We start from the raw sequence: 57,671 nt of genomic DNA on the forward strand, positions 1-57,671 counted from the left end.
GTCTTCCGCGAGATCGCGCATTACCTCGAAACCGGAGAACATCTGCCGCCTCCCTCGTTGCAGGAAATACGCGACATCCTGCTCGGCCATCTGGAAGCGCTGCACGTTTTCTACGGCGAGATCGCCGGCGTGCGCATCGCGCGCAAGCACCTGGGCTGGTACGCGAAGGACCGGCCCGAGAACGCCGCCTTCCGCGCCGTGGTCAATCGCGCCGAGACGGCGGCGGATCAGATTGCGCTGACACGTGACTACTTCGACGCACTGGCGACGAACGCGGCTTCGCCGTTCCGCGCGGCGGCCTGATTTCAGTTCTTCGCGACCGCCTTTTCGCCTTCCCCGATCGCTTTCGGTTCCTGCCAGATTCGCTGCCACATCTCCGGCAAGCGTTTGCCCGCCTGCCAGGGCCATTTCAGCTGCTCGGGCGGGATCTCGCGCCAGGTCGGGCTGTTGTGCTTGGCCACGGCGAAACGGAACGTGTAATCGGGCTCGCTGCCCATTCGCAGATCGCTCAGCACGAGCTTGTCTTCGTATGTTTCAGCTTTCTGGAAGCCGTGGTTGAACCAGGTCAGCCGCTGCACCACCTTGAAGTCGCGGACCGCGGCGAGCGCCTGCGTATCCGATGGATAGGCACGGAAGCGGATATCTCCTCGATCGGCGACCAGCGAGCGTTCGCCTTCCACGAATCCTTGCGGCGTCATCGCCACCACCCGCCACAGCAGCGTGTTGAACGGCATCGGCACCGAGAAACGCGGCGCGGCACCAAGGCCAATGCGCGCGAGCGCGCGATCGGCTTCGCGTTCGATCATCCACTTGGCAGTCAGCGACCAGCCGACGTAGGCCACACCCAACGCGATGCCAACCACGAGCGCGCGCTGCGCCAGCACCCGCTCGCGCGCGAACCAGGCAACGACGCATGCCACCAGCCACGGCAGCGTGAACAGCGGATCGATGATGAACAAACTCGACCACATCAGCGGCTGCATCGGCAGCGGCCAGAACAGCTGCGTGCCGTAGACGGTGAACGAATCGATCAGCGGATGCGCCATCAGGCAGAGCAGGATCGCCCAGAACCAGCGCGCCGGTTCCTGCGCCACGCGCCCGCCGCGACGCTTGAAGAACGCCCAGATCGCCCAGGCGACGAAGGGCAGCACGAGCCAGGAATGGGTCAGCCCGCGATGGCAGGTCATTTCCGCGACCGGATCGGCGAACAACCGCAGCGGAATCACATCCAGGTCGGGCAAGGTGTTGAGCGCGGCGCCGGCAAGCAGAGCCGCGCGCCGATGCCCGCGCGGCGCGATGGCGGCGGCGATGGCGCCGCCGTAGAACAGATGGGTGATCGAATCCATGCGCCGATGCTAAAGGGTTTCGACGCGAAACTTCAGGGATGTGGTGGGCTTTCCTCAGGCCGCTCGCGCCAGCCCGTTTTCCTGCACCAGCCGCAGGCGCGGCGGAATCTCCGCCAGAACATCGCCGCGATGCGAGAGCAAACGCAGCGTACCGTCGGCCTCCTCGACCAGCGCGGTCAGGCTTTCGACCCAGTCGCCGTCGTTGGCGTAGATCAGCCGGTCGCGCTGCACGAGGCCGGCACGATGGATATGGCCGCAGACGATGCCGTCGAGCCCGCGCCGTTGTGCATCGTCGAGCCCGGCCTGCACGAAGCGCTCGATGTAGCGTTCCGCCGCGCCGCTCTGGCGCTTGAGGAATTCCGACAACGACCAGTAACGCAGACCGAAGCTGCGGCGAATCCGGTTGAGCACCTGATTGCCGGTGAGGATGCGATAGTACAGCCAGTCGCCGAATTTCTCCTGCAACCCGCCGAAATGGGTGACCGCGTCGTAATCATCGCCATGCACCACCAGCAGACGGCGCCCGTCGGCGGTGACGTGGATGGTGCGGCGGCGCACCTGCATCGCCGGCAACGCGAGACCGCAGAAGCGGCGCACCGGGCGATCATGGTTGCCAGGGATGTAGATCAGCTCGGTGCCCTTGCGGCGCAGCGCGTGCAGTGCCTCAACCACGTGGTTGTGCGCCTGCCCCCAGCGCGCGCGGCGCTGCGCCAGCCACCACAGGTCGACGATGTCGCCGACCAGATACAGCCGTGCGCAATCCAGCGTCGACAGGAACGCCGCCAGCTCCTCCGCATGGCAATGCTTGGAGCCGAGATGGACATCGGATACGAAGACCGCGCGCCGACGCCCCTTGCTCGCGGTCGCGGGGCTCATGCGTCGGCCCCGGCTTGCTTGAGATAGCGTTTTCGCTTGTTCGGGCGCAGCTTGTGCATGTCCACTTCGATCAGGCCATCGATCGAATCGCTGAAATCCGGATCGACGCCGAAGGCGAGGAAGCGCGCGCCGCCCGGCTCGCACAGATCGGTGTACTGCTTGTAGAGCATCGGCACCGACGCGCCCAGCGCGGACAGATTGCCCTTCAGCACGCCGAAGGCAGTGTCGGCGTCCATCTCGCCGAACGACGGCGGCGCGGCGAAGTACTGGAACGGCTTCAGCGAGGCCACGAGCGGTTCCTGGCAGCCGTAGTAGCGCTGGTAGTAGGCAACGAGCTGCTCGCGCGCCGGCAGCGGCAGCGCCGCGCTGATCGAGACCGGCCCGAACAGGTAGCGCACGCCCGGATAACGCATCAGATACGCGCCGAGGCCGTACCACAGGTAGTCGAGGCTACGGCTGCCCCAGTATTCCGGGGTCACGTAGCTGCGGCCCAGTTCCATGCCCTCGGCGATGTGCGGGATCAGATCGTCGGAATAGCGGAACAGCGAAGCGGTGTAGAGGCCGGACAAACCGCGATCGGCCAGCGCACGCGAACCGCGCATCACGCGGTAGCCGCCGGCGATGCGTTCGGCGTCCGCGTCCCACAGCACGATCTGTTCGTAGTGGGCGTCGTAGGCGTCGATGTCGCGACTGCGGCCGGTGCCCTCGCCCACCTTGCGGAAGGTGAACTCGCGCGCGCGGCCGATCTCGCGCAGCAGCGGCGAATCGGTGCGCAGGCGCGCCAGGCGGATCTGCTTGCCGTCCTGGGTTTCGCCGAGCAGTTCGGTGGCGGCGATTTCCGCGCGCAGCAGTTCAACGGGTTCCGGCGGTGCCAGCGGCTCCGGCCCCGGCGTCTGCGACATGCGCTGCTTGCCGAGCGCATACAGCGCCTTGCGCACGGTGCGCAACGCCGTCACCGGATCGGCATCGGGTTCGATCTTCAGCGGCTGGCCGATGCGCAGGCTCAGCGGGCGGTTGCGGCGCGCGTACATCTCGCGCGCCAGCAGCGCGGTGCCGGCCGGCTTGAACAGGGCCGAAGCGCCGTAGAACAGCGCCGAATTACGCGCCTTGATGCGCACCGGCAGCACCGGCGCGCCGGTCTTGCGGGCAAAGCGCACGAAGCCGCGCTGCCAGCGGCCGTCGCGCACGCCGCGCAGTCCGAGGCGCGAGACTTCGCCGGCCGGGAACACGATCACGCACTGCTCCTGCCGCAACGCCTGCTCGACCGCGCGCAGGCTCTCGGCCCCGGCGCGGCCGTCGAGAATGCGCACCGGCAGCAGCAGGCCGGACAAGGGCTCCAGCATCATCAGCAGATCGTTGGCGATGATGCGCACGTCGCGGCGCACGGTGCCGACATGCTGCAGCAGCGCCAGCGCGTCGGTCGCGCCGGAAGGATGGTTGGCGACGATCAGCAGCCTGCCGCGTTCCGGGATATGGCCTTCGCCCGAATCCACGGTGTAGCGCGCCTGCACGTGATCCAGCGCGGCGTCCACGAAGGCGAAATCGCGCAGGTGGCCGCTCTCGGCCAGGAAATGCTCGATCGTCTCGAACCGCGACCAGCGCCCGAGCGTGCGCAGCAGCGGACGCGTCAGCGCCGCACGGCGACCGCTGAACCATTGCGGAAAGCGTTGTTGCAGGCGTTCTTCGAGTGACAGCATGGCGGCGTGGGGACGGCCTGGCAGGGGCGGGCTTGTTTTAGGGCGGGCCTGGTTGGCCGGCAGCCTGCGCCCGCCCTGCGACATCGATATTGCTGAATTGCTGCGGCAAGATTACAAAGCGGCCCGATGCATTGCCAGTGTGAACGGCCACGCCGTCCGACACCTCCCGATCCGCGTCGGCGAGCGGAAAACCCGGTCACAGCCCCGCGCATCCGGCCCGTCAGGCGCCCAGACGACGCCTCTTCACTTTCCCGCTGCTTAATTCCCGGGAAACATCGTTTCCGTCATGATGCGCGCGTCACCCCGCCCGTGTATCATGCGCGCCCATCTTTTCATCCGAATACAAGGATATTAAGCCGATGTCCAGCTACCTCTTCACCTCCGAATCGGTTTCGGAAGGCCATCCGGACAAGGTCGCCGACCAGATTTCCGATGCGGTGCTCGATGCCATCCTGGCCCAGGACAAGCGCGCGCGTGTGGCCTGCGAGACGATGGTGAAGACGGGCGTGGCGATCGTCGCCGGCGAGATCACCACCTCGGCCTGGATCGACCTGGAAGCGCTGACGCGCAAGGTCATCCTCGACATCGGCTACGACAGCTCCGACGTCGGTTTCGACGGCGCCACCTGCGGCGTGCTCAACCTGATCGGCAAGCAGTCGCCCGACATCAACCAGGGCGTGGACCGCAAGAAGCCGGAAGAACAGGGCGCGGGCGATCAGGGCCTGATGTTCGGCTATGCCACCAACGAAACCGACAGCTACATGCCGGCGGCGATCCACCTCTCGCACCGCCTGGTCGAGCAGCAGGCCAAGGTGCGCAAGGCGAAGAAGTCGCCGCTGCCGTGGCTGCGTCCCGACGCCAAGTCGCAGGTCACCCTGCGCTATGAAGACGGCAAGGCCTCGGCCATCGACGCCGTGGTGCTCTCCACCCAGCACGATCCGGACGTGAAGCAGAAGGATCTGATCGAAGCCGTGCGCGAGGAAATCCTCAAGCCCGTGCTGCCGGCCAAGTGGCTGCACAAGGGCACCAAGTTCCACATCAACCCGACCGGCAAGTTCGTCATCGGCGGCCCGGTGGGCGACTGCGGCCTGACCGGCCGCAAGATCATCGTCGACACCTACGGCGGCTGGGCCCGTCACGGCGGCGGCGCGTTCTCCGGCAAGGATCCGTCAAAGGTCGACCGTTCGGCTGCCTACGCCGCGCGCTATGTCGCCAAGAACGTGGTCGCGGCCGGTTTGGCCGATCGCTGCGAAGTGCAGGTCAGCTACGCCATCGGCGTGGCCGAGCCGACCTCGATCTCGGTGACCACCTTCGGCACCGGCAAGATCAGCGACGACAAGATCGAGAAGCTGATCCGCAAGCACTTCGACCTGCGTCCGTACGGCATCATCAAGATGCTCGACCTGATCCATCCGATGTATCAGGACACCGCCGCCTACGGTCATTTCGGCCGCAAGCCGAAGCAGATCACCTACACCGACTCGGCCGGCAAGAAGCACACCGCCACCGCGTTCTCGTGGGAGCAGACCGACAAGGCCGAGGAACTGCGCAAGGCCTCTGGTCTCAAGTAATCGGTGCTTTAAATCATCGTGATCGGATCATCTTGATCCGCATGGAACGGGCCGCTTCGCGGCCCGTTTCGTTTTTCAGGGCCGTGCGCTCATCGGCGCCGCGCCATTCACTCCGTGCCGATCTGCTTGTGCAGGATGCGGCGAATCTCCAGGATCGCCTGCGGCGTTTCCTGCACGCTGTGCCATGAGGTGATCACCAGTTCCGATTCGGCGCCCGCCAGGTGCGCGCTGCGATAAGGCACCAGGCCGTCGTCGGAATCGATCAGCGGCAGCTTGGGATCGCGCTGGGCGATGATCGAGTTGTAGCGCACACGCGGCGAGATCGGCAGATCGGCGGCGGCATGCACGAAGGGATCGGTATCGCGCAGGTTGTCGATGCTGTTGGGCATGGCACGCTTGTGCTTCCTGCCCTCTCCCTTTTCGTTGCCGGCGAGATCGCTCAGCACGTCGGCGAAGCGCGTCAGCAGCGTGGCGGGCAAACGAATCAGCTTGCCGACGAAGCGTCCCAGCCCACCATCGGCCATCGCCGTTCCGCGATGCGGCGCAGCGATGAAGACGGCGCGATCGACCTGCGGCAGCGGCTGGAAATTCAGCAGCGGCTGCAGGCGCCGGCGAATGCGTTCTCCGCGATCGCCGGAAAGATCACGCCCGGCGGTGACGGCGCTCCACAGTTGATCGCCGGAAGAAGACACCAGCAATCGCGCCAGCACGCCACCCATGCTGTGCCCGATCAGCACCATGTGCTGCGAAGCCGGCGCCTGTCCGGCGGGGTCGAAATGCTTGAGCGCCTGTTCGACCAGCTTGGCGATTTCCGCGCGGTTCCAGGCGATCGGCATGTTGGTCGGGTAATAGACCTGCCAGATCTGGTAATGCCGGCGCAGCTGCTCGTCGCCCATGATTTCGTTGGCGACGTTCACCCAGGCCTCGGGGCTGCTGGCCAATCCGTGCAGCATCAGCACGATCCTGCGCTCCGGATCGTAGGGCTGCATCAGATACAGATGCGGCCGCACGATGCCGCGCTCGCGGCCGAGCATCGAACGCAGCGACTGCTTGGCGAAACCCGAACGCGCCAGCCACAGCCCGTAGCCGGCGGTGAAGTTGGCCGCCAGCGGCAGCCGCTGTCCTTGCACGATCACTTCCGCCTGGCGATACGGATCGTAGGGCGAGATCAGCACGCGCCGCGTAGTCAGCACCTGCGCCAGCGTCTGCCCGTCGAAGCGCAGCAGCAGCGTCACCGGCATGAACGGCATCTCGCTGAAGGCCGGCGCCTTGTCGTCGCGGCTCTCGCCGGCCAGTGGCGTGCCCGGAAGCGCGCCGGGATACGCGGCCGGATCGCCCACCGCCGCCGGCGAGACTTCGGCCACCAGTTCAGCACCGAAGCCATCGCGGCGATACACGCTGCGCACGCCTTCGAAGCGCAAGGATGACGCCGGCGCGATCGCATCCGGATACGGAACGCCGCCCGGCATTCGCAGTTCGGTCGCTTCCGCGTTCACGCGCCAGCCGGCGACATCCATCTCCGTGTCGCGACGCACGCCGCCATCACTAGCGATCTGCGCGCGCCAACGCGCGAACAGGCTGCCCACCACCTGCTGCACCGCGTAGTTGTAGTAGTCGCGGACCTGGGTCTGGCGATCCTCGAACGCACGCTCGCCCGGCGCGCGCGGACTGAAGAACAGATAGGCGTAGGCATAGCGCGCGGCTTCCAGCCATGCGCCCACCGTGGCGTCGCTTTGCGCGGCCTCCCCTTTCGGGGTGAGGCGGATCGCCGCCTGCGTCCAGAGTTCGGCGGACGTGGACAGCTTGCGTTCCTCGTCCAGCCCTTCGCTCGTGGACAGCGTCTTGGCGCATGCCGGCACGTCCGCCGTGCAGGTCTTGGCTTCGATGCCCAGCACTTGCAGCGCTTCCAGGCTGGCGGCGCTCAATTCGCCGCTGCTGAGCACATCGCCGCGCTTGGCCGCGATGTAATCCTCGGCGCCGAGCGACTTCACCTTCACCATCGCGCAGCCGCCGAGGGTCAGCGACAGGCATGCCATCGCCAGCAGCAGGGCGATCGAGACGTATCGGCGTGCGTTTCCGCGCGTCACGGCGAAGCACCCGACGACAATTGGCCCGGAATGTTCGCTCGAATCGATTTCGGGTGCGAGTTCAAGAATCGGCGACGCGATCGGATCATATCGTCATGATCCGACAAACCCGTCCCGCCGCGCAAAGCGATCAAGGCCGCGTGAACGCGGAGCGGTTCCTCTTTGCTGCGTCCGCGCGATCAGCGCACGACCGTCACCGGCACGTGCGAGCGCGCCAGCACATCCGTGGACACCGAACCGATCAGCCAGCGCGCCAGCGCGCCGCGTTCGCTATGGCCGATGACGATATGGTCGATGCCATGCTGCTCGACCTCGCTCAACAGCACGTCGCCCGGACTGCCGTTGAGCACGGTCGTGTCGACGAGCCCGGCCGCGTCCGGAGACGCACCGACCAGCCCCTCCAGCATTTCGGTGGCGTGCTGCGGGCTGTTGTCGGCCACCAGCACCGCCATGCCCTCGATCCCGCTCACCGCCGGCTGCAACACCGTCACCACGCGCACGCGCCCGCCGAAAGCACGGGCCAGATCGACCGCGAGCCGGAACGCCCGCTTGGCCGAATCGGAACCGTCGTAGCCCACAAGGATTCGTCTGGACATGGGAATGCGCCTCCGCCGCGGTTCGAACCGATATTCACATCAGCATGATCCGCCCTTCCGCGTGATCGGCCAATTAACGTCGGGACCCTGCGGCCACGCCATTGGTGCGTCGCAACATCTAGGCAAGTCCCGCAACACGTGGTATCAGTGGAACCGGGAATGGCCCCGCCGAGCGCAAGGCCTATGCGGACCAGTTACGACGAAATGCGCGCTGCCGACGGCGACGTCCGTCCGCACTACCATGCCTTCGACGACTGGCTGCAACAGACGCCCGCTCCCGCGGTCGAACACAAACGGCGCGAAGCGGAGATTTCCTTCCATCGCGTCGGCATCACCTTCTCCGTCTATGGCGAGGAATCGGGCAGCGAACGCCTGATCCCCTTCGATCTGGTGCCGCGCATCGTGCCCGCCGCCGAGTGGAGAATGCTCGAAGCCGGCCTGCGCCAGCGCGTGCATGCGCTCAATCTGTTCCTCGGCGACGTCTACGGCGAACAGCGCATCCTGCGCGACGGCAAGGTGCCGCAATCACTGGTGCTGGACAACGAAGCCTATCGCCACGAAATGCGCGGCCTGCAAGTGCCGGGCGGTGTCTATTCGCACATTTCCGGCATCGATCTGGTACGCGCGGGCGACGGCGAGTACTACGTGCTCGAGGACAATCTGCGCGTGCCTTCCGGCGTGTCCTACATGCTGGAAAACCGCCGCATGATGACGCGGCTGATCCCGGAGCTGTTCGCGCGCCAGCAGATCGCGCCCGTCGAACGCTATCCCGACGCGCTGCAGGAAATCCTGCGCCAGGCCGCGCCGCCCGGCATCGACAATCCCACCGTGGCGATCCTCACGCCGGGCTCGGCCAATTCCGCGTACTTCGAACACGCCTTCCTGGCGCAGCAGATGGGCGTGGAGCTGGTCGAGGGCGCCGACCTGTTCGTGCGCGACGACACCGTCTACATGCGGACCACCCGTGGCGCGCAGCGCGTGCACGTGATCTATCGCCGCATCAACGACGACTTCCTCGATCCGACCGTGTTCCGGCCCGAATCGCTGCTCGGCGTACCCGGCCTGTTCAACGCCTATCGCGCCGGCCGCGTGACGCTGGCGAACGCACCCGGCACCGGCGTCGGCGACGACAAGTCGGTCTATCCCTACGTGCCGGAGATGATCCGCTTCTATCTCAGCGAGGAGCCGATCCTGCACAACGTGCCGACCTATCAGTTGCGCAATCCGGACGACCTGCGCTACACGCTCGACAATCTCGCCGAGCTGGTGGTGAAGGAAGTCCACGGCGCCGGCGGCTACGGCATGCTGGTGGGACCGGCGGCGAGCAAGGCGGAGATCGAGGAATTCCGTCGCCGCATCCTCGCCACGCCCGACAACTACATCGCGCAGCCGACCTTGTCGCTGTCGACCTGCCCCACCTTCGTCGAGAGCGGTCTCGCGCCGCGCCACATCGATCTGCGCCCTTACATCCTGTGCGGCCGCCGCATCCACGTGATGCCCGGCGGCCTCACGCGCGTGGCGCTGCGCGAAGGCTCGCTGGTGGTGAACTCGTCGCAGGGCGGCGGCACCAAAGACACTTGGGTATTGGAGGGCTGATGCTCTGTCGGACCGCCAACGATCTGTACTGGGTCTCCCGCCACATGGAACGCGCGGAGAACACCGCGCGCCTGATCGACGTGACCTTGCGCATCGCGATGCTCCCCGAACGCCTGGACCGCGGCAAGGCCGAGGCCGCGCCGTGGCGACGCGCGCTCGACGCCCTCGGCATCGCCGATGCCTTCGTGCAGCGCTACGGCATCATCGACGCCGACGGCGTGCTGCGCCACCTGCTGCTCTCGCCCGACAATTCCTCCTCGATCTACAGCTGTTTCCGCGACGCGCGCGAGAACGCGCGCGCACAGCGCGTGGCCATCACCTCGGAGATGTACGAGGACCTCAACACCTCGTGGCTGGAGATGCGCAGTCTCAACACGGCGCGCATGCGTCGCGACGGCGTCAACAGCATCCTGGAATGGGTGAAGGGTCGTTCGGCGGCCTTTCGTGGCGTCACCATCGGCACGCTCGGGCGCGGCGAGGGCTATCACTTCCTGCAGCTGGGCGCCTTCATCGAACGTGCCGACTGGGCGATCCGCCTGCTCGACATCACCGGCAGCGACAGCGATCTCCCCGAATCGGGCGAAGCGCGCGATGCCGTGCAGTATTTCCAATGGAGCGCGCTGCTGCAGTCGCTCTCGGCGTTCGAGACCTATCGCCGGGTGTATCGCGAATCGGTCAGCCCGGCCAATGTCACCGAACTGATGCTACTGCGGGACGGCAATCCGCGCTCGCTGCAGACCTGCACCAACACCCTGCACGGCGTCCTGCGCACGCTGGCCGGTGGTGACGGCCTGGAGGTCGTGCGCCAGGCCGGCGCGCTGTCGGCGTTCACGCGCTACGCGCGCATCGACGAGATCATCGCCTCCGGCCTGGAAACCTGGCTGCAGGATGCGATGGCGCGGCTCACGCGGCTCGGCGATGAAATCCATCGACAATTCATGCTGGCGGCGGAACAGTCACTGCCGCAAGCCGCGCCGCAAGCACAATCGCACTCCCAGTCGCAATGACGGCCCTCACCGCAGCGCGCTTCCCGTACCGGCGCTGCGCGAGGCAAAATTACCGCGATTCCCCCATCGAGCCCTCGGCGCACCCATGACGTATTGCATCGGCCTCAACCTGGAGCAGGGCCTGATCCTCGCTTCCGATTCGCGCACCAACGCCGGCGTCGACGACGTTCGCCGCAACGGCAAGATGCGCGTCTACGTCAACGAGGGCGAGCGCATGATCGTGACGCTGTCGTCCGGCAACCTGTCGTTGACGCAGAACGCGGTCAATCTGCTCGAACATCGCGCCGCGCACGACCCGCAACGCCCCGGCATCGGCAATGCCCGCTCGATGTTCGAAGTGGCGCAGCACGTCGGCGACGCGCTGCGCGAAATCCGGGCACGCGATGCCGCCTATTTGCGCGACAGCGGTGTCGACCCGAGTGGTTCCTTCATCGTCGGCGGCCAGATCAAAGGCGAGGCGCCGCGGCTGTTCCTGGTGTACTCCGAAGGCAACTTCATCGAAAGCTCGCCGGAAACCCCCTACTTCCAGACCGGCGAGAGCAAGTTCGGCAAACCCATCCTCGACCGCGTCATCACTCCGCGCACCTCGATGACCGAGGCCTGCAAGTGCGTGCTGGTGTCGTTCGATTCGACCATGCGCTCGAACCTGTCGGTCGGACCGCCGCTCGATCTGCTCCTGTACCGCCGCGACAGCTTCAACGCGAACCTCAAGCAGCGGCTGGAAGAGGACGATCCCTATCTGCACACCGTCCGCACCGAGTGGAACGAGACGCTGCGCCGCGGCGTGCGCGATCTGCCAGGGCCGACCTGGCTGACGGATCTCCCGGGCTGACGCCGGCCTAACCGATCAACAGACGGACCACGCGCACGGCGGCCGCGAGCGCGACGACGAACACGGCCGCTTCATACGCGCGCTGCCCGTAGACGGCGCGCAGCGCCAGGATCATCTTCGCTACGACCAGCATCAGCGCCATCTGTCCGATGAACTGGACGCGTTCGCCCGAGGCATACACCGTCGGCGCGAAACCGAGCATCGCCACGGCCGCCAGGCCCAGCGTCAGCGCGACCAGGGAGAACATCGCATCGCGGCTTGTCCGCCCCGCCGCGACGATGCACGCGATCAAAGCGGCCGCCAGGCAGAACAGGATCCACGCCGACAACGCATAAGCGCGGCTCGAACTCGCCTGCAGCGCCAGCGGCTCCGGCAGCACGTAGAACGTGGCCAGCGCATGCCCGAACGGCGACAGCAGCCGCAGATGACCCAGCAGCAGGAACACGATCGCGATCGCGATGACTACCTGCGTGATCCGGCCGATCGACCGCTTCATCACCAGCGCCAAGGCCAGCAAACAGGCCACGGCCATCAGCAGGTTGTGCGGATCGGTCAACCCGTCCATCACCAGGCCAAGCCCCATGCTGATCTTGTCGGGAAGGCCCAGATCGCCGAAGTTGGGGAAACGCACCGAGGTTTCCACGCTGTAGCGGGCCTCCGTTCCGGGCGCCGCGAACACCAGTGCCGCGCTCACGATCGTGGCAGCCACCTGCGCGAAGTCCCAGATGCCGGCCTGCCGCAGTATGCCTTTGCGCAACAGCAGCAACGCGCTGGCGAGCACCATCACCAGCGCCACCTGTTCGTTCTGCACGGACAGGAGCGCGGCGATCGCGAATCCGATGCGCTCGAGCGGTGCATGCGGCTTCTGCTCGACCAGCCCGATCAGCGCATACGCCGCCAGTGCCACCGTCCACAGATAGTTGACCGATCCGGTCACCCACCACGCGGAATAGAACAGCACTTCATACGACACCAGCATGAAGAGGCAGAACATCAGCGCGGTGGCGACCGACGAGGACATCTCCTCGCGCGCGGTCGCGAGGCGGCCTCCTGCGTAGCACAGCAGCAGCAGGAAGGCCGCGTTGCACAGCTTCCACAGCCACAGGTGCCGCGTCAGATACACGAGCGCGGCCTCGACGAGGATCCTGCCGGACCAGTGCTCGTAGCGGAACGCCATGAAATCGAGAAGGCCCTGCTGATCGAGCACGCGACCGAAGAAACTGTCGTCGTTCACCCAGTGATTGCCGAACGCGACCAGTTGCAAGGCCACGATCGCGGCGACCGTGAACAGGAAGAACAATCGCCGGGATTTCCAGATCGGTGCCGGCGTCATGGCGCGCCCTCGATCCGGCATTCGAGCGGAATGAGCACTTTCACGCGTCCGTCGTCATAGGCCACATGGAGCGTGCGTCCGCGCAGGGATTGATCCGTGGCCGCGAGGTTGAGCGAAGCGACGAAGCCCGGCAGGGCGTAAGCGTCCGTTCCGCCGAGACGGTGCATGAGCATCTCCGCGATGTCCGAACGCGCCTGCAGCACCGTCCGCAGCGCGCGTGCTTCCCCGCTCGCCGCGTCGATCGCCACCACGCGCACGCTGCGCCGGCCTATGGCCGCGCCCTTGCGCGCGATCCAGCCGCGCACCGCGACCTTGCGCGGCGTCACCCAGCATCCGTCGATCGCATAGGCGACATCGGCCGGCGCGCCGACGGCGTATCCGCTGACGTCCACCACCGGTGCCGCGTTGTCGCGCCGGAACAGGAACCCATGGAACAGCACGGCGGCGAGCGCGGCCAGCAACAGGCCGATCGCCGCCAGACGGCCGATCGCACCGGCACCGGATTCGCCGGATGAATGCGCCATAGGAAGCGCGCCCCGCGTAGAGGAATTCGACAAGCCGTGGTCTCCGACACGAACTGGAGCGCACGGTCATCCGCGGGCGCTGGCTGCTGACCGGCAGCCGGCGCGGACAATAGCAGAGCGCCCTTGAAGACGACTACTCCTCCGGATGACAACCGGGCCCGATATTTCATATCCCTCGGTGGCATCGTGAAAGCGCCCGTGGGCATGCCGATCACCGCCCTCCGGCCGGCCCGCCGCCGGCGCGGAATCCGCCCCGGTTCATCCCTTCATCGCGAGAAAGCGATAGAATTCACCCGCTTCGCCGAGGGGCGCTGCGACCGTACTCCCACCCGTGCTCCGCACGGCCGCCGGAGAGACGGCCAGGCTCGGCGTCGCGTCACCGTAACGGCGCCCGTGACTGCGAGTCCCCACGGACTCACGACAACGGAGCACACCCCTCAATGAACGCCGTAGCCAAGCCCGCTTCTACGAAGCAATTCTCCACCGAAGGCGATTACAAGGTCGCCGACATCTCCCTGGCCGACTGGGGTCGCAAGGAAATCGACATCGCCGAGCACGAGATGCCGGGCCTGATGTCGATCCGCCGCAAGCACGCCACCGCCAAGCCGCTCAAGGGCGTGCGCGTGACCGGCTCGCTGCACATGACCATCCAGACCGCCGTGCTGATCGAGACCCTGAAGGACATCGGCGCCGACGTGCGCTGGGCCTCCTGCAACATCTTCTCGACCCAGGATCAGGCCGCCGCCGCCATCGCCGCCACCGGCACGCCGGTGTTCGCATGGAAGGGCGAGACGCTCGAAGAGTACTGGGACTGCACGCTCGCCGCGCTGACCTTCCCGGGCAACAAGGGCCCGCAGCTGGTCGTCGACGACGGCGGCGACGTCACCCTGCTGATCCACAAGGGCTACGAGCTGGAGAACGGCTCGAAGTGGGTCGACGAACCGGCTTCCTCGCACGAGGAACAGGTCATCAAGAACCTGCTCAAGCGCGTCGCCAAGGAGCGCCCCGGCTTCTGGACCGAAGTGGTCAAGGACTGGAAGGGCGTGTCCGAGGAAACCACCACCGGCGTGCATCGCCTCTACCAGATCGCCGAGGCCGGCAAGCTGCTGATCCCCGCGATCAACGTCAACGACTCGGTCACCAAGTCCAAGTTCGACAACCTCTACGGCTGCCGCGAATCGCTGGCCGACGGCCTCAAGCGCGCGATGGACGTGATGCTGGCCGGCAAGGTGGCCGTGGTCTGCGGCTATGGCGACGTCGGCAAGGGTTCGGCGCACTCGCTGCGTGCCTACGGCGCGCGCGTGATCGTTACCGAGATCGACCCGATCTGCGCGCTGCAGGCGGCGATGGAAGGCTTCGAGGTCAACACCATCGAGGACAGCCTGGGCTCGGCCGACATCTACGTCACCACCACCGGCAACAAGGACATCATCACGCTGGCGCACATGCAGCAGATGAAGGATCAGGCCATCGTCTGCAACATCGGCCACTTCGACAACGAGATCCAGGTCGACGCGCTGTATGCCTCCGGCGCCAAGCACACCAACATCAAGCCGCAGGTCGACAAGTACACCTTTGACAACGGCAACAGCATCTTCCTGCTCGCGGAAGGCCGCCTGGTGAACCTCGGCTGCGCCACCGGCCACCCGAGCTTCGTGATGTCGAACTCGTTCGCCAACCAGACGCTCGCGCAGATCGATCTGTGGCAGAACAAGGACGTCTACGAGAAGACCGTCTATCGCCTGCCCAAGCAGCTCGACGAGGAAGTCGCACGCCTGCACCTGGAGAAGATCGGCGTGAAGCTGACCAAGCTCACCAAGGAACAGGCCGATTACCTCGGCGTGCCGGTGGAAGGTCCGTACAAGCCGGATCACTACCGCTACTGATGTTCTCCGCTCTTCCCCCTGTTCGCAGGGGGAGGTTGGGAGAGGGTGTGAGGCGCGCAGCGCCGAATCTATGCGCGAAAAGCCACCCCTCCCCGGCCCTCCCCTGCAGTCGCAGGGGAGGGAGTCCTTTCGGAAGGCCTGCATGATTCCTACTTCGTTCGAGTTCTATCCGCCCAAGACTGACGAGCAGCGCGATCAGCTCGATCGCACCGCGAAGAAGCTGAAGACGCACGCGCCGGACTACGTGTCCTGCACGTTCGGCGCGGGCGGCTCGACGCTCGACTACACGCCAGAAACCGTCGAACGTCTGCATCATCATCACGGCCTAGACGCGGCACCGCATATCTCCTGCATCGGCGGCACGCGTGCCGAGCTCGGCGCTCTGCTCACGCGCTACAAAGCGATGGGCTGCCGACGCATCGTCGCGCTGCGCGGCGATCTGCCCTCGGGCATGGCGCGCACCGGCGACTTCCGCTACGCGACCGATCTGGTCGAATTCATCCGCCGCGAGCACGACGGCTTCTTCCACATCGAAGTAGGCTGCTATCCGGAAACGCATCCGCAGGCGGAGCACGCACTGGCCGATCTGAAGCATTTCAAGGCCAAGGTCGACGCCGGCGCCGATGGCGCGATCACGCAGTACTTCTACAACGCCGATGCGTATTTCCGCTTCGTCGACGACGTGCGCAAGCTCGGCGTCACGATTCCGATCGTGCCGGGCATCATGCCCATCTCCAATTTCAGCCAGCTGCGCCGTTTCTCCGAAGCCTGTGGTGCCGAGATTCCGCGCTGGATCAGCAAGCGCATGCTCGCTTATGGCGACGACATCGATAGCATCCGCGAGTTCGCCGCCGATTTCGTCGCCGCGCTGTGCCAGCGCCTGATCGACGGCGGCGCGCCGGCGCTGCATTTCTACACGCTCAACCTGGCGAAACCGACGCAGTCGGTGCTGGCGCGCCTGTCCTGAATCCCGGTCAGCAAGCTGTGTCGAACGCCCTTCCAGAGGAGGGCGTCCGACGCTACGCTGCGCCGATGCCGCCAATGCCGCCGTTACGCCTCGCCTGCATCCTGCTGCTGCCGCTGGCCTTCGTCTGCTGGCCGGGTCGCGCCGACGCGCAGATCAAACGCTGTACCGGCCCCGACGGCAAGTCGATCTTCACCGACCGCAACTGCAACGACGTCGGCGCCACCGACGCGCTGCCGCGCGCCACGGTCGGTTCGCCGCAGGTGGGCGGCAAGCCCTACGCGCGCGGCTGCTCGCGCAGCGTGCGCGACCTGATCTACGAACTCACCGCCGCCATCGACAGCCACGACACCAACCGCCTGGCCGGGCTCTACAACTGGTCGGGCATGTCGAACAACGGCGGCTACGCGGTGCTCTCGCGCCTGGACGCCATCGCCAGCCGCCCCCTGGTCGACATCAGCCCGATCCTGCCCGCGCCGCAAGTCAGCCTCGACGCCCAGGGCAACATGACCGTCAGCGGCGACGTCGACCCCGCCAACTACCCGGAGGCGCAGGTCCGGCGCACGCCGGTCGCCCTGCGGGTCGACCAGACCTCGCCGGGAGGGGCCACCTCCCTGCGCACGGTGTTCGGTTTGCGCAAATACATGGGCTGCTGGTGGCTGACCCTGTAAACGGGATGCCTTGAGAGCGCGCATTGCTGCACCTGCAGCTTGCCTGTATGCGAAGCGAGACGGCAGCGTCCGGAGCGTGACTTTAGTCACGTGAATTCTCTCCTCCACTCCGGAATCTCCTCATGCAACGATCCTTTCGAATCGCTGCCGGCCTGACCGGTCTTGCCCTCGCCGGCTCCGCCGCTGCCGCCGGGAAACCATTGTTCGTCGCCAGCCCCGCCGGCAAGGCGGCCGATGTCCGCAACGAGCGCGCGCTGGAAAATCTCTTCTCGCATCCCAGCACGCTCGACGTCCGGGTCACTTCCGTGGATGCCAGCGCCAGCGACAACGACCAGATCGAGCTGGTGCTCGGCGGCCGCGTCCTGACCGCCGACCGCAGCCGCAGCGAGCGCACCGCGCGTGGCGACACCGTGTGGTACGGCCACGTCCGCGAGACCGCCGCCAAGCGTGTCCTGACCGCGCGCGAGACGTCGGCCGATCCGCTCAACGACGTGGTGCTGGTGCGCCACGGCAACCAGATCACCGGCAACGCCCGCGTCGGCGGCAAGCTGTTCCGCATCAGGCCACTGCCGGACGGCACCACCGCCGTCGTCGAAGTCGACGAATCGCGCATGCCGGCCGAGCATCCGGATCAGGCCTATCGCGAGATCCTCGACGCCGCCAAGCCCGCGGCCGACAAGAAGGGCGGCCTCGTCACCCCGACCGCGATCGATCCGGGCGCAACCGCGACGATCCGCGTGCTCGTCGTCGCCACCCAGGCGGCGATCAATGCCTACGGCGGCGACATGCAGGCGCTGGCCGAACTCGCCGTCGCCGAGTCCAACCAGGGCTACGCCAACTCGAACGTCGGCATCAACATGGTGCTGGCCGGCTATAGCACGGTGAACTACAGCGAAGTGGGCATGAGCACCGACCTGTCGCGTTTCCGTGGCACCAGCGACGGCTACATGGACGGCATCCACACCACCCGCAACGACGTCGCCGCCGACGTCGCCGTGCTGATCGGCAACGACAGCTCGGCCTGCGGCCTCGCTTCGGGGATCGGCTCCACCGCGTCCACCGCCTTCGCCACCGCGTATTGGGACTGCGCCACCGGCTACTACAGCTTCGCGCACGAGATCGGCCATCTGCAGTCGGCGCGCCACGATCCGGCCACCGATTCCAGCACCTCGCCCTACAGCTACGGCCACGGCTACCGCCATCCGCAAAGCCAGTGGCGCACGATCATGGCCTACAACTGTTCGTCGAACTGCCCGCGCCTGAACTACTGGTCGAATCCGGACAAGACCTACAACGGCGCGCCGATGGGCACGGCCACCCAGAGCCACAACCAGCGCGTGCTGGTGAACACCAAGGCGACCGTCGCCGGCTATCGCTGACGCACACGCAACTCCGGCACCCCGACGCCGCGCGGTCATCCCGCGCGGCGTTTTTGTTGCCCGACGCGACAGTTCGTCCCAGGCGCCCGAAGCGCGGGCGGCGAACAGCCCTTAAACTATGCGCCCCTCCGCGAGAGCCGACGCCCATGCAATACCCCGAATGGATCTGGCACAACGGTGCGATCAAACACTGGGCGGAGGCGACGACGCACGTCATGTCGCACGTCGTGCACTACGGTTCCTCGGTGTTCGAAGGCATTCGCTGCTATGACACACCGAACGGCCCGGTCATCTTCCGCCTCACCGACCACAACAGGCGTCTGTTCGCCTCGGCCAAGATCTACGACATGGCGATGCCGTATTCGCTGGAGCAGCTCAACCAGGCCTGCCGTGAAGTGATCCACGCCAACAACAACACCACTGATTACCTGCGTCCGGTCGCCTATCGCGGCCTCGGCGGGTTCGGCCTGTCGGCCGACACACCCACCGACGTCGCCGTCGCGACCTGGAAGATGGGCCAGTACCTCGGTGCCGGCGTGCTCGCGCAAGGCATCGACGCCTGCGTCTCCAGCTGGCAGCGCTTCGCGCCGAACACGCTGCCAGCCGGTGCCAAGGCCGGCGGCAATTATCTTTCCGGACAACTGGTCGCACGCGAAGCGCGCCGGCTCGGCTTCGGCGAAGGCATCGCGCTCGCCTCCACCGGTCTGCTCAGCGAAGGCGCAGGCGAGAACCTGTTCCTCGTCTTCGACGGCGCACTGCACACCACGCCGGTCAGCGCCGCGCTGCTCAACGGCATCACCCGCAACACCATCATCACGCTGGCGCGCGATGCCGGCATCGAAGTGGTCGAACGCGACCTGCCGCGCGAATACCTGTACCTGTGCGACGAGCTTTTCATGTGCGGCACGGCGGCGGAGATCACGCCGATCCGCTCGGTCGACGGCCGCCAGGTCGGCGCCGGCAAGCCGGGACCGGTGACGCAAAAGCTGCAGGAATTGTTCTTCGGCCTGTTCGACGGCAAGACGCCGGACAAATACGGCTGGCTCGAAGCGGTGTAAGCACTGCCGTGTGATGGCATCGCGCGAGCGGTTACGCGCTTGCGCCGTTGCCATTCCTTTCCGGCGTGAACGACAACGTCGCCACCACGCCCTTTTCTTCTCCCGGCACTACGCGCACGCCCCATCCGTACAACGCGCACAAGCGGCGCACGATCGACAGACCGATGCCGCCGCCCTGCGAATGCTCGGCGTGTGTGCCGCGATAACCGCGCTCGAACAGGCGCGCCGCATCCTCGGCGCTCAGGCCCGGACCGGAATCGATCACGTCGACCGATTTCTCGCGCAACCGCACGATCACCTCGCCCTGGGCCGTGTACTTCACCGCATTGCCGATCAGATTGCCGAGCGCGACGTTCACCGCCGCTTCCGGCGCGTCGACCACCAATCCGCGCTGGCCTTCGATGCGCAGTTCCAGCGGCTTGCCGCCGAGCTGGCTGCGATGCGTATCGAGCAGTTGCTCGGCGACCCTGGCGACGTCGGTATTGCCATGACCTCGCTCGTTGCGCGAGAGCAGCAGCAGCGCGCTGATCAGGTCGGTGCATTGCTGCTCGGCGCGCTGGATGCGCTGCAACCGGGAGCGCGCCTTCTCGTCGAGATCGGGCTTGGACAGCAGCAGCTCCACCGCGCCCTTCACCACCGCCAGCGGCGTGCGCAATTCATGGCTGACGTCGGCGTTGAATTCGCGATCGCGCTTGACCACCTCGGTCAGCCGCGTGGCGTAATCGTCCAGTGCCGAGGCGAGCTGGCCGACTTCGTCGTCTGGGAAATGGGCGGCCAAATTCTGCGGCTCGGCGTTCTCGCCGGACGTCTGCAGGCGGCGCGCAAGTTCCGACACCGGCTTCATCACTCGCGATGCCGACCACCAGCCCACCACCAGCGAGAGCAAGGTGAAGGTGATCACCGAGCCGTACAGGGCACGATTGAACTGCTCCTGGCCACGGCTCGCCTGCGTCATGTCATACGCGAGGAAAAACCATTCCTTCTGCGTTTTCCGCACCGCGAGCTTGTACGAGAACGCGCGCCCCTGCTCGTCCTCGCCGCTGAGGTTGTGAATTCCGTCGCCCAGTTCGTACCAGTCCGGCTGATCCGCGCGCAGCGCCTCGAAACGGTCTTGCTTGACCACGCGCGCCAGCATCTGTTGCACCGGCAGGTCGGGGCTCTGGTTGGGATTGGTGTAATAGCGCCGCGCGTACTCGTCGATGTTCTTGTTCATCACGTCTTCGACCAGCGTGTTCTCGACGCGATTGCGCGTCCAGTTCGTGGCGAAGGCGAACAGCGTCGTCAGCCCGAAGCCGAGCAGGACGAACGACAGGATGATGCGGCTTCTCAGCCGCCGGCGGTAACGAGTTTTTCGTCGCCGGGTGCGACCGTTAGGCGTTCGCATCGGGCGCGGCGATGCGGTATCCGATGCCATGGCGGGTCTGGATCAGCGGGGTCTCGAAGGGCTTGTCGACCACGGCGCGCAGGCCGTGGATGTGCACACGCAACGAGTCGGAATCGGGCAGTTCCTCGCCCCAGACGCGGGTTTCCAGTTCCTGTCGCGTGACCACGGCGGGCGACGCTTCCATCAGCGCCTGCAGGATCTTCAGCGCGGTCGGGTTGAGCTGCAGCAGCTTGCCCTCGCGGCGCACTTCCAGCGTGTCGAGGTTGTACTCCAGATCGCCCACCTCGAGCACGCGCGTCTGCACGCCGCGGCCGCGACGCGCCAGCGCGTTGAGGCGCACTTCCACTTCCTGCAGCGCGAACGGCTTGATCAGGTAATCGTCGGCGCCGGAGTCGAAGCCAGCCAGCTTGTTGTCGAGGCTGTCACGCGCGGTGAGCATGAGCACCGGCGTCTGCTTGCGCGCTTCGTTGCGCAGCTTGCGGCAGACTTCGAGGCCGTCGATGCCGGGCAGGTTGAGGTCGAGTACCACCGCGTCGAAATCGTGGACGACGGCCAGATGCAGGCCCGTGACGCCGTCGGCGGCGAAGTCGACCGTATGGCCGCGGTCTTCAAGATAGTCGCCGAGGTTGGCGGCGATGTCCTGGTTGTCTTCGATTACGAGGATGCGCATCAATCGGTTGTCCTTTGGGGTCAAGGTCAGACCCGTGTCACGGGCCGCGGTTCCCCTGCGTGAGCAATCATGGATTCTGTCACACAGGACGGCGCCCTCGCTGGGCACGCTCGTTTCCTGTTCGACCGGGTCTCGGTGCGGAAAACAAAAGGCCCAAGCGAGGTCATCGCCTGGGCCAAATAAAGGACTGCCCCGATTACCGTAATCCGCTGACTGACCTGAAGGAACGACCTGGAGAGAGCGGAGAAATTCCGGTCTGGGCACCTTACGGGCCGGGGGGTTAGGTGGCTGTTAAACCGGCTTCCGATTTTCGGCTGCATCCCCGAACAGGGACTGAAAAGCCCTGAAAAATGATGTAACTGACTGTTTTTAAACAATCAAAAGCAGTTGAGGGGTTCAGCCAGTCTTGCGCCGGCGCGTCTGCCGGGCCGGCTGCACCTGGGTGGCGATGTGGTCGATGATGTTGCCGGCGATGTCGACGCCGGTGGCCTGCTCGATACCTTCCAGCCCCGGCGAAGCGTTCACTTCCAGCACCAGCGGCCCGCGCTTTGAGTGGATCAGATCGACGCCCGCGATGCCCAGGCCCAGCACCTGCGCCGCCCGCACCGCCACCGCCTGCTGCGCCGCAGTCGCCAGGGCCGCCTTGCCGCTGCCGCCGCGATGCAGGTTGGAACGGAAGTCGCCGGCCGGCGCCTGCCGACGCATCGCCGCGACCACCCGGCCGCCGACCACGAAGCAGCGCAGATCGGCACCGCCCGCCTCCTCGATGAATTCCTGGACGAGGAAGTTGGCGTACAGGCCGCGCAATGTCTCGATCACGCTGCGCGAGGCAGAGAGCTTCTCGGTCAGCATCACGCCCGAGCCCTGTGAACCCTCGTTGAGCTTGATCACATGCGGCGGCGCGCCGAGCATCGACAGCAGATCGGTGGTGTCGTCGGGGTTGTCGCCGAATACCGTCGCCGGCAGATCGATCCCCTCCGCCGCCAGCAACTGATGGCATTGCAGTTTGTCGCGCGCGCGCGCGATCGCCGTCGACGGATTGGGCGTGTAGGTGCCCATCAACTCGAACTGGCGCAACACCGCGCTGCCGTAACGCGTAACGGACGCGCCGATGCGCGGGATCACTGCGTTGTAGTCGGCGATCGGCTTGCCCTTGTAGTGCATGTCGAAGCCGCTGGCGGTGATGCGCATGTAGCAACGCAACGGATCGAGCACGCGCACGCTGTGGTGCCGCTCACGCGCGGCCTCCACCAGACGGCGGGTCGAATAGAGCAGGCTGTTGCGCGAGAGGATGGCGAGTTTCACGGGTGTCACGCGATGGACGAGTGGATGGGCCGCGGCGGTTTGCCGTGGACGGAAGACTGTGCGGGGTCGACCATGAACGCCCCCGCCATGGCGCTGCGCCCGAGCAGCATCGGGAACAGCATGCCGCCGCGATCGGTCAGATTGATTTCAATCTCGCGCGTGACGCCGGCCAGTTGCAATTGCGTGCGCAGGAAGGGACGGCGCGTGCGGTGTCCGCCGGAGTCGACCACGTCGCGCTCCTCGATGAGCGGTGCGATCGCCTCCACGACATGGGAGGGCCGCGTTTTCCACGGCGTGATCCTGAATCCCACCCAGGGCGCCCCGCCTTCGGTGAAGCGCCACTGCGTATCGACGTGCAGCGCCGAACTGCGCGCGCCGGTATCCACCTTGGCGCGCAGACGCGTGATTCCGAGCGATGGCAGCGCCACCCATTCCCGCCAGCCGAGCACGATCATCGCTGCTGTACCTTCGTTCTTTGCGGGGACGCCAGTGTGGGGAGAAGCGCCGAATAAATCCGTTATTCCATCCCGGCCGCGCGAACAACCATCGGGAAATCAAAAACCTAGCCAACGCGGGTCGCTCCGACCAAACATTCCGACTAAAAACGGCGGCACGCCAGAGAGCGTGCCGCCGTCGGAATCTGGAACGGATGACAGGAGCCGAACCGTGCTCATAGCTTAGCCGGAGTAGCCGTGCGCGTCATTTTTTTCGGGGTGCCACGGATGCGCCGATCGGCATCCCGCAACCGCCGCGGAATGCGACCGCCTTCAAGTCCTCACTCATGACTTCGGCGGACGTCATGCCATTTCCCTCATAGGTTTCTCTCGCACATGCCCCATCGGACGATGGCGCGCGCACCGGCGCGGTGGCTCACTGCGGGCACGCCGGGGCCGCTCCCCGGTTCAGGGAGTCACCATATGTCCATCGCATCTCGCGCGCTCCAAGGGCCCGCGCGCCGCTTGGCCCGACTGCTCCTGCTGTCCGCGCTGTCGTTGTCGTCGCTGTTCTGCGTGCCGGCACTGGCCTCCACCGAAGTGACCGGCTTCGGCAGCAACCCCGGCAACCTACGCATGTTCAAGTACGTGCCCGCCGGCCTGCCCGCCGATGCACCATTGGTGGTCGCCATGCACGGCTGCGTGCAAAGCGCGTCCAGTTACGACGCCGAAACCGGCTGGGAAATGCTGGCCGAACGATGGCGCTTCGCGGTGTTGCTGCCGCAGCAGCAGAGCGGCAACAACATCCTCTCCTGCTTCAACTGGTTCGAACCCGGCGACACTACCCGCGGCCAAGGCGAAGCACTGTCGATCAAACAGATGATCGATCGCATGCATGCCGACCACGCCACCTCGACCGGCCGCGTCTACGTCACCGGCCTCTCCTCCGGCGGCGCGATGGCCGCCGTGATGCTGGCCACCTATCCGGAGGTGTTTGCCGGCGGCGCCATCGTCGCCGGCCTGCCCTACCGCTGCGCGACCTCGTCCACGCAGGCATCCAGCTGCATGTCGCCGGGCGTCGACCAGACGCCGCAGCAATGGGGTGACAAGGTCCGCGCGGCCAGCACGCACGGCGGACCGTGGCCGATCGTTTCGATCTGGCAGGGAGATGCCGACGCCACGGTCAAGCCGATGAACGCAACCGAGCTGATGCAGCAGTGGACCAACGTGCACGGCATCGACCAGACGCCCGACGTCGAGGACAGCGTCGCCGGCTATCCGCACAGGGTCTATCGCGATGCTGCCGGCAACGCGCTCGTGGAGACCTACACCATTTCGGGCATGGGGCATGGCGTGCCGGTCGATCCCGGCAGCGGCGAAAGCCAGTGCGGCACCGCCGGCGCCTACGTGCTCGATGTGAACATCTGCTCGAGCTACTACATCGCCCGCTTCTGGGGCCTGGACGACCTGGACCCGAACCCGCCGCAAGTCACGCTGACCGCACCGGCCGACGGCGCCGCGGTCAGCGGCACGGTGACGCTCGCCGCCGATGCCAGTGATGACATCGGCGTGGAACGGGTCGAGTTCCTGCTCGACGGCGGCCTGCTCGGCAGCGACGCCAGCGCCCCCTACTCCCTGCAATGGAACAGCACCACCGCCAGCAACGGCGCGCATCAGCTGCAGGCGCGCGCGCTCGATCTCGCCGGCAACAGCGCGTCCTCCAACGCCATCACCGTGCAGGTCAGCGGCGGCGGCGATGTACCGCTGGTCGTGGAATTCGACAACGAGGACGTGAACGACGGCTACGTCAAAGCCAACGCCGACGGCAGCGGCGCTGCGATCGGCACGTATGAAAGCAGCTTCGGCCTGGCCAGCGGCCGCGGCGCCGATGGCAAGCTCAACCGCAGCGTGCTCTCGTTCGACACCTCGTCGCTGCCCGACAGCGCGCAGATCGTCTCCGCAACCCTCAGCGTCGCCTACCGCAGCGCCAGCGGCGATCCCTGGAGCCAGCCGTCAGGCAACCGTCTGCTGATCGACGTGCGGCGCGGCTGCTTCACTGGCTGCACGATCGAAGCCGGCGACTACGCCGCCGCGGCCGACGCCAACGCGGTCGCGGAACTGACGCGCTTCACCGGCGGCCGCCAGAGTTCCAGCGCGTTCGATGCAGCGGGATTGGGGGCCATCAATCGCACGGGACGCACACAGCTGCGGCTGCGCTTCGAACAGGCGCAGACGAGCACGAACTACCTGTGGATCGATCGCGGCGCCAGCGCCAAGCTGCGGGTGGAGTATCGGCCATAGGGCGGGAACGCACAGCGCGCGGCACGCCGATGACGTCGCCGCGCACGGCCTGATGAAACAGATCGCACGGTCGCATGCGCAATTTCCCGGAGCGCTTCGGCTGATTGAATCCCGCCAGGAAACTGACCCGGACGTCTGCATCGAAGCCTGGCTGAGTAGCCAAGCGGCCTTACGCCTTCGAGCTTAGAACCTGCGCGAGAAGCCAATGAACACCGAGGCCGAGCCATCGGTGTCGCGTTCAATCAATGGGCTATTGCTGATTTCATCGGGCAAGAGTTCGTATTTGACGAACCCAAGCAACGACCATTTCTTACCGATGGGGCGGAAGTAAGACGCGCCCACGTGAGGGATGACCACCGAACCAGGCTTGTAGTCCACCACGCCTCGCGCCACCTCTTCATCGAGGGTGCCGTAGAAGTAGTTGGCCATATCCTCGGAAAGCCAGGTGGCGCCCACGCTCGGGGTCAGCCGCCCTTTGCCGATGGCAATCGGATATCCATATTGAAGCGATATCTCCTGGCCGCCACTCGTATCGATCGCATCGGCCAAGACCTCGGCTTCAAGCTCGCCGGCCGCGCCCTTCCACTTTGCACTGAACCCCACCCCCAGGCCATTGTCGCGGTCTTCCAGCAGTCGGGAGTCGATGCCGTTAGCGGCCAGTTCGCTCCGGCCCAGGTCTTTCACCCTGAAGCCACCGGGCTGGAACTTCGCAAACGCCGACAGCTCGAACGAATCGTTCTTGATGAAATTCCATCCGGCCGACAGACCTCGGAAGTAGAACTTTTCGCCCTGAAAGCCGACAAGCGGGAACGGGAGTACGCGTGTCCCTTCGCCGGCATAGGGACTGTCATTGACGACCGCCCCCATCCCTAGACTCCAGCGCGGGGGGCCCCGCTTCGCAGTGCCCTCATCCGCGATTGCTTTGTCTGGATCGGTCGTTTGAGCCATCGTGGCGAACGGCATCGCGCACAACAACACGAACAACGGGAGCTTCTTCATGGGACGCCAGGCCTCGGTCATTGAGTGGGGGACTGATCTGCCAACGTGCCCGTGCGCTACCAGACGGGCCGCTGCAAACATTCGCCCCAGAATGACTGGGCCATGTCGCCTAAATGTCGCGCGCCGCTCCAAACGACTTAACGGAGACTGTCTGGCTCAAGATTCGATGATGCTTGCCGAGACGTCCAACGCGGCCCGTGTGCCGCCCCCGGTAGCAGGTTCGATCAAGAGCTTCCACCCGAACCGATCGCATATCCGGCCAATGAGAAAGAGGCCAAGCCCCTGCCCTCTGACAGGAGCCGGCTGCTGCAAGCTTTCGCGATACCTCCTGGCCGCTTCGACAGGATTAAAGCCGCTGCCGGAGTCGGCAACCGAAATCACACCACCGCGAAGCGTCAGTTCCACGTAACCGTCATCGGTGCTTTCGATCGCATTGCGTATCAGGTTGCTCACCGCAATCCGCACCATGGCCTCGGGCGCCGCAATGAACGTCGGCTCGATTTCCCCGATCCTCAGCTGGGCCGCTTTGCCGCCAAGCAAATGTTCATGATCGACCACCAGCCGGGGCAGGAGATCGTGGAGCACCGCAACGTCGATAGGCTCGGCGCCTGGGCTCGCCTCCCGGGCCAGGTAAAGCAGCGCGACCATAGTTTCGGAAAGGTCCTGCACGGCGTGCTCAATGCGGCCCAGCGCAGGCTTCGACACCTCCGGCAGCGACATCTGTTTGAGCACGTCCATCGCTCCCGAGATGACGGCGATGGGCGTCCTGAACTCGTGGCTTGCCTGGTCCAGCAGGCTGCGCTCGCGCTCGATGAATCGCTCCACGCGCTCCAGATGCGCGTTGCTGGCTTGTGCGATCACCTGGATCTCTTCGCGCCGATAAGTCGTGGGCAACCGTTCTCCCACAGTGCCGGGAACGATGGCACGCATGCGATCGGCCAGATCCCTTACCGGCCTGACAAGATTGACATGCAGCCAGAAAATGACACCGCCGATGAAGACGGCAAGAAGTCCGGACCAGACGCCGCTGCGCCTGGAATCGTGATTCTGCTGGTCTTCCAACTGCCCCACGTCGATGGTCGTGATGAGTCTGCCCGGCGGTAGATCGGCTACCAGCGCATGAAAGCTGCCGTGCCCCTCGAATGCATCGCTTTCGGTAAAGGTTCCATATCCGGTTTCCGTCGAATAGAGGCCCGGCGCCAGCCCAAGGAGATAGTCGGGTGCCCCGGAAGCATTACGCCCTTTCTCGACGTACCAGGATCGAATGATCCCGCGGCTGGGAAGTCGATCGGCCTCGCCCGCGCGCACCCTCTCCGCGTAATCATTGGAGGTGGTCCTGAGCAAATCCGCCCAGAACTCATGCTCGATCAGCTGCTGGCTGCTGAAGCTCTGTATGCTCAATGCGACGACCATCCACAGCCCGAAGGCGATGAAAGCCACGCTGATCCACAAATGGACGCTACGCGGCTTGCGCATCAACGTCGCCAGCCTACTCATCTTCGCAGATTCTGTATCCCGCACCGGACACGGTGCGTAGAAGTGGTTTTTCTGATCCCAGGTCGATGGATCGGCGGAGCACATGCATGTGCGAGCGCAAGAGATCGGCCCCGGGAACCATGTCCCCCCACGCCGCCCGTTCCAAACGCTCACGGCTCACGATATGGGGGCTTTCTCTCATCAGCAGCTCCAGAAGACGGCGTCCAATGCGGGTAAGCGCTATGACTCTCTCGCCGCGCCGCACTTGCACTTTGCGGATATCGAAATGCAGATCGCCCACGGCAAGGACGTCCTCCGGCGCGGCCGATTGCCTCAGGCGCGCCACCAACGCTCGCAATCGAACCTCGATCTCGGGCAGAGCCACAGGCTTGACAAGGTAGTCGTCCAGCCCGGACTCGAATCCATCCAGTTTGTCTGCCAGCTGGTCGCGCGCCGTCAGCATGATGATGGGCACCTTTTTCTTGGCTTCCTGCCGCAGCCGGCGAAGAACCGTCAGACCATTGAGCCTTGGAAGATTCCAGTCCAGCAAGATCGCGTCGTAATCCTTGGACGAGGCAAGATGCAATCCAGAAAGCCCGTCGGGCGCGGCATCAAGGGTGTGGCCACACGCGACCAGGTAGTCATAGAGATTCGCAGCCAGTTGAGCGTTGTCCTCGATGATCAAGATCGACAGAGAGTCTTTGTCCATAGTTCTACTCCCTCTGATGACCTGTCCGGCACGGCTGAGGTCGGGCACATCCATGGTTTGTATTTCTATGCCAACTCTTGCGCAGATACCGGGAGATGCACGCAAGAATGTAGCCGACGAGCAGGGCCGTCAAAAGTGTGCTGACGCTCATGCCATCCTCTCCGTGCCGTGTCCCGAAAGCGCGTCGGCCCGCCGACCCAGTCGTGCCTTGACCGCATCGATGCCGTCGTCCACGCAGCTGTAAACCACCGGTATCACCAGCAGGCACAGAACCGTCGAGGTGATGAGCCCGCCGATCACGCCAATGGCCATGGGCGCCCGGAAGCTGGGATCGGCCCCCAAGCCCAGGGCGATGGGCAGCATGCCCGCTCCCATGGCGATGGTCGTCATGACGATCGGCCGCGCACGCTTCCGACAGGCGTCAATGATGGCCTCCAACCGGCCCAACCCATGATCGCGGCGCGCGATGACGATGTAGTCCACCAGCAAGATCGCATTCTTGGTCGTGATTCCCATCAGCATGATCAAGCCGATCATGGAGGGCATCGAGAGCGATGACCCGGTGACCAGCAGAGCGAGGAAGGCACCGGGCAGCGAGAGCGCCAGGGCGACCAGAACGGTCAGCGGTTGCGCGAAGTCTTTGAGCAGGAGCACCAGTACCACGTAAACGCACAACACGCCGGCCAGCATTGCGATGGCAAACCCGGCCGCCAGTTCCCCTCTGTTTTCGGCATCGCCCGTCGAGTTGACCTTAACGCCGTTCGGAAGATTCTGCAGGCTGGGAAGCGCCGCGGCCGCCCGCTCCACTTCCCCCAAGGGTTGGCCGTTGAGTTCGACCGTCAGATTGACGTTCCGGGTGCGGTCGTAGCGGGTGAGTTCGGAAGGGCCGCTCAGGATCTGCAAGTCGGCCACGCTTTCCAAGGGCACAGGCCCGTGTGTACCCGGGACCGGGAGCCGCCGGAGCGTTTCCAGATCATCCCGGCCACGGTCTGCAAGCCTCACCACGATGGGAATCTGCCGCTCGCTCAGGTTGAGCTTGGCAAGAGCTTGACTGTAGTCACCCGACGTAGCGACCCGGAGCGTCTCGGCGATCGCGGCAGACGTAACGCCCAGATCAGCGGCCCGCGCGAAGTCGGGACGCACGACCAGCTCGGGCCGCACCAGACTTGTCGAAGAGATCACCGAGCCGATGCCCGGGAGCGCTCTCAATTCGCGTTCAACCAGCATCGCGTGCTGAACGAGCAACGGTCCATCCTCGGAGGCCAATGCCAGGGTATAGCCTTCGCCTCTTCCCCCTGCGCCCACGCTGATGCGCGCCCCCGGCAAGAGCCCCAATTCCTTTCTGAGCTGACCTTCAATGACCTGCTTACTCAATCCGTCGCGCTCGCTGCGCGGCACCAGGTTCGCTGTGAGCAGCGCGGTGGCGACGCTTGAGGCTGCTCCGGCGGATTCATCATGCCCGGAGGCCTTCGCACTGCCGCCAATGGCGGTGTAGACGGAGACCACGCGAGGATTTCGCAGCATCATCTGCCGCGCGTCCTCAGCTAACGACTGCGTCTGGGCCAGTCGGCTACCCGGCGGCAGCGTCAGGGTCACCTGCGTCTGATCGCCATCGTCCGCGGGAACGAATTCGCCCGGCAGACTCGACGCAACGGCCAGCCCACCGAGGATGAGCAGGGCGGCAACGCTCACCGTAAGCGCGCGGTGTTCCAGGCATACCTGCACGTATCGGAGATAGATCTCGATCCACCCGGGGGTTTTTAGATGCTTCTTTGGCGCTTTCAACATATACGCGGCCATCGTGGGCGTGAGAATGCGAGCGACCACGAGGGAGAAGAACACGGCCACGGCCGCGGTCCAGCCGAATTGCACGAAGTACTTGCCCACCAATCCCCCCATCAGGGCGGTGGGCAGGAACACGGCGATCAGCGTGAAAGTCGTGGCCACCACGGCCAGCCCGATTTCGTCGGCCGCCTCGATCGCGGCGCGGAATGGCGTCTTTCCCATCAACAGATGCCGCTCGATGTTTTCCACTTCCACGATCGCATCATCGACCAGCACACCGATCACCAGCGACAAGGCCAGGAGCGAAACCGTATTGAGGGTAAAGCCCATGAGATGCATGACAGCGAATGCCGGAATGGCAGAGAGCGGCAATGCGACTGCCGCGATCACGGTCGCGCGCCAATCGCGCAGGAAAAAGAAAACCACGAGCACCGCCAAGGCCGCCCCCTCCAGCAAGAGCGTCATCGACCCACGGTAATTTTCGACGATGGGTTCAACCGAGTTGACCGCCTCGTTGAATTCGATTTCTGGGTGAGATTTTTTGAGCTCTTCGATCGCTGCGTGAGCCGCTCTCGCCACATCGATCTCGCCCGCGCCTCGTGCTCGCATGACATCAAACCCGATGGCCGCTTTCCCGTTGAAAAGCGCCATGGATCTCGGCTCGGCAACCGCATCCGAAACCTCGGCGATCTGATCCAGGCGGATCCTGCGCCCGTCGCTCAACGACACATCCATGTCCGCGATGTCTTGCGCAGTCTCGACCGTTGCGATGGTGCGAACCGATTGCTCCGCCCAACCCATTTCCACCCGTCCGCCCGAAGCCTCTTGTTGTAGCTCGCGGATCTGCCTGGATATGTCTGCCGCTGTCGCGTTGAGAGCCAGCAACTGGTCCGGATCGAGCTCGACGCGGATCTCCCTGTCCACCCCACCCGTTCGCGATACAGCGTCTATCCCCGGCACGGCCAACAGACGCTTGCGGACTTCGCTGTCTATGAACCAGGAGAGCGCTTCGTCATCCAGCCCGGTCGAGGAAACGGTGTAGGTCATCACCGGCCTGCTCGCCAAGGTGATCTTGGTGATGACCGGATCCCGCAGTTCAGAAGGCAAGTCGGAGCGCGTGCTCGATAACGCATCGCGCACATCGTCCATGGCTTCCTGGACCGGTTTTTCGAGATGGAACTCGGCCGTGATGGTTGCCGTCCCGTCCGTCAGGGTGCTGCTGATATGCTTGATCTTCGATATGTTGGCCAGCGCATCTTCAATCTTTCGCGCGACGTCGCTTTCGATCTGCGGCGGGGAGGCGCCCGGCAACTCCGCTCTCACCGTGATGATCGGAAAATCGATGTCCGGAAAATTCTGTATCTGCATCGCCAGAAAGCCACCGATCCCAGCGACGGTCAACAGGATGAAAAGCAGAATGACTGCAATCGGGTTGTGAATCGACCAGGTGGAGACATTGAGGTTCATGGCACAGCCTCGGCCCGCCTGGCCGAACCCAGGACTGTGAGGTTGGCGGCCACCTCCTTGCGTACCACCCTGACAGGGTCGCCTTCGCTCAGAAAACCGAGACCGGATTCGACAATGTCCTCGGACTGCTTCAGCCCCCCGGTGATCTCGATCCGATCGCCCACCCTCCTGCCTATGGAGACCTTCGTCATCATGACTTTCGAATTCGAATCAAGACGCATGACGTAGTTGAATCCATCCCTCAGCAATACGGATTGCTGTGGCACGGTCAGGGCCTGGCTCTGCCCTACTTCGAAAAAGCCACGCGCGAAGGCACCTGCACGGACCGTGCTGCTTGGCGGGAGATCCACATAGACCAGCCCATGATGCGTCTGGGTATCAATGGCCGGCGCCACAATTCGCAGCTTGCCCTGGAGGGACGGCTGGCCATGGATGCTGATCTGCGCAACCTGTCCGGGTGCCAGCCGGGCAATATCCGACGGGGCCACATTGGCACGCCATTCCAGTCGACCGTCCTTGATGAGACGAAACAGCTCTTGCCCGCCGGGCATGACCGCCCCGACAGTCGCGGTGCGGGACGTGATGATTCCATCGCTCGGAGCGAGCACGCGCGCCTGCGCCAGCCGTAGACGGTTTCTCTGTTCGACTGCCTTCGCGGCATCGAGTCTCGCCCGCGCCGTCCTGGCTGCAACCACATATTCGTCGACTTGCTGGGCGGACATCGCGCCCGAACCATCCAATCGTTTTGCGCGCTGCGCATTGACCTCGGCCTCCATCGCCTGCGCCTCGGCCTGGGCGACAGCGGCTTGAGCCTCGGCCAAATCGGCCGCCATCATGTCCGACTTGAACAGCGCCAACACCTGGCCTTGCCGAACCGCATCGCCCACATTGACTCTGACCTCGGTGAGGCGCAGACCTTCCACCTCGGTCCCGACGCTGGCTTCCTGCCAAGGCGCTATGTTTCCTGTCGCAGGAATGCGGATGGGCAGCGTGGACGCATGCGCGCGCGTCATGACGACAGATAGCACAGGGGCCTGCACAATCTTCCTCTTCTGGGCCACCCCACCGTCCCGGACTTTGTCGAAAATCAGCACCACTACGATCACCAGGATCACTGCACCGATCGGAACGATCCGGCGTTGCTTCATTTGAGGCTACTTCCTTGGCGAATGTCGCCGCACGGCGTCTACGCCAGACGCGGGTTCGAGTGTTGGTCGATGATCGGCCATGGATGTCGCGGAAATGTCGCGCAAGGCCAAGCGAAGGGTTCAACCACGAGAGGAACCCGCCACGAAAATCCGGACTGGGCGGTACCTGAAGGCGCGATGGCGCCGAACTCTCCAACCCGGTCTTTGTATGCCCGCCAACATTGAGCGGAGTCACACACCGCGCACCTCAAAATGACGATTGGCGGACACGCGTCACGATTTTGAACGTGTCCATCCGGTCAAACTGATTCCATCTGGCCAACACCATCGTTGCCACTTCGCCAAATTTCCCACTGTGATGCGCGCGCGACCGCGAGGCACCACGCCAAGGAGACTGGATATGCCCAAGGAATACGAGAACCAGAGCAACCCCGAGAACAACCAGACGGCGTGGGAGGTCGCACGCCAGCCCGCCAACGCCACCCAGTTCTACGACTGGGTCGGCAGTGGCAGCAAGGCGCTGACCGCCGTTCCAATGGATCTGCTGCGCGTCAATGACGCGACTTTCTTCCGCTCGGACGACCGGCCGACAGACGAGATCTTCCGCGACGGCTTCGCTCCGCGCGACGGCCAGGGCATTGTCTATCGCCTGATGAAACAGGACATCCACCCGCGCACCGGGGTCTGCGTGTCGGGTTCGCTGGAGGCCGCATCGCTGTTCCCGATCAAGGTGGACCGCACGCGTGCGGATTTCGACCCGGCCCAGAAAGAGGCGCCGGAGGAAACGCGCGTCTACGTCGTCGCGCCGAAAGTATTGTTCGACACCCACGACATTCAGGCGCGCTTCGCGGCGCGCGTGGTCCGCGATCAGGGCGTCGAGCAGCAGACCATGGCCCGGGACAACCTGTTCGGCCTCGAGCGCGCCGCACCGCGCATCGCGCCGGAGGATGTCATTGGTGCGTTCACCATCAAACGCACGTGGGCGGGCCGGGACTATCTGGAGGGCGGTACCTATGAGGTGATTCGCTACGACTCCAACCCCCTCGCCCGCGCGCACACCGACAAGGACGCGGCCTTGCGTGCGCGCTATACCCCCAGCACCACCGGCGACCTGGCGGTGAAGACGGACGTGCCGGAGACCACCACCGCGCTGGTGGCGCACTACAAGGAAAACGGCAACGGCCCCGCCCTGGCGCCCGGTCCGGCGCTGGACAAGACGGTGTCCGATGCCTTGCTCGATTCGCAGAAACGCGCGCAGGAGTCGGAGCGCATCAAGCGTGCCGAACTAGCCGAGAACTGGAAAAACTGGAAGCGCGACGTCTCCAACCCCGAGCAGGGCATCACCGCGGATATGCCGGTGACAGTGCGCAAGTTCGACGACCGCACTGCATTCCTTGCAGAGATCGAGAAATTCGAGCTGCGCATGGGCAACACCGACGAGCGCAACGCCCTCGCGCGCAAGAAGCATTTCGACACGGGTGACAACACGCCCGGCACCGAGCAGTACGTCGCCTACAAGAACAACGTACCGGTCGGCTGGATGACACTGGACACCACCGCCGGCGCGCGGATCGACAAGATCTGCACCGACGCCAAGCCCGCGCATGACGCGGGCGTGGGCACCAAGTTGTTGGTGGAGGCCGTCGGCGCGTCGCTGCGCAATGGCGGCAACGGCACCGTGTCCATGGCCGGTCCGGACACGCTGAAGTACGCCAGCACCGATGGCGGCCTGTACGCGCGCATGGGCTTCCACGACGCCGGCGACCGCAGCGAACTGTTCCCGTCCAACCACGTCCGCCGCGATGGCGACGGCGCGATGACCCATCCCTACTGGGAGTCCACGCGGGTGCCGCTGGGCACTTTCACCAAGCGCGGCGACGAACAGTTCGGCCAGCGCATCGCCTACGTGCAGGACGCCGATCACCGGCTCGAGCCGACCGCCGTGCCGCAGCTCGCGGCGCCGGAGCGTCCGAAGTTGTTCAACGACGCGATGACGGCGATCAACAAGCTCGGCCCGGTGAAAGGCCTGAACAGCGACTACGACCGCGCGTGCATGGCCGCGTCACTGGCCTCCTCCGCGCACGAAGGCCGGATGACGCAGATCGACACGGTGGTGGTCGGCACCAAGGGCAACCTCATCGCCGTGCAGGGAGATCCCACCTCCCCGGCGTGCCAACGCGCGTCGACTCCGATCGCACTGGGCACGATGACGTCGCTGGACACCAGCCTCGCGCGGCTGGACCGCCCGCTCGCACCGGCCGTGGCGACACCCGATCCGGTCGCGCGCGAGGTGGCGGTGGCCCGGCACTAAGGCGCACCGGGGATCTCGTTTCGCCACTGAAAACGCCTGCCAGATAGAAACTGGCAGGCATTCAAAGATGAGGTGGAGCGGGTGATGGGAATCGAACCCACGCTAGCAGCTTGGGAAGCTGCAGTTCTACCATTGAACTACACCCGCGTCGAGGCAAGTCTATGCCCGCCGAATGCATCGTGGCAATCGCGGGCCCGGTGACGGGCCCGAACCGCTTTCGCCCGCGCCGCAGCGGGCCGTTCGATCAGAAACGCTTGCCGAGCGTGGCGAACAGACTGGCGTTGTGATCGCTGCCGCGTTCCACGGTCGTGCTGCCGCCGAAGTTGGCATCCAGACCGAAGAACGGAACGCGTGCGCCGATGGTGAGCGTGCCGTAGTCGCGATCGCTGCTCAGTCCCGGCACCGCGTAGTTCGGCGTGCCGGCTAGCGACTGCGAGCGCGCGAAGGCCTCTTCGTCCGGCTTCTCGAATTCGTGGTCGTAGGTGAGTTTGGCGTATGGCGTGAAACCGGATTCGGCGGTGTAGCTCGCCTGCCAGCCGACGCTGCCGATCAGCGAATCGTAGCTCTGGCTGGGATAGGCCAGCGACGTCGACAGTTCGGGCAGGCTCTCGCGGAAACCGTCGATGTCGATGCGCTGCGCGATCAGGCCGAGCACCGGTCCGTGCCGCACCGGGCCTTCACTGCCGAGCTCCCAGCCGGCGTTGATGGCGGCGGTGATGTTCTCGCCGTCAGGACGTCCGTGATGATGGCGCATGGCCGGTCCGAGCCAGACTTCGCGATCGACGTCGAACTTGATCTGCGTGTAGCTCAGCTGACCATTCACCCACAGACCGTTCTCGCCATACCAGCCGACGAATCCGCCGAGCGTGGCGTCCTTCTGATCGAAGCTGCCGCGACGCTCGCCGAAATCCACGTTGCCGCTGCCGAAGCCGGCGAACGCGCCGTACACCCAGCTGCCGCGCATCCAGTCGACGCCGCCGCTCAGGGACGGGATCGTGCCGTCGTAGGCATCGCCGTGGTTCACGCGCTGGGAATCGCCGCGCAGGCTGGTCCACCAGCGCATGCCGTCGCCTTCCGGCCGTTCGGCGAGATGCGTCGCCACGATGTCGGCGCGAGCGCGGCCCGTGGCCGCCGCCGAGCGCGGCAGTACGGCGATCTGGCGCGGCGCTTCGAGCATGCTGATCGCAAGCTGGCTGAGCATCGCATGCGCGCCGCCGGTAGGATGCACGCCGTCGGCGAACAGGTAGGCGGTCTGCACGTCGGGTTCGACGAAGGAACCGGGATTGCAGAACTGCGAGGAATCGTTCGCCGGCGGCGGCTGCATGCCGCAGCCCGGCGTGGTGACGTTGCGCAGGCCGTACAAACCCGGATTGGCGACGGCTTCCTGCAGGAAGTGGAAGGTATCCACCGGAATCACGCGCAGCCCTTGGCTGGCGAGGCCGTCGTACAGCGACTTGTTGTAGAAGCTGGCGAGCGCCGTGCCCGCCGCCATCAGGCCTGGGCCGCCGCTGCGCGCGCGTGGCGTCAGACCGATGTCGGGCAGGCTCGGCACCAGCACGTAACGCGCGCCGGCCGCCTGCAAGGTGTTGACGATGCCGATCTGCGCGGTGACGGCACCGTTGATGATTTGCAACGCATTGCCGGGATCGGCCTGCACGGCGAACAGATCGTTGGCGCCACCCCACACCGTGTACAGCGCCTTGGGATCGGCCCTGCCGCCATGCGCGGCGAGGTAATTGTTCATCTGCGTGGTCAGCGACGGGATCGTGCCCAACGGACTGCTGACGTCCACGCCCACACGCGCACCGCCGGCGGCATAGTTGTTGCCGTTCTGGCCGTTCCCGTTGGGCGTGAGGCTGCTGCCGTAGTACTGGGCCACCAGTTCCGACCACACCAGATTCGGATTGGTGGTGAAGCGCCCCAGCAGCAGACCGGAAGGGCCGAGCAACGGGCGGAAGAAACCGGAGTCGGAGAGGCTGTCGCCAAAGAAAACCGTCTGCGAATAGGGATGGTCCCCGGCGAACGCGGGCGCCGTGGCCAGGGCAAGTGCAGCGACGAGCGCGCGACGGGCGGGACGAGACAACAACGACATGGACGGGATCTCCTCGAATCCGGACGACGCCTTCAATGACAGGCGTATGACAGTCCATTATCGTTTCATGCACCGCAACATGGATACACGCTGCGTTGCGGCATGGCCGACGCCCGCCGGGTGCGGACATCGCCGCGAGCGGCGACAATAAGCGCATGAACATCCTGCTCAATGGCGACGCCTTCGCCCTCTCCGACGACAGCCCCACCATCGCCGCGCTCCTGCAGGCCCAGCACCTGGCCGAGCGCCGGGTCGCGGTCGAAGTGAACGGGGAAATCGTGCCGCGCGGCCGGCATGGCGAGTACGAACTTCGGCCGGGTGATCGTGTCGAGATCGTGCATGCCCTGGGGGGCGGGTGAGCCAGGGCGCGCTCGACTCTCGCGCGACTCTGAAGATGTCATTCCCGCGAAGGCGGGAATCAGTGGACTTTCGTCAAGGTTGCGATGATCGGGCCGAACGTCCTTGGATTCCCGCCTTCGCGGGAATGACGCATCCTTGCAAACGTATGATGAAGATACCGAATCGGCCCAGCTGTTCGTCTATTTCGCCGGATTGACGTAAACCGGATTCCCCAGCAGCCACAACTTGCCATCACCGCCACGCACATTCACCCGCACCCAGTGCGGCTTGCCGTCGCTGCTCCATGAGAACCGGAATTCCTGATCGGCGCTCGTGATCGCCGGCTCGGCGATCGGCGTCAGCACGCACCCATCCTGGATCACTTCCACGCGACCGCCCGCCACGTTGCCGGTGTGGACCGTGAACTCGATCGCCTCCCCAGGCGCGGCCGACAACCCATCACCCATCCGCGCCGTCGCATCGCCCTTGCGCGCGCTGAAATCCAACCGGCGATCGCGACTCCCCTGCACATCGACGAACACGTGTCCGGCGCGCAAGCCATCAAGCAGCGCCGGCATCGACAACGCCGACGCCCGCACCACCGTCGTCGGAACTCCCACCGGACCGCCACCGATGCTCGGCTCCAGCTGGCTCGCGTTGTGATTGTCACTGCCGCCGATCGCCGTCAGCCGATGGCCGGCGTTGAGCAGCGCTTCCCAGAACGGAATCCCGGAATACGGCGTATCGGCATCCATGCCGTTGACGACTTCCACCGCCTGCAACAAACCCGGATCGGCCTGCGGCTGCGCGGTCCAACCGCAGCCCATGCAGATTTCACCGGAAGGCCGGATCGGATGATTGATCGACACGATGCCGTGCAGCGACGCGGCATCGCGCAGCAATGCGTTCCAGTCGCGCCCGCCTCCATCGCGCATGTCGCCCTCGACACGGAAATCGAGCGGCGCCACCGTTCCGATCAGATTGGCATGACCACTGAAGGTGGTGATCTCCCGCCCCGGTACCAGCAGCAGCCGATCGAAATACAGCTGCAGTTCGCGGATCGCGTTGGCCTGCGACGTCGTGTTGTGATCGGTGATCGCCACGAAATCGAGACCGCGCGCCACGGCCGCCTGCGCCGTCAGGAACAGCGGGCACGGCACCTTGGCGCCGGCCTGGCTCTGGCAACTGCCGTCGCTGTGCGCATCGTGCATGTGCAGATCGCCGCGATACCAGCCGGCCTCGTCGCGCAACGGTGGATTGGCAATCTCCGGCTGCCAATATGGCGTGTCCTCGCGGCCCAACCAGATGCGCGCCGAATATTCCGACCGCGTTTCCTTGCGGATGTTCGGAATGCCGAGCAGCAAGGACCATTTGCCGGGACGGATCGGCCCTGGCAGATACGAAGGCGTGGCATCCGTCGCCGACACGGTGAAGATCGCCTTGTTGCCACCGCTCCAACCGCGGAAACCGTCCTGACCACGGAAGCCATCCGGTCCGAGCAGACCGAGATCGATAGTGGTCTTCTCTTCCTTGCCGCCGTATTCGAATTGCACCGTGATGCGCGCTGTGCCCGCCGGCACCTCGAACGGAACCGTGCGATAGCGTTGATGGTCCGCGCCGGTGATCTCGCCGCGCAACACCAGGTCAGGTTTTGCATCGGCCGCCCCCGCCTTCCCCATGCACGACAACGACACCGCGACCAGCGCGGCAACGGACAGGAAGATCTTGGCGATTGGATTCATGGTGCTCGCTCCGTTGCAGACGACCGGCAGGCATCGCGCGATGGATTGCAGCGAACGAACCCCTGCCCGGGAAATACGACCCGATACCGGCCCCGGCGCGGGTCTGGTTGCGGGTAATCGGTGGAAACCGTCTGCGCACCGCTGGCGAAGGCGGCCTTGCGCCGCCGTGTGTCGTGTCGACGCGCCTCGACGGTATCCGCATCCGCGCGCGTACGCACGATGAAGCCATCAGCCACCGCGCGCGCGATGCGCTCGCGCTGCGCCAGCGGATCGTTCAACGTCAGATAGGCAGCGGCCGGCGATGACTCGTCTGTGTTGACGAACATCACCCTGCCCTCCAGAGAACGGCGATCGCCGCGGTATAGCGCGACTTTCCTCGCTTCCTCGTCCAGCGCAAAGAAGATCTTGCCGCGCGCCTGTGCCAAGGTCGGCCAGCGATTCGCCAGCACCGCCTCGCGCAGAGTCTGGAAATCACCCTGCACCTGATCGGGCACGATCAGCTGGCGCTGCGGAAGGACTTCCCGTATCTCGGCATCCAATGCATCGAAGGCTTTCGCATCGAACGGCAATGGCTGCACGGCACCTGCCCCAGCCTTGCTGTCCTTGGCATTGATCAGGATCAGGATCGGCACGTGCCGCGGATGCGCGCGCGACCAATCGCGCACGATCGTCAGACAGACGCGGAAGGTGACGCAGCTACTGCGGAAATCGATATCCGACAGATGCATCGTCTTGAAACCGGGACGCCGCATCTGTTCGAGCTGCGCGGCCGGCCACGGCGGTTTCGGATAACCGCGTCGATGCGCACCCGGCGGATGCAGGTAACGGCCACCTTCCGGATCGTAGTACACATCGAGTTCGAAGCTACGCAAGCCCGCATCGAGCTGCTCGGCCAACGGGCGATGGCCGTAGTCGATCGATTCGGCGCCGACACGGTCCACCTTGCGATGCGCCGCCAGCTCGTCCGCCGGCAACGGCAGCTTGTAGCTATTGTGTGTGCCGATCACCTGCACGTCGTTCATGCGCAGACGATTGTCGAGCACCGATGCCGCGCACGGGCCACTGCGCGGCGGGCGTGCCGCCTCCAGATCGCACGCGATGGCCGCCCACGGGGTCAGCGTGAGCAGCCATCCGGCGATGCGAACCACCATGCGTGTCTGCCGATGCACGCCCACGGTCAGAACTTGTACATCACCGCGAAACGATACGACCGCCCCAGCAGCGGCCGCGCCAGGAAGGTGTTGGCGCCGGCATCAGCACTCTGCAGCTCACCGGCGCGCGGATTGCCTTCGGTCAGGCCCAGCGAGTTGTCGAGGTTGTCGGCGTAGAGGAACAACGACAACTCTGGCGTCACCTGCCAGCGCGCGCTGGCATTGATCACGTCATATGACGGCAATCGCACCGAGTTCGCCGTATCCACGAAGCGCTCGCCCTCGTACTCGTAGGCGACTTGCAGGCGCAGCCTGTCATCGAACAGATTCACGCCGGGAACGACCCGGAAGCTGTTCTTGGGAACGCGGATCAACTGATTACCGACGTAGTCACGCAGCACCAGCGCACCGCCGCCCACGCTTTCGTAGTAGCGTAGATTCCGGTACTGCGGGTCCTGCACGGTGGCGGTGAGCTGCATATCGAACCACTGCACCGGATACCAGTTCGCCTCCAGCTCCAGGCCGAAGGTACGAGTGCTGGCATAGCCCTGCTCCTGCACCAGCGTGTTGTTGAGATCGAACTTGGCGTTGCTGAAGCCGACGTTGTCGTACTTGGTGTAGAACGCGGTGGCGAACAGATCGAAGTATTGGTTGCTGAACTTGTAACCCACCTCGCCCAGATCCATCGTCTGGATGATCGGACGGGTGTTCGGATTGCTCTTGTCCCTGCTGATGCAGCCTTCCACATCGTTGGGATCGCAGCTCGAATAACGCGTGATATAGGTCGACAGGTTGGGCAGGCGGAACGCCGAGGTCCAGCGCGCGAACACACCGGAGTTTTCGTTGAACTGCCAGTTGGCGCCGATCGTCCATCCGAGCTTGTCGAAGCTCTCGTCGTAAGTCGCATAGCGCCCGGAGCCGGCCAGGATGCTCGACGTCGCGAAGGTGCCGAGATCTACCACCGGCTTGGCACGCACTTCCGTCCAACCCTCGGTGCTCACCTTCTCCCAGCGCACGCCGGCATCGATGCGCAGCTTCTCGTTGACCTGCCATTCGTCCGACACATAGAACGCATGCGTGGTGGAACGGCCGCTGGCGTTTTCCCACTCGTAGCCGTAGCGATAGATGCCGTGATCGGTCGCGGTGCCGACCGGATTGCCGTTGGCATCCACGGCCACCAGATCGAGCAGCCGCGCGTTGTCGCGCACGTCGGTCAGCACGTTGGAGGAATAACGGTCGAAATCCTCATCGATGCGCGCGTAGTAGTAGCCGAAAGTCACATCGTGGCTCTGCTCGCCGAAGTCGAAGCTGCGCATGATCCGGGTATCGTTGATCAACTCCTTCACCGGAATCGTCAGGCCGCGCAGACCGCCGACGGAAAGCAGACCATTGCCGTTCTGGTTGACGGGATCGAACACCTGCGTCGGATCGTTGGCGTAACGCAGCTGCCATCCGGTGGCGCCGGGGAACCGGCCCAAGGCGTTCGCCGGCAATTGCGCGAAGAACTTGGACTGGCTCCACAGCTGCAGCGGGAACATGCCGTTGCGCTGGGTCTCGGTGTCGTTGTAGCGCAGCGCCTCGGCGAGCTTCCAGCCCGCGCCGAGCTCGTAGTCCAGCTTGAGGGTGAACTGATCACGCTTCACTTCCGTGCCGCGGCTGTTGTCGAAGTCGTACCAGCTGCCGTCGCCCTGCAGCATGCGGATACGCTGCGTTTCCGGCCCGGCCATCGTGCCGTAGTTACCGTCGAAACCGGGTACCGCGCGAATCTCGCCATCGGCATACGTGCGCATCGGGATGCCGAGGAACAGCGCGACGTTGTCGTTCATGTGCTTGTAGTCGACGCTGAAACGACCACGCTCGAAATCACGGCTCAGGTTGATGCGGTACTGGCCGCCATGATTGGCCTGGAAACCGGGATCGCGGATGCCGTCGTCACTGCGGAAGAAACCGCCGACGCCGAGCTTCCAGCCGCTGTTGCCCAGCGGCGTGCCGAAGAAGGCGTCGTAGCGCGCCAGTCCGTAGTCGCCAACCGTCATTTTGAACGTGCCTTCGGCCTGGTCGCCGACCACGCGCGGCACGAAGTTGATCGCGCCGGCCGGCGCGTTGGAATAGAACACCGACGAAGGACCGCCGCGCACCACTTCGATGCGCTCGATGGTCTCGTCGAGACGGAAGGCCTGGTCGCCGTTGAGGAAGCCCAGTGCGGGATCGTGCTGCACCGGCACGCCATCCTCGAGGATGTTCACCGAGCCGTAGCCGTCGACGGGAATGCCGCGTGCGCGGATGTTGCCGCTGGCCTCGCCGCCGGAAGCTTCCACCCAGAAGCCGGGCACCGATTTCATGGCTTCGGTCACCGAGGTCGGCGCCTGCAGGCGCAGGCGGTCTTCCTCGATGCGGGTGATCGAATAGCTGCTCTCGGCCTTGCTGCGTTCCCGGGTTCCGGAACGGCCGGTGACGACGATCTTGTCCAGATCCACCGCCCGGTCCTGCGACGCGGCGGGCGTGGCGGGGGCGGCATCTGCGGCCTGCTGGGCCTGGGCGAAGGGGCTGGCGGCGACCGTCAACGAAAGCGCGAGACGAATCGCGCCGCGGAGAGTGCGTGGCTTGCGGGGCATGCGGAGGTCCAAGAGATGAACGGGGGCTGTGCGAGGGGCACCGCCGCATCGTGATCGACAATGCTTAAACCTTCGTGACACGAGACGGTCACGCGCGCTCGACGCCGCGTACACACGCAGGGATCTCTGAAAACCGCCTTCTTGGCCGTTTTCATCGGCACAAACACCGCAATGAATTCGTGCCGCGCGCCCCGGCCAGTCGCTCACGCGATCGGCCCGGACGATCCGTCCCCGTATCGCGTAACCCCCGAAATGGCGAGGTTTTCCGACCACAAGGCGGCGTCGATGCGACATAATTCGGGGATGAATCCCGCCTCCGTTCTGGACCCGCTCGTCATCGCGGGCAAGCCCTACGCATCCCGCCTGCTGACCGGCACCGGCAAGTTCAAGGATCTCGAGGAAACCCGCGCGGCCACCGAGGCCGCTGGCGCCGAGATCGTCACGGTCGCCATCCGCCGCACGAACATCGGCCAGACGCCCGGTGAGCCGAACCTGCTCGACGCGCTGCCGCCCGACCGCTACACGATCCTGCCCAACACCGCCGGCTGCTACACCGCCGAGGATGCGGTGCGCACCTGCCGCCTCGCGCGCGAGCTGCTCGATGGCCGCAATCTGGTGAAGCTCGAAGTGCTGGGCGACCAGAAGACGCTGTTCCCGGACGTGGTGCAGACGCTGAAGGCCGCCGAACAGCTCGTCGCCGACGGCTTCGACGTGATGGTCTACACCAGTGACGACCCGATCCTGGCCAAGCGCCTGGAAGAGATCGGCTGCGTCGCGGTGATGCCCCTGGCCGCGCCGATCGGTTCCGGTCTTGGCATCCAGAACCGCTACAACCTGCTCGAGATCGTCGAGAACGCCAAGGTGCCGATCCTGGTCGATGCCGGCGTCGGCACCGCTTCGGATGCCGCGATCGCGATGGAACTCGGCTGCGACGGCGTGCTGATGAACACCGCGATCGCGGGCGCGCGCGACCCGATCCGCATGGCGCGCGCGATGAAGCTGGCGGTGCAGGCCGGACGCGACGCCTTCCTCGCCGGCCGCATCCCGCGCAAACGCTTCGCCAGTGCGTCCTCGCCCGTGGACGGCCTGATTGGGTGAAGACATGCGCTTAGCCGATGCCCTATCGGCATCAGCTGCATGTCCGAACGCCCGGTCCGGGATGGCCGGGCCGGTGCATCCGGAGCCCGTATTGTCGCGCCAGGAGGGCGGATGCAAAAGAACAACACAGGAATAAAAGCTTCATCCTTGGACAAGACACCAGCCAAGCCTTACACCCCCGAAGAAGGCGGACATCGCCGTATCCGTAGCTTCGTGCTGCGCCAAGGCCGCTTCACACCCGCGCAGCAGCGCGCCTTCGATCTGCTGTGGCCGCGCTTCGGGCTCGATTACCTAGGCGAGCCGCGCGACTACGACGCCGCCTTTGGCCGCCATGCCAAACGCGTGCTGGAAATCGGCTTCGGCAACGGCGAAGCCCTGCGCTATGCCGCATCGCGTGACCACGATCGCGATTACATCGGGATCGAGGTCCACGCGCCGGGCGTCGGCCGCCTGCTCAACGCGCTCGCCGAGGACGGCAGCGATCACGTCCGCGTCTATCACTACGACGCCGTCGAGGTGCTGTCGCACGAGATCGCCGACGGCAGCCTCGACGAGATCCGCATCTACTTCCCCGATCCCTGGCACAAGAAGCGCCACAACAAGCGCCGCCTGGTGCAGCCGGAGTTCGCGCAGCTGCTGGTGCGCAAGCTCGCCCTCGACGGCCGCTTGCACCTGGCCACCGATTGGCAGGACTATGCGGAGCAGATGTGGGACGTGCTCGATGCCACCCGGGGGTTGCGCAATCGCGCCGGCGCGCGTGGCGCGGTGCCGCGTCCCGACTGGCGTCCGCAAACGCATTTCGAAACGCGCGGCCAGCGCCTCGGTCACGGGGTGTGGGATCTGCTCTACGACCGCGCCGAACGCGCTTGATCGGCAGATAGACCGGAAATGGACAGCACCCTCGCCCTGACCACCGACATGGAGATCGTGCTCGGTCTGGTCGGCCTGACGATGCTGCTGTTCCTGTTCGAACGCGTGCGCGCCGACCTCGTCGCGCTGGTGGTGCTGGTGCTGCTCGGCCTCACCGGACTGGTGGCGCCGGAAGACCTGTTCAACGGCTTCTCGAGTAACGCGGTCATCAGCGTCATCGCCACGATGATTCTCGGCACCGGCCTCGACCGCACCGGCGCGCTCAACCGCCTCGCCGCCTGGCTGCTGCGGCGCGCGCGCGGTGTCGAGCAGCGGCTGCTGCTGCTCACCTCCTTCATCGCCGGCCTCAACTCCTCGATGATGCAGAACCCCTCGGTGATGGCGTTGTACCTGCCCGTGGCCTCGCGCATCTCATCGCGCACGGGCGTGGCATTGTCACGGCTGCTGCTGCCGATCGCGGCCGCGATCGTAATGGGTGGCGCGCTGACAATGGTGGGTAACTCGCCGCTCATTCTGCTCAACGACCTGCTCGTCGCCGCCAACGCCAACTTGCCCTCCGGCGTCGCCACGCTCGAACCGCTGCACATGTTCGCGCCGGCGCCGATCGGCCTGGCGCTGCTGCTGGCCGGCCTAGCCTATTTCCACTTCTTCGGCGACAAGGAACTGCGCGGCGACATCGACAAGGGCGTGACGCCCGCGCGCACGCAGAGCTACTTCTCGCAGGCCTACGGCATCGAAGGCGACGTGTTCGAACTGACCGTCGGTGCCGACAGCCCGCTGGTGGGCATGTCGCTCGGCGAAGCCGAAGCCCTGCACGGCGCGCCGCTGCTGCTGGCGCTGAAGACCGGCAACGAATCACGCCTCGCGCCGCCGGGCGATGCGCGCATCTGGGTCGGCAGCGTGCTCGGCGCGATGGGCCCGCGACCGAAGGTGGCGGATTTCGCGCAGAACAACTTCCTGCGCCTGTCCGCGCGCCTGCGCGAATTCGGCGACCTGTTCAATCCCAGCCGCGCCGGCATCTCCGAAGCCGTGGTGCCGCCGACCTCGAGCTTCATCGGTAAGACGTCCGCGCAGCTGGAACTGCGCAAGAAGCACGGCATCAGCCTGCTCGCCATCAACCGCGACAAGGAAGTGCTGCGCGAGAACGTGCGCACCGTGCCGCTGCGCGCCGGCGACATGCTGGTGCTACACAGCATCTGGCAGGACCTCGCGCAGACCGCGGCCAGCCGCGACTTCGTCACCGTCACCGACTATCCGAAGGGCGAACAGCGCCCGCACAAGTTCAAGATCGCGATGACGATCTTCGCGATCACCATGCTGATCGCATTGTCGTCGAGGATTCCGACCTCGATCGCGCTGATGGCGGGCGTAGCCGGCATGCTGATCACCGGCGTGCTGAAGATGGACGAGGCCTACGGCGCGATCAACTGGAAGACCGTGTTCCTGATGGCCTGCCTGATCCCGCTCGGCTGGGCGATGGATTCCAGCGGCGCCGCGGCCTGGATCGCCGGACACACCATCGAGCAGCTGCCCGCGGGCGTCCCGGTCTGGCTGCTGGAAATCGCCGTCGCGCTGCTGACGACAGCCTTCTCGCTGGTGATCAGCCACGTCGGCGCGACCATCGTGATGGTGCCGCTGGCGATCAACCTGGCGCTGGCGGCGGGCGGCAATCCGACCGGCTTCGCGCTGATCGTCGCGCTATCGGCGTCCAACAATTTCATGACCGCGTCGAATCCGGTGATCTCGATGATCACGGGGCCTGCCGATTACACGGCGAAGGAGATGTGGCGGATTGGGGGGCCGTTGTCGCTGATCTATACGTTGATCGTGGTGTTGATGGTCAATCTGTTGTTCTGAGCGCGTCCATCGTTCTGATGCGACGGGTTTCGCCTCTTTCCCGTCATCCCAGCGAAAGCTGGGATCCATTTGGCTTTTGCCTTTGCTGTTGCTGTTGAAAGATCAAAAGCGTTTCGTCCGCTGCGCGGCCGAGTTCATTTCTTTTGGTAAGCGTCACTGCACGCGCAGGAGCGCGTGCGAACGGCGAAGCCGGCCCCGAAGGGGTGAGCGGCATGGATGGCGCGAATCAAAGAAACGAACCAAAGAAAAACGCTTTTCTCGACACAGCAATCCCAACGCGGGAAGTGCCCCAGGATTTTCCGACTCGCCATCCATGGCTCGGTCGGAAAACGGCGGGCATCCATGCCCGCCGCCCTTCGGGTCTAGGCATATCTCGGCTCGCAAAGATTCTTAGCAGCCAGAGCAAGAGCTTTGCTCGGCTTTGCCTCGCCTTCCGCTTCTAAAGATGCTTGAACGCCCTCACCAGCCGGAGACCCGGTGGTGTCGAGGACCATTGGTCCGAGGGCACCGGGCTGTGCGCCGTTTTTCGACCGAGCCAGGATGGCTAGTCGAAAAATCCTGATAGCAATTAAACCCTGGGATTGCTTCGTCGGGGAAAGCGTTTTTCGTTGGTTCGTTTCTTTGATTCTAGCCATCAATGCCGCTCACCCCTTCGGGGCCGGCTTCGCCGTTCGCACGCGCTCCTGCGCGTGCAGTGACGCTTATCAAAAGAAATGAACTCGGCCGCGTAGCGGACGAAACGCTTTTGATTTTAAACCCCACCCCAACCAGCAAGCGCTAAACCTGCTCCAAAAACACCTGCCCATCCCTCACCCGCACAGCCACCGCACGCAAACTCTCCCCCCGACACGGCCCAGCCACGCAGTCGCCATTGACCAGCTCGAAGCTGGCACCATGCGCGGCGCAGACCAACAAGCCTTCCTTCGTTTTCAGAAACTGCCCCGGCGCCCAATCAAGCCGGCGCCCGGCATGCGGGCAGACGTTGAGCCAGGCGCGCACGTGGTCGCCATCGCGATGGAGGATCAGGGATTCGGCGTCGCCGTCGATCACCGCCTCGACCTCGGCGAAGCCGCCATCCTGCAGCTCCGGCAGGGCGATCAGCCGTCGCGAAGGCTCGGATGAGGGGGTTGCCGTTCCCATTAACGAACTTCTTACATCTTCGTTCATGCCGCGCCCGATACTTGTCGTTTGAAGTTCGAACCACATCATTGTGTCACGTCGATGTCCGCACATTCGTTCCAGACCATGCTCCGTAACGTGAAAACCCGCCTCACCCTTGGCCTTGCCGCACTTTTCGCACCGCGCAAGCCGCGCCACACGCTGCTGCGCGTCGCATTCGGCCTGCTCGGCGTGGCCCTGCTGCTGGTGCTGCTTGTGATCGGCGTGTTCGTCGGCGCGGCGATGTTGATCGGCGGACTGCTGCTGCGCCTGCTCGGCCAGCGCGGCAAACCCGTGGCGACGCGCAAGCGCGTGGTCGACGGCGAATATCGCGTCGTCCCGAAGACCAATCAGCCGCTGCTGCGCTGAAAACGCAACACCTCTCCCGCATCCGACCCAATGACTGACGTCATCCCCGCGCCTGCGCTGACGCGCGTTCCGGTCCGTGGCGGCGCCACGTTTCCCGTGCGTCGCATCTATTGCGTCGGCCGCAATTTCGCCGATCACGCCAAGGAAATGGGCGCCGAAGCTCCGGCCGCGAAAAGCGATCGCGGATCACCGGTGTTCTTCTCGAAACCCACCGATGCGCTCGCGCTGGATGGCACGGCCGCCTATCCGCCCGGCACACAGAACCTGCACCACGAGATCGAGCTGGTGGTCGCGCTCGGCCACGACGCCCCCGCGGGCATGCTCGCCGTCGAGGACGCGCAGGCGCTCGTGTTCGGCTACGGCGTCGGTCTCGACCTGACCCGCCGCGATCTGCAAGCCGCGGCGAAAGCGAACGGCCTGCCCTGGGATACGGCCAAGGGCTTCGACCAGTCCGCGCCGATGAGCGAGCTGGTGCCCGCCGCCCAGATCGGCGATCTGGCATCACGCACGCTGTCGCTGCATGTCAACGGCACGCTGCGCCAGCAATCGCGGCTCGATCAGATGATCTGGGACGTCCCGGACATCCTGCACGAGCTGTCCAAGCTCTATGCCTTGCGCGCCGGGGATCTGATCTTCATGGGAACGCCCGCAGGCGTGGCGGCGCTGGAGGCTGGCGATGTCTGCATCGGCCGCCTCGACGACCTCATCGAGCTGAACTGCCGCATCCTGCCGCCTGCCGTGTAAGCGATCCCTCCGCTGTGTAAGCTATCGTCTCCACAGGCGATTGCGAGGGTGAAATCATGGGCATGATCAGCGAGTTCAAGGAATTCATCGCGCGCGGCAACGTCGTCGACCTGGCGGTCGGCGTGGTGATCGGTGCTGCCTTCGGCAAGATCGTGACCTCGATGGTCGATGGCGTGGTGATGCCGGTGATCGGCTACCTCAGCGGCGGCGTCAGCGTCACCGACTGGAAACAGGTGCTCAAACCGGCGCAACTCGATGCCGCCGGCAAGGAAATCGCGGCCGAGGTGGCGATCAAGTACGGCGTCTTCCTGCAGACCATCATCGATTTCATCCTGATCGCATTCGTGATCTTCCTCTTCCTCAAGGCCTACAACCGCCTGCGCAAGCCCGCAGAAGCAGCGCCCGCGGCGACGCCGGAAGACATCGTGCTGCTGCGCGAGATTCGCGATTCGCTGAAGAAGTAATTCGCGCCTGCGCTTTGCCGGGCAGCGAAGTCTCGGATCTCTTGCCTGACAGCGCGAACGACACCGCCAGGATTCTCGATGCGGATCCTGGCGGTGTCGACGTCCGGCACCTCATCATCCACAGCCTTAAAAACGGCGATAGGCAGCGACGAGAAACGCTCAACGCCGGCATGACTCACGACAAGTCGGAGCATCGCCGCCACTTGCTAAGCTCGTGGCCTGGCAACAGTTAAAAAACACGATGACTTCCCGACTTTTCGTTTACGGAACGCTCGCTCCGGGGCAACCCAACGAACACATCCTGTCGAACGTCCCAGGACAATGGCAACCGGCGACGGTGACCGGCACACTGTTCCAGGAAGGCTGGGGCGCGGCGATCGGTTATCCCGGCATCGTTCTGGACGAGCATGGCGGCCCGGTCGAGGGCTTTGTCTTCAGCTCGGATGTCCTGGCCGAGCATTGGACACGCCTCGACGAGTTCGAGGGCGAAGGCTACGAGCGCGTCATGACCCGGGCGAAACTGGACGACGGCTCGATCGTGGACGCCTACATCTACAGCCTCAGCGAAAACGCCATCCCGACGAACGGCAGCTGACGCACATCGGTTTCGAAGCCGCTCCGCCACTCGATTCAATCCAAACGATAACCTGACGAGAGAAACGCTCAAGTCGCACATGACTTGCGACAGATAGCACCGGCGTCGCGGGTTGCTAAGCTCGCGGTTTCCTTTCGTCCGAGGACATCGCATGCGCGCATCGCTCCGCCTCGCGCCGACGGCAATGCTGTTCGCCGTTTCGCTCCTGTCGTTCACCGGCGCATCGATGGCCGCATCGCGCGAGACGCGCATTCCCGACGCCGCCCTCAAGGCCGCATCCGAGTTGCGCGAACGCGCGCTCGCGAGCGACCTCGGTTTCCGCATCACCGAATCGCTGACGACGGAAGTCGGCCCGCGCCTGGCCGGCAGCGAAGCGGATGCGCGCGCCGTGCAATGGGCGGAAGCGAAGTTCCGCGAGCTTGGATTCGACAAGGTATGGAAGGAACCGGTGACGTTTCCGAAATGGGAGCGTCGCAGCGAACATGGCGAAGTGCTCGGCACCGCCCGCCAATCATTGGCGCTGACCGCGCTCGGCGGCAGCCCCGGCGGCACGGCCGAAGGCGAGATCGTCCGCTTCGCCGATCTCGCGGCGCTGGAAGCGGCGCCCGCGGGCTCGCTCGCCGGCAAGATCGCCTTCGTCGATTTCCGCATGCCGCGCGCGAAGGATGGCGCCGGCTACGGTCCCGGTGGCGGCATCCGCAGCCGTGGTCCGTCGGCGGCGATCCGCGCCGGCGCGATCGGTTATCTGATGCGCTCGGCCGGCACCGATTCGCATCGCAGTCCGCACACCGGTATCACCCGTTTCGATGACGGTCTGACGCCTGTGCCTTCCGCTGCGCTGGCCGCGCCCGACGCCGACCAGCTCGCGCGGCTGCTGGAGCGTGGTTCCGTTCGCGTGCGCTTCGCGCTGGATTGCGGATGGGATGGCCAGGCCACGTCCTACAACGTGATCGGCGAGATGCGTGGCACCAGCAAGCCCGATGAAGTCGTGCTGATCGGCGGGCATCTGGATTCCTGGGATCTCGGCACCGGGGCGATCGACGACGGCGCCGGCGTCGGATTGACCATGGCGGCCGCCAAGCTGATCGGCGACAGCAAGCAGCGTCCCGCGCGCACGATCCGCGTGGTCGCCTTCGCCAACGAGGAACAAGGGCTGTACGGCGGCAAGGCCTACGCGCAGGAACACGCAAAGGACGTCAAGAAGCATCAGCTCGCCGCCGAAAGCGACTTCGGCGCGGGTCGCATCTACGCCTACTCGAGCTCCGCGCCCGCGTACGCGCAAGCCGCGGACCAGCAGATCGCCGAAGCACTGGCACCGCTCGGCATCGCGCACACGCCCGGCAAGGGCGGCCCGGGCCCGGACATCAGCCCGTTCGCGGCACAAGGCCTGGCCTGGGCGCGGCTGGCGCAGGACGGCACCGATTACTTCGACTACCACCACACGCCGGACGACACGCTCGACAAGATCGATCCGAAGGCGCTCGCGCAGAATGTCGCCGCGTATGCCGTATTCGCGTATCTCGCCGCTTCGGCGGATGGGGATTTCGGCAGCGAAGCGAAGAAGGTAACGCCGCCGGAGGAATAAACACCTCCGAAGCTGCCGCGCGTCATCCCCGGTTTCGCCGGGATGACGCGCATTTGTCTGGTTAGTCTTGGCGAATGAGCGCCGCTACGCGTGGCGCGCCCGCGCGACCCTGTTGCATCCAGCCAATCCAACCTGTCTCCGTTGCGGTATCGCGGATCGCGATGCCCCGCGCGATGCCGTCGGCATCGATCAAGAGCAACCGTTGCGCGGAAGCATCATCGATATTGAAGCGCACGCGACGTCCGGGCGTGCCGAGGCGATTGCTCACGCCATCGACTCGCATCTCGTGTACGTTTTGCAGCCGCAACGCATCCGCTGCGGGCGCGCGACCAAGCCATTGCGTTTCCGGCCACGCAAACACCGCCGTGCGCGCCGTCCTGATCGCGGGCAAGGCTTGCACCAGTTCGTCGGGCACGGTTTCGCCGGTCGCCAGTTCCGGATCGAGCACGCCGACCACCGCCGCCACCGCGGTCTGATCTGCGACGCGCCACATGCCCGCGCCGAGCTTCGCCATCCATACCTCGCTCGGCAGCAGGACGATCGCGCACAGCATCGCCAATACCGCGGCTCTCACGGGACGCATGTAGGCAACCGTGGCGATGCCCAGGCCGCTCCAGAACAGGCTCGACCACACCACGTAGCGTGGTGCCAGCAGCTGATCGGGATGGTCGAGAAAATAGTTCAACCGCACCAACACGATCATCGCGCCGACGGCAACCGCGAACCAAGCCAACCCGACGCCGAACAATGCCGCCGGCAACGGCGCAAAGCGCGCGCGCAGCGTGCTCAACGCCAACCAGGCCAGCCCGAACACGGCCAGCAGCACGTGCGGCCAGCGTGCGAGCATGACCGGACCGAACGATGCCTGATAACCCTGGGCGAAGGATTCGGTGAACTTGCGAACGGGTGCGATCGGCAATTGCGAGGCCAGCGCCGGATCGAGCACGGGCCATGCCACGTAAACGGCGGGGCCCGCGAGCCAGCGCAGCAGTCGATCTGCTTGCGCTCCCAGCGCGAGGCGTAACGTAGACGCATCATTTCCACCGCTCAGATGCAGCAGCGCCAGCGTGACCAACAACCCGCAAGCCAATACGACATGCGTCTTCGCCGGCGCGCGACGCAATCCGGCCACGATGAAGAACGCCGCGAAGCTGGCGATTCCGCTGCCGAAGGAAAACGCCGCGACCAAACCGCAAAGCGATGCGACGATGGCTTCCTTGAGTCCAATCCCGGCCTCATCCTGTCGCGACAACAGGCCAAGACCGATCGCCAGGCACAAGGTCACCGCATACGCATGCACGCTCTCGTTCGCATGCCCGAGCGCGCGCACGTTGCCCAGCCAGAACAAGCCGAGCACGGCGAACAGCATTGCCGCCGCTCGTTGTGCTGGCGTCGACAAGGAACGCAGCGTGCGCCACGCAAGCACCGCCGTCGCCAGCGCGAATACGATGCCGATGCAGACCTGCAACCACTGTCCGGCGTGGAAGAATTGCAATTCCGCCACGCGCACCGCGTTCGGGATAATCTCGTGATGGCCGTTGTCCGGAGCGAAGACATTGCTCGGAAATGGCGTCGTGAGGAAATGTCCGAGGAAACGCCAACCATCGGCGTAAGGCACGCGCGGCGCGTACCACATCACGATGATGGCGACCACGACATAAAGCGCGGTCAGCCCCCAAATGATCGGGGTCGCCAAGGACGCGCGCGTGGAGGATGTCGGCGACAGATCATTCATGAGGACGAATTAGAGCATTTTCGACTCAAACGGATACCCAAGGCGTCTACGAATGCTTTCCCGCCCAAGCGGCAAGCAGAACCGCCGTCGCGGCAGCGACATTGAGACTCTCGACCGCTCCGGTCCCCGGAATCGACAGACGCAGATCACAAGCCTCCGCGAGCGCGATATCCATGCCCTCGCCCTCCGCGCCAAGCACGTACACCAGCCGCTCCGGCAACGTGGCCGCGAACAGATCATCACCGCCGCGCACGACGGTGGCGGCCAGCGTGAATCCCGCGCCTCGCAACTGCCCGATCGCGTTCACGGCATTGCCCAGGCGCACCAGCGGCACCGCTTCCGCGCCGCCTTCGGCGACGCGTGCCGCGGCACCGGACAAGGCCAGTGTCGAATCCCTCGGCAGCAGCAATGCACCGACACCGAAATGCGCCGCGGAACGCAGGATGGCGCCGAGGTTGTGCGGATTGCCGACACCATCCAGCCACAACGCACACTGCGGCCCCGCCGGCAGATCACGCAACCACGGGCCCAGCGCACCCGGCTCCTCGCGCAGGACCTCGGCGACCACGCCTTCATGATGCGAACTGGCCGCCAGCTTGCGCAGATCGTCCTCTTCCACCACGCGATACCCGACGCGATGCGCCACGCACCATTGCAGCAACCGCTGTAGCTGCGGGATGCGTGCTTCGAGCAGATACAGCTTGCGAATCGCCTGCGGACGGCGCGCGAACACGGCCTGCACGGCATTCAGGCCATAAATGCGCAATTCGGCATCGCGCTGCCCTCGCAATGCGGCGGATGGTGGCGGGTCACGGCGCATCGGCAAGATCCTTCCGCGTCTTGGCGAAAGTGCGCAGATCGTGCAGGCATCCGCGCTTGAGCACGGCGCAGCGTTGCGTGCCCTCCTCGATGAAACCGTTCTTGAGCAGCACGCGCGCGGAGCCGATGTTGAAATCCAGCACCGTCGCCTGCAGGCGATGCAATTGCAGTTCGTGCATCGCCCAGGGCGCGAACACGCCGACGATGCGCGTCATCAAGCCGCGCCCCCAAAGGCCGCGCCCCAGCCAGTAGCCGAATTCCGCGCCGATGCGGCGCTCGCCCTGGCCTGGTCTTACACCGATGCCGCCGCAGGCGCCACCGTCGATCTCGATCGCGAACACCGGCTGGCTCAGATCGACCACCTGCCCCGCCAGGAACGCCTCGCCGTCGGCCCGGGTATACGGATACGGAAAGCGGTCGCTGACGCCGCGCGAGACCTGTTCGTCATCGGCATGCCGCAGCAGCGCGTCGAGATCGTCCGCCCGCCAGCGCCGGAGCACGATGCCATCGCCGACGTCGATCATCGGGCACCCCGCGCGACCGCCATTTTCCCGGGCATGGCCATGGCCAGCGACATCTCTTCTTTCACTCACGCTATCCTAGAAAGCCCGACATCGCGCCGGATGCGCAGAGTACCAAGCCGCCGCCCGGGCGTCCTGAAACCATGGCGTCACCGGCACGGCCTCAGGGAATGAAAGATGAATCCCCTGATAACGGATTTGTACGCATCTGGCTTGCCGCGATCACCTGACAGGGTTGTCATTTTCGTGTCAGCGTGACGACCGCCGGGCATTGCTAGCCTCGTTGCAGTGCGTCAACACGGCCTCGCCGTGAACCTTGGAGACCCGTTCGTTGGCTTCCTTCGACAATAGCCGCCGCAAGATCCTTGCCGCGATCGTCCTGTGCCTCGGCATCGCCGGCTGCGGCACTTCGGACAAACAGCCCAAGCGCGACAAGGCCGTGGAAGTCGGCTATGTCGTCGTCAAGCCGACTTCCGTCGCGTTGACCAACGAGTTCAACGGCCGGGCGGTGGCTTACGAGAGTTCTGAAGTGCGTCCGCAAGTCGGTGGCCTGATCCAGCGCCAGCTGTTCCAGGAAGGCAAGCTGGTGCGTGCCGGCGAGCCGCTGTATCAAATCGACCCAAGCCTGTATCAGGCGGCCGTCGATCAGGCGCAAGCCAATCTGAAAAGCGCGCGCGCCAACCTCAAGGCCGCCGATGCATTGGCGCGCCGCAATCAATCCCTGGTCGATGGTCAACTGATCAGCCGGCAAGATTACGACAACGCAGTGGCCGCCGCGGATCAGGCGCGCGCCTCCGTGGCACAGAACGAGGCGACACTCGCCACCGCGCAGATCAATCGGCGCTTCACCACCGTGCCGGCGCCGATCAGCGGACGCATCGGGCGCTCGCTGGTGACGGTCGGCGGGCTCGTATCGCCCGATCAAACCACCGCGCTCGCCACGATCCAGCGCCTGGACCCGATCTTCGTCGACGTGCAGCAATCGGCGCAGCAGTTGCTCGCGCTGCGTCAACAACTGTCCTCCGGCAGCGCGCAGCCCACCGATGCATCCGCCAGCATCCTGCTGCCGAACGGGAGCGTCTATCCGCAACCGGGAACGCTTCAGTTCTCCGAAGTGCTGGTCGATCAATCCACCGGCACGGTCACCTTGCGCATCCGCGTTCCCAATCCCGACGGCGTGCTGCTGCCAGGCATGTTCGTGCGCGCGCGCTTCGCGCAGGCGACCCAGGTCTCGGCTTATCGGGTTCCGCAGGCGGCACTCGTGCGCGGGCCGACCGGTAATGCTTTCGTCTGGATCGTCGGTGCCAAGGATGTCGCAGTCCAGCGTCCCGTCACCGCCGACCGCACCGACGGCAGCGACTGGATCGTCACCGCGGGATTGCAACCCGGCGATCGCGTGATCACCCAGGGCACCGCCTCGCTGCGCCCGGACACGCCCGTGCGCCCCGTCACCGCATCGACGCCGCAGCGTCTCCTGCCGCCGACATCGACGCCCTCGGCGGGGAACTGAGGCGAAGTAATGATTTCCCGCATCTTCATCGAACGCCCCATCTTCGCCTGGGTGCTGGCGATCGTCGTCATGCTGGGCGGCGCCTTCGCCATCAAGTCGCTGCCGATCTCGCAATATCCCAACGTCGCGCCGCCTACGGTCACCATCCGCGCCAACTATCCCGGCGCCTCGGCGGAGACGATCGAGAACAGCGTCACCCAGGTCATCGAGCAATCGCTGACCGGCATCGACGGCATGCTCTATTTCAGCTCGACGTCGGCATCGCGCGGCCAGGTCACCATCAGCGTCACCTTCGACACCAGCGTCAATCCCGACATCGCGCAAGTCCAGGTGCAGAACCAGGTGCAGCAGGCGATCCCGCGCCTGCCCTCGCAGGTGCAGCAGCAGGGCATCGTGGTGCGCAAGGCCAATCCCGACGATCTGCTGCTGATCGCCCTCTACGACGAGACCAACACGGTCACCAACCGCGACATCGCCGACTATCTCGTCTCCAATTTCCAGGATCCGATTTCCCGCGTCAGCGGCATTGGCGATGCCAACGTGTTCGGCAGCGCCTACGCGATGCGGATCTGGCTCGACCCGGCCAAGCTCGCATCGTTCCAGCTGATGCCGAGCGATGTCGTGGCCGCGATCCGCAGTCAGAACGCGGAAGTGGCGGCGGGCCAGGTCGGCGATCAGCCGCAGCCGGCGACGCAGATGCTCAACGCGCTGGTGTCGGCGCAATCGCGTCTACAGACGCCGGAACAGTTCCGGCAGATCGTGCTCAAGACGGAGCCGAACGGCGCGACGGTCCGCATCCAGGACGTCGCGCGCGTCGAACTGGGCTCCGAGAACTACAACTCCAACGCGCTGCTCAACGGCCATCCCGCCGCCGGCATGTCCCTGCAACTGGCGCCGGGCGCCGATGCGCTGGAATCCGCCGAGCTGGTGCGGGCGGAAGTCGAGCGTCTTGCAACCAGCCTGCCTTATGGCTGGAAGGTCACCTACCTCAACGA

At 65.1% G+C, this 57,671-nt stretch carries 47 protein-coding genes, 1 tRNA gene and 1 riboswitch (2 of these 49 running past the window's edge); of the genes, 23 read left to right on the forward strand and 25 right to left on the reverse strand.

The features are described from left to right. Positions 1 to 303, forward strand: partial view of a tRNA dihydrouridine synthase DusB gene (gene dusB / locus LG367_RS09670; protein WP_226469029.1) — the end only. It extends 696 nt beyond the left edge of the window; the window shows 303 of its 999 coding nt (coding positions 697-999); its start codon lies off the left edge, out of view; the stop codon is at positions 301 to 303. A gap of 2 nt (positions 304 to 305) precedes the next feature. Here dusB and LG367_RS09675 read toward each other — a convergent pair whose 3' ends face one another. The 3 genes from LG367_RS09675 to olsF are packed head-to-tail and all read right to left on the reverse strand — an operon-like array spanning position 306 to position 3,919. Further along, positions 306 to 1,346: a metal-dependent hydrolase gene (locus tag LG367_RS09675; protein ID WP_226469030.1), complete on the reverse strand. Its 1,041-nt coding sequence runs from the start codon at positions 1,344 to 1,346 to the stop codon at positions 306 to 308. A 54-nt stretch (positions 1,347 to 1,400) separates the two neighbouring features. Continuing rightward, positions 1,401 to 2,222: a UDP-2,3-diacylglucosamine diphosphatase gene (locus LG367_RS09680; RefSeq protein WP_226469031.1), complete on the reverse strand. Its 822-nt coding sequence runs from the start codon at positions 2,220 to 2,222 to the stop codon at positions 1,401 to 1,403. After that, positions 2,219 to 3,919, reverse strand: coding sequence for a bifunctional ornithine lipid synthase OlsF (gene olsF, locus LG367_RS09685; RefSeq protein ID WP_226469032.1), 1,701 nt, complete (start codon positions 3,917 to 3,919; stop codon positions 2,219 to 2,221). Before olsF ends, LG367_RS09680 begins: the two co-directional genes overlap by 4 nt. A gap of 359 nt (positions 3,920 to 4,278) precedes the next feature. Here olsF and metK point away from each other — a divergent pair, with 359 nt between their 5' ends. Further along, the gene (metK, locus tag LG367_RS09690; RefSeq protein ID WP_226469033.1) at positions 4,279 to 5,490 is read left to right on the forward strand and encodes a methionine adenosyltransferase; all 1,212 of its coding nucleotides are present in this window, start codon (positions 4,279 to 4,281) and stop codon (positions 5,488 to 5,490) included. Between the two features lie 107 nt (positions 5,491 to 5,597). Here the strand turns inward: metK and LG367_RS09695 are convergent, their stop codons facing one another. Continuing rightward, positions 5,598 to 7,526: an esterase/lipase family protein gene (locus LG367_RS09695; protein WP_226469269.1), complete on the reverse strand. Its 1,929-nt coding sequence runs from the start codon at positions 7,524 to 7,526 to the stop codon at positions 5,598 to 5,600. Between the two features lie 230 nt (positions 7,527 to 7,756). Next, a complete protein-coding gene (locus tag LG367_RS09700; RefSeq protein WP_226469034.1) occupies positions 7,757 to 8,173 on the reverse strand; it encodes a universal stress protein in 417 nt (138 codons plus the stop codon). A 204-nt stretch (positions 8,174 to 8,377) separates the two neighbouring features. Between LG367_RS09700 and LG367_RS09705 the strand changes: the two genes are divergently transcribed. From LG367_RS09705 to LG367_RS09715, 3 genes are all read left to right on the forward strand, one after another. Then, positions 8,378 to 9,769: a circularly permuted type 2 ATP-grasp protein gene (locus LG367_RS09705; protein WP_226469035.1), complete on the forward strand. Its 1,392-nt coding sequence runs from the start codon at positions 8,378 to 8,380 to the stop codon at positions 9,767 to 9,769. After that, entirely contained in the window at positions 9,769 to 10,776 is a 1,008-nt protein-coding gene (locus LG367_RS09710) for an alpha-E domain-containing protein (RefSeq protein ID WP_226469036.1), read from the forward strand. Before LG367_RS09705 ends, LG367_RS09710 begins: the two co-directional genes overlap by 1 nt. A gap of 85 nt (positions 10,777 to 10,861) precedes the next feature. After that, complete coding sequence (locus tag LG367_RS09715; RefSeq protein WP_226469037.1) at positions 10,862 to 11,608, forward strand: proteasome-type protease; 747 nt, start codon at positions 10,862 to 10,864, stop codon at positions 11,606 to 11,608. Between the two features lie 7 nt (positions 11,609 to 11,615). Here LG367_RS09715 and LG367_RS09720 read toward each other — a convergent pair whose 3' ends face one another. Next, positions 11,616 to 12,941 (reverse strand): DUF6056 family protein, encoded by a 1,326-nt coding sequence (locus tag LG367_RS09720; protein ID WP_226469038.1) that lies wholly within the window; start codon positions 12,939 to 12,941, stop codon positions 11,616 to 11,618. Next, positions 12,938 to 13,465 carry a hypothetical protein gene (locus LG367_RS09725; protein WP_226469039.1) on the reverse strand — a complete coding sequence of 176 codons (528 nt, stop codon included), beginning with the start codon at positions 13,463 to 13,465 and terminating at the stop codon, positions 12,938 to 12,940. Before LG367_RS09725 ends, LG367_RS09720 begins: the two co-directional genes overlap by 4 nt. 297 nt (positions 13,466 to 13,762) lie before the next feature. Further along, positions 13,763 to 13,865: riboswitch (S-adenosyl-L-homocysteine riboswitch) on the forward strand. A gap of 40 nt (positions 13,866 to 13,905) precedes the next feature. On the opposite strand from LG367_RS09725, the gene ahcY reads away from it, so the two are divergent. The 5 genes from ahcY to LG367_RS09750 all read left to right on the forward strand — a co-directional run bounded on the left by ahcY (position 13,906) and on the right by LG367_RS09750 (position 19,423). Further along, positions 13,906 to 15,351: an adenosylhomocysteinase gene (gene ahcY, locus LG367_RS09730; RefSeq protein WP_226469040.1), complete on the forward strand. Its 1,446-nt coding sequence runs from the start codon at positions 13,906 to 13,908 to the stop codon at positions 15,349 to 15,351. 142 nt (positions 15,352 to 15,493) lie between these two features. Further along, the gene (metF, locus tag LG367_RS09735) at positions 15,494 to 16,318 is read left to right on the forward strand and encodes a methylenetetrahydrofolate reductase [NAD(P)H] (RefSeq protein WP_226469041.1); all 825 of its coding nucleotides are present in this window, start codon (positions 15,494 to 15,496) and stop codon (positions 16,316 to 16,318) included. 74 nt (positions 16,319 to 16,392) lie between these two features. Further along, positions 16,393 to 16,986: a hypothetical protein gene (locus LG367_RS09740; protein WP_226469042.1), complete on the forward strand. Its 594-nt coding sequence runs from the start codon at positions 16,393 to 16,395 to the stop codon at positions 16,984 to 16,986. 122 nt (positions 16,987 to 17,108) lie between these two features. After that, on the forward strand, positions 17,109 to 18,365 hold the full coding sequence (locus LG367_RS09745; RefSeq protein WP_226469043.1) for a zinc-dependent metalloprotease: 1,257 nt from the start codon (positions 17,109 to 17,111) through the stop codon (positions 18,363 to 18,365). Between the two features lie 146 nt (positions 18,366 to 18,511). Next, the gene (locus LG367_RS09750; RefSeq protein ID WP_226469044.1) at positions 18,512 to 19,423 is read left to right on the forward strand and encodes a branched-chain amino acid transaminase; all 912 of its coding nucleotides are present in this window, start codon (positions 18,512 to 18,514) and stop codon (positions 19,421 to 19,423) included. A gap of 31 nt (positions 19,424 to 19,454) precedes the next feature. On the opposite strand, the gene LG367_RS09755 is transcribed toward LG367_RS09750, so the two are convergent. From LG367_RS09755 to LG367_RS09770, 4 genes are all read right to left on the reverse strand, one after another. Then, positions 19,455 to 20,807: a sensor histidine kinase gene (locus tag LG367_RS09755; protein WP_226469045.1), complete on the reverse strand. Its 1,353-nt coding sequence runs from the start codon at positions 20,805 to 20,807 to the stop codon at positions 19,455 to 19,457. Beyond that, positions 20,794 to 21,477, reverse strand: a complete 684-nt coding sequence (locus LG367_RS09760; protein ID WP_226469046.1) for a response regulator transcription factor — start codon at positions 21,475 to 21,477, stop codon at positions 20,794 to 20,796. The genes LG367_RS09755 and LG367_RS09760 overlap by 14 nt, the downstream gene beginning before the upstream one ends. A gap of 396 nt (positions 21,478 to 21,873) precedes the next feature. Next, positions 21,874 to 22,782 carry a 30S ribosomal protein S6--L-glutamate ligase gene (gene rimK, locus LG367_RS09765; RefSeq protein ID WP_226469047.1) on the reverse strand — a complete coding sequence of 303 codons (909 nt, stop codon included), beginning with the start codon at positions 22,780 to 22,782 and terminating at the stop codon, positions 21,874 to 21,876. Positions 22,783 to 22,787: 5 nt separating this feature from the next. After that, a complete protein-coding gene (locus LG367_RS09770) occupies positions 22,788 to 23,237 on the reverse strand; it encodes an ATP-dependent zinc protease family protein (RefSeq protein WP_226469048.1) in 450 nt (149 codons plus the stop codon). 504 nt (positions 23,238 to 23,741) lie between these two features. On the opposite strand from LG367_RS09770, the gene LG367_RS09775 reads away from it, so the two are divergent. Further along, positions 23,742 to 25,517 (forward strand): extracellular catalytic domain type 1 short-chain-length polyhydroxyalkanoate depolymerase, encoded by a 1,776-nt coding sequence (locus tag LG367_RS09775; protein ID WP_226469049.1) that lies wholly within the window; start codon positions 23,742 to 23,744, stop codon positions 25,515 to 25,517. Positions 25,518 to 25,700: 183 nt separating this feature from the next. On the opposite strand, the gene LG367_RS09780 is transcribed toward LG367_RS09775, so the two are convergent. The 5 genes from LG367_RS09780 to LG367_RS09800 all read right to left on the reverse strand — a co-directional run bounded on the left by LG367_RS09780 (position 25,701) and on the right by LG367_RS09800 (position 33,101). Continuing rightward, entirely contained in the window at positions 25,701 to 26,516 is an 816-nt protein-coding gene (locus tag LG367_RS09780; RefSeq protein ID WP_226469050.1) for a MipA/OmpV family protein, read from the reverse strand. A gap of 156 nt (positions 26,517 to 26,672) precedes the next feature. After that, positions 26,673 to 27,992: a sensor histidine kinase gene (locus tag LG367_RS09785; protein ID WP_226469051.1), complete on the reverse strand. Its 1,320-nt coding sequence runs from the start codon at positions 27,990 to 27,992 to the stop codon at positions 26,673 to 26,675. Positions 27,993 to 28,005: 13 nt separating this feature from the next. Beyond that, complete coding sequence (locus LG367_RS09790) at positions 28,006 to 28,686, reverse strand: response regulator transcription factor (protein WP_226469270.1); 681 nt, start codon at positions 28,684 to 28,686, stop codon at positions 28,006 to 28,008. A 162-nt stretch (positions 28,687 to 28,848) separates the two neighbouring features. Next, the gene (locus LG367_RS09795) at positions 28,849 to 31,953 is read right to left on the reverse strand and encodes an efflux RND transporter permease subunit (RefSeq protein WP_226469052.1); all 3,105 of its coding nucleotides are present in this window, start codon (positions 31,951 to 31,953) and stop codon (positions 28,849 to 28,851) included. After that, a complete protein-coding gene (locus LG367_RS09800) occupies positions 31,950 to 33,101 on the reverse strand; it encodes an efflux RND transporter periplasmic adaptor subunit (RefSeq protein ID WP_226469053.1) in 1,152 nt (383 codons plus the stop codon). Before LG367_RS09800 ends, LG367_RS09795 begins: the two co-directional genes overlap by 4 nt. Positions 33,102 to 33,501: 400 nt before the next feature. On the opposite strand from LG367_RS09800, the gene LG367_RS09805 reads away from it, so the two are divergent. After that, positions 33,502 to 35,412 carry an XVIPCD domain-containing protein gene (locus tag LG367_RS09805; RefSeq protein WP_226469054.1) on the forward strand — a complete coding sequence of 637 codons (1,911 nt, stop codon included), beginning with the start codon at positions 33,502 to 33,504 and terminating at the stop codon, positions 35,410 to 35,412. 73 nt (positions 35,413 to 35,485) lie between these two features. On the opposite strand, the gene LG367_RS09810 is transcribed toward LG367_RS09805, so the two are convergent. Both LG367_RS09810 and LG367_RS09815 read right to left on the reverse strand, forming a co-directional pair. Next, positions 35,486 to 35,559, reverse strand: a tRNA-Gly gene (locus LG367_RS09810). 97 nt (positions 35,560 to 35,656) lie between these two features. Next, positions 35,657 to 37,504 carry an autotransporter outer membrane beta-barrel domain-containing protein gene (locus tag LG367_RS09815; protein WP_226469055.1) on the reverse strand — a complete coding sequence of 616 codons (1,848 nt, stop codon included), beginning with the start codon at positions 37,502 to 37,504 and terminating at the stop codon, positions 35,657 to 35,659. Positions 37,505 to 37,659: 155 nt separating this feature from the next. On the opposite strand from LG367_RS09815, the gene thiS reads away from it, so the two are divergent. Further along, positions 37,660 to 37,863, forward strand: a complete 204-nt coding sequence (gene thiS / locus LG367_RS09820; RefSeq protein WP_226469056.1) for a sulfur carrier protein ThiS — start codon at positions 37,660 to 37,662, stop codon at positions 37,861 to 37,863. Positions 37,864 to 38,043: 180 nt separating this feature from the next. Here the strand turns inward: thiS and LG367_RS09825 are convergent, their stop codons facing one another. The 3 genes from LG367_RS09825 to LG367_RS09835 are packed head-to-tail and all read right to left on the reverse strand — an operon-like array spanning position 38,044 to position 43,351. After that, the gene (locus LG367_RS09825) at positions 38,044 to 39,585 is read right to left on the reverse strand and encodes a CehA/McbA family metallohydrolase (RefSeq protein ID WP_226469057.1); all 1,542 of its coding nucleotides are present in this window, start codon (positions 39,583 to 39,585) and stop codon (positions 38,044 to 38,046) included. Further along, positions 39,582 to 40,736 carry a phosphatidylinositol-specific phospholipase C1-like protein gene (locus LG367_RS09830; RefSeq protein ID WP_226469058.1) on the reverse strand — a complete coding sequence of 385 codons (1,155 nt, stop codon included), beginning with the start codon at positions 40,734 to 40,736 and terminating at the stop codon, positions 39,582 to 39,584. The genes LG367_RS09825 and LG367_RS09830 overlap by 4 nt, the downstream gene beginning before the upstream one ends. 26 nt (positions 40,737 to 40,762) lie before the next feature. Further along, positions 40,763 to 43,351 (reverse strand): TonB-dependent receptor, encoded by a 2,589-nt coding sequence (locus LG367_RS09835; RefSeq protein WP_226469059.1) that lies wholly within the window; start codon positions 43,349 to 43,351, stop codon positions 40,763 to 40,765. A gap of 303 nt (positions 43,352 to 43,654) precedes the next feature. Here LG367_RS09835 and LG367_RS09840 point away from each other — a divergent pair, with 303 nt between their 5' ends. The 3 genes from LG367_RS09840 to LG367_RS09850 all read left to right on the forward strand — a co-directional run bounded on the left by LG367_RS09840 (position 43,655) and on the right by LG367_RS09850 (position 47,176). After that, positions 43,655 to 44,449 (forward strand): thiazole synthase, encoded by a 795-nt coding sequence (locus LG367_RS09840; protein WP_226469060.1) that lies wholly within the window; start codon positions 43,655 to 43,657, stop codon positions 44,447 to 44,449. Positions 44,450 to 44,596: 147 nt separating this feature from the next. Next, positions 44,597 to 45,319, forward strand: a complete 723-nt coding sequence (gene trmB / locus LG367_RS09845; RefSeq protein WP_425490940.1) for a tRNA (guanosine(46)-N7)-methyltransferase TrmB — start codon at positions 44,597 to 44,599, stop codon at positions 45,317 to 45,319. 18 nt (positions 45,320 to 45,337) lie between these two features. Then, on the forward strand, positions 45,338 to 47,176 hold the full coding sequence (locus LG367_RS09850; RefSeq protein WP_226469062.1) for an SLC13 family permease: 1,839 nt from the start codon (positions 45,338 to 45,340) through the stop codon (positions 47,174 to 47,176). A 777-nt stretch (positions 47,177 to 47,953) separates the two neighbouring features. On the opposite strand, the gene LG367_RS09855 is transcribed toward LG367_RS09850, so the two are convergent. After that, entirely contained in the window at positions 47,954 to 48,316 is a 363-nt protein-coding gene (locus LG367_RS09855; RefSeq protein WP_226469063.1) for a Rieske (2Fe-2S) protein, read from the reverse strand. A 105-nt stretch (positions 48,317 to 48,421) separates the two neighbouring features. On the opposite strand from LG367_RS09855, the gene LG367_RS09860 reads away from it, so the two are divergent. From LG367_RS09860 to LG367_RS09880, 5 genes are all read left to right on the forward strand, one after another. Then, positions 48,422 to 48,703, forward strand: a complete 282-nt coding sequence (locus LG367_RS09860) for a hypothetical protein (RefSeq protein WP_226469271.1) — start codon at positions 48,422 to 48,424, stop codon at positions 48,701 to 48,703. Between the two features lie 30 nt (positions 48,704 to 48,733). Next, on the forward strand, positions 48,734 to 49,447 hold the full coding sequence (locus tag LG367_RS09865; protein ID WP_226469064.1) for a fumarylacetoacetate hydrolase family protein: 714 nt from the start codon (positions 48,734 to 48,736) through the stop codon (positions 49,445 to 49,447). Between the two features lie 56 nt (positions 49,448 to 49,503). Further along, positions 49,504 to 49,911, forward strand: coding sequence for a large-conductance mechanosensitive channel protein MscL (mscL, locus tag LG367_RS09870; RefSeq protein ID WP_226469065.1), 408 nt, complete (start codon positions 49,504 to 49,506; stop codon positions 49,909 to 49,911). Between the two features lie 241 nt (positions 49,912 to 50,152). Beyond that, positions 50,153 to 50,506, forward strand: a complete 354-nt coding sequence (locus tag LG367_RS09875) for a gamma-glutamylcyclotransferase family protein (RefSeq protein ID WP_226469066.1) — start codon at positions 50,153 to 50,155, stop codon at positions 50,504 to 50,506. Between the two features lie 184 nt (positions 50,507 to 50,690). Then, positions 50,691 to 52,091 (forward strand): M28 family peptidase, encoded by a 1,401-nt coding sequence (locus LG367_RS09880; RefSeq protein WP_226469272.1) that lies wholly within the window; start codon positions 50,691 to 50,693, stop codon positions 52,089 to 52,091. A 61-nt stretch (positions 52,092 to 52,152) separates the two neighbouring features. Here LG367_RS09880 and LG367_RS09885 read toward each other — a convergent pair whose 3' ends face one another. From LG367_RS09885 to LG367_RS09895, 3 genes are read right to left on the reverse strand one after another with little or no spacing between them, the layout of a single operon-like run. Next, on the reverse strand, positions 52,153 to 53,826 hold the full coding sequence (locus LG367_RS09885; protein WP_226469067.1) for a hypothetical protein: 1,674 nt from the start codon (positions 53,824 to 53,826) through the stop codon (positions 52,153 to 52,155). 46 nt (positions 53,827 to 53,872) lie between these two features. Then, complete coding sequence (locus LG367_RS09890; RefSeq protein ID WP_425490949.1) at positions 53,873 to 54,685, reverse strand: TrmH family RNA methyltransferase; 813 nt, start codon at positions 54,683 to 54,685, stop codon at positions 53,873 to 53,875. Beyond that, positions 54,636 to 55,169 carry a GNAT family N-acetyltransferase gene (locus tag LG367_RS09895; protein ID WP_226469069.1) on the reverse strand — a complete coding sequence of 178 codons (534 nt, stop codon included), beginning with the start codon at positions 55,167 to 55,169 and terminating at the stop codon, positions 54,636 to 54,638. The genes LG367_RS09890 and LG367_RS09895 overlap by 50 nt, the downstream gene beginning before the upstream one ends. Before the next feature lie 328 nt (positions 55,170 to 55,497). Between LG367_RS09895 and LG367_RS09900 the strand changes: the two genes are divergently transcribed. Both LG367_RS09900 and LG367_RS09905 read left to right on the forward strand, forming a co-directional pair. Continuing rightward, a complete protein-coding gene (locus LG367_RS09900) occupies positions 55,498 to 56,676 on the forward strand; it encodes an efflux RND transporter periplasmic adaptor subunit (protein WP_226469070.1) in 1,179 nt (392 codons plus the stop codon). Positions 56,677 to 56,688: 12 nt separating this feature from the next. Beyond that, positions 56,689 to 57,671: the 5' end (the start) of a multidrug efflux RND transporter permease subunit gene (locus LG367_RS09905; protein WP_425490950.1), read on the forward strand. It continues 2,197 nt past the right edge of the window; 983 of the gene's 3,180 nt are visible here — the first part of the coding sequence; it begins with the start codon at positions 56,689 to 56,691; its stop codon lies beyond the right edge, outside the window.

This window comes from Luteimonas panaciterrae, from assembly GCF_020511115.1.
Classification (GTDB): Bacteria; Pseudomonadota; Gammaproteobacteria; order Xanthomonadales; family Xanthomonadaceae; genus Luteimonas; species Luteimonas panaciterrae.

Excerpts from the sequence above, each read along its gene's own strand:
- LG367_RS09675 (WP_226469030.1), bottom strand. The coding sequence starts at position 1,346 with ATGGATTCGATCACCCATCTGTTCTACGGCGGCGCCATCGCCGCCGCC.
- LG367_RS09680 (WP_226469031.1), bottom strand. The coding sequence starts at position 2,222 with ATGAGCCCCGCGACCGCGAGCAAGGGGCGTCGGCGCGCGGTCTTCGTA.
- olsF (WP_226469032.1), bottom strand. The coding sequence starts at position 3,919 with ATGCTGTCACTCGAAGAACGCCTGCAACAACGCTTTCCGCAATGGTTC.
- metK (WP_226469033.1), top strand. The coding sequence starts at position 4,279 with ATGTCCAGCTACCTCTTCACCTCCGAATCGGTTTCGGAAGGCCATCCG.
- LG367_RS09695 (WP_226469269.1), bottom strand. The coding sequence starts at position 7,526 with ATGGCATGCCTGTCGCTGACCCTCGGCGGCTGCGCGATGGTGAAGGTG.
- LG367_RS09700 (WP_226469034.1), bottom strand. The coding sequence starts at position 8,173 with ATGTCCAGACGAATCCTTGTGGGCTACGACGGTTCCGATTCGGCCAAG.
- LG367_RS09705 (WP_226469035.1), top strand. The coding sequence starts at position 8,378 with ATGCGCGCTGCCGACGGCGACGTCCGTCCGCACTACCATGCCTTCGAC.
- LG367_RS09710 (WP_226469036.1), top strand. The coding sequence starts at position 9,769 with ATGCTCTGTCGGACCGCCAACGATCTGTACTGGGTCTCCCGCCACATG.
- LG367_RS09715 (WP_226469037.1), top strand. The coding sequence starts at position 10,862 with ATGACGTATTGCATCGGCCTCAACCTGGAGCAGGGCCTGATCCTCGCT.
- LG367_RS09720 (WP_226469038.1), bottom strand. The coding sequence starts at position 12,941 with ATGACGCCGGCACCGATCTGGAAATCCCGGCGATTGTTCTTCCTGTTC.
- LG367_RS09725 (WP_226469039.1), bottom strand. The coding sequence starts at position 13,465 with ATGGCGCATTCATCCGGCGAATCCGGTGCCGGTGCGATCGGCCGTCTG.
- ahcY (WP_226469040.1), top strand. The coding sequence starts at position 13,906 with ATGAACGCCGTAGCCAAGCCCGCTTCTACGAAGCAATTCTCCACCGAA.
- metF (WP_226469041.1), top strand. The coding sequence starts at position 15,494 with ATGATTCCTACTTCGTTCGAGTTCTATCCGCCCAAGACTGACGAGCAG.
- LG367_RS09740 (WP_226469042.1), top strand. The coding sequence starts at position 16,393 with ATGCCGCCGTTACGCCTCGCCTGCATCCTGCTGCTGCCGCTGGCCTTC.
- LG367_RS09745 (WP_226469043.1), top strand. The coding sequence starts at position 17,109 with ATGCAACGATCCTTTCGAATCGCTGCCGGCCTGACCGGTCTTGCCCTC.
- LG367_RS09750 (WP_226469044.1), top strand. The coding sequence starts at position 18,512 with ATGCAATACCCCGAATGGATCTGGCACAACGGTGCGATCAAACACTGG.
- LG367_RS09755 (WP_226469045.1), bottom strand. The coding sequence starts at position 20,807 with ATGCGAACGCCTAACGGTCGCACCCGGCGACGAAAAACTCGTTACCGC.
- LG367_RS09760 (WP_226469046.1), bottom strand. The coding sequence starts at position 21,477 with ATGCGCATCCTCGTAATCGAAGACAACCAGGACATCGCCGCCAACCTC.
- LG367_RS09770 (WP_226469048.1), bottom strand. The coding sequence starts at position 23,237 with ATGATCGTGCTCGGCTGGCGGGAATGGGTGGCGCTGCCATCGCTCGGA.
- LG367_RS09780 (WP_226469050.1), bottom strand. The coding sequence starts at position 26,516 with ATGAAGAAGCTCCCGTTGTTCGTGTTGTTGTGCGCGATGCCGTTCGCC.
- LG367_RS09785 (WP_226469051.1), bottom strand. The coding sequence starts at position 27,992 with ATGCGCAAGCCGCGTAGCGTCCATTTGTGGATCAGCGTGGCTTTCATC.
- LG367_RS09795 (WP_226469052.1), bottom strand. The coding sequence starts at position 31,953 with ATGAACCTCAATGTCTCCACCTGGTCGATTCACAACCCGATTGCAGTC.
- LG367_RS09800 (WP_226469053.1), bottom strand. The coding sequence starts at position 33,101 with ATGAAGCAACGCCGGATCGTTCCGATCGGTGCAGTGATCCTGGTGATC.
- LG367_RS09805 (WP_226469054.1), top strand. The coding sequence starts at position 33,502 with ATGCCCAAGGAATACGAGAACCAGAGCAACCCCGAGAACAACCAGACG.
- LG367_RS09815 (WP_226469055.1), bottom strand. The coding sequence starts at position 37,504 with ATGTCGTTGTTGTCTCGTCCCGCCCGTCGCGCGCTCGTCGCTGCACTT.
- thiS (WP_226469056.1), top strand. The coding sequence starts at position 37,660 with ATGAACATCCTGCTCAATGGCGACGCCTTCGCCCTCTCCGACGACAGC.
- LG367_RS09825 (WP_226469057.1), bottom strand. The coding sequence starts at position 39,585 with ATGAATCCAATCGCCAAGATCTTCCTGTCCGTTGCCGCGCTGGTCGCG.
- LG367_RS09830 (WP_226469058.1), bottom strand. The coding sequence starts at position 40,736 with ATGGTGGTTCGCATCGCCGGATGGCTGCTCACGCTGACCCCGTGGGCG.
- LG367_RS09835 (WP_226469059.1), bottom strand. The coding sequence starts at position 43,351 with ATGCCCCGCAAGCCACGCACTCTCCGCGGCGCGATTCGTCTCGCGCTT.
- LG367_RS09840 (WP_226469060.1), top strand. The coding sequence starts at position 43,655 with ATGAATCCCGCCTCCGTTCTGGACCCGCTCGTCATCGCGGGCAAGCCC.
- LG367_RS09850 (WP_226469062.1), top strand. The coding sequence starts at position 45,338 with ATGGACAGCACCCTCGCCCTGACCACCGACATGGAGATCGTGCTCGGT.
- LG367_RS09855 (WP_226469063.1), bottom strand. The coding sequence starts at position 48,316 with ATGGGAACGGCAACCCCCTCATCCGAGCCTTCGCGACGGCTGATCGCC.
- LG367_RS09860 (WP_226469271.1), top strand. The coding sequence starts at position 48,422 with ATGCTCCGTAACGTGAAAACCCGCCTCACCCTTGGCCTTGCCGCACTT.
- LG367_RS09865 (WP_226469064.1), top strand. The coding sequence starts at position 48,734 with ATGACTGACGTCATCCCCGCGCCTGCGCTGACGCGCGTTCCGGTCCGT.
- mscL (WP_226469065.1), top strand. The coding sequence starts at position 49,504 with ATGGGCATGATCAGCGAGTTCAAGGAATTCATCGCGCGCGGCAACGTC.
- LG367_RS09875 (WP_226469066.1), top strand. The coding sequence starts at position 50,153 with ATGACTTCCCGACTTTTCGTTTACGGAACGCTCGCTCCGGGGCAACCC.
- LG367_RS09880 (WP_226469272.1), top strand. The coding sequence starts at position 50,691 with ATGCTGTTCGCCGTTTCGCTCCTGTCGTTCACCGGCGCATCGATGGCC.
- LG367_RS09885 (WP_226469067.1), bottom strand. The coding sequence starts at position 53,826 with ATGAATGATCTGTCGCCGACATCCTCCACGCGCGCGTCCTTGGCGACC.
- LG367_RS09895 (WP_226469069.1), bottom strand. The coding sequence starts at position 55,169 with ATGATCGACGTCGGCGATGGCATCGTGCTCCGGCGCTGGCGGGCGGAC.